Source organism: Methylorubrum suomiense (assembly GCF_022179765.1).
Taxonomy (GTDB): domain Bacteria; phylum Pseudomonadota; class Alphaproteobacteria; order Rhizobiales; family Beijerinckiaceae; genus Methylobacterium; species Methylobacterium suomiense.
In genome coordinates, this window is sequence record NZ_BPRE01000006.1 from 53,887 (window position 1) to 111,061 (window position 57,175).

A 57,175-nucleotide genomic window follows, 5' to 3' on the forward strand; every position below is an offset into this window, starting at 1 on the left:
ACCTTCCTGTGCCGGAGCGACAATATCGGCGTGCTGATCCGCGATCCCGGCACCGGGGCCTGCGCCGCCATCGACGTGCCGGAGGCCGCCCCGGTGTTGGCGACTCTCGAGGCCGAGGGCTGGCGGCTCACCGATATCCTCGTCACCCACCGCCACGCCGATCACATCGAGGGTATTCCCGAAGTGGTGGAGCGCACGGGCGCCCGCGTCACCGCGCCGGAGAAGGCGCGCGCGGCGGTACCGGGGGCTGCCCGCTACATCGGCGAGGGCGACCGCGTCACCGTCGGCGGGCTGGAGGCCACGGTGTGGGAGACGCCGGGGCATTGCGCCGACCATATCACCTACCATTTCGGCGAGGCCCGCATCGTCTTCTCCGGAGACACCCTGTTCACCCTCGGCTGCGGCCGGGTCATGGAGGCCGAGCCGGCCACCCTGTGGCGATCGCTGGTCCGCTTCCTCGACCTGCCGGGCGAAACCGCGGTCTATAGCGGCCACGACTACGTGCTCTCGAACGCCCGCTTCGCCCTCGCCGCCGAACCCGAGAACGCCGCCCTCCAGGCCCGCGCCGCCGAGGCCGAGAGGCTGGCGCAGGAGGGCCGCTTCCTGATCCCCTCGACGATCGGCACGGAGAAGGCGACGAACCCGTTCCTGCGCGCGGGCGAGCCTGCGCTGGCCCGCGCCGTCGACCTGCCCGAGGGTACCGACCCGGCTCAGGTCTTCACCGCCCTTCGGGCCTGGAAGAACCGGTTCTGATGCAGGACCGCCGGGGAGCGGTCGGATTACGCGCGATTGCCCCCGACCTGTGCTCTGGCGGACCTTGCCTTCGCGGCGGGCTCGTGGGAATCGAACGGGGCGGTCCCGCATTGCAACACGGCCGCTCGTCCGCGTAGCCTTGCCGAAAGGCCGGTTCCCTTGCCCACCCTGTTCCGCTTCCTCGCCACGATCGCGATCCTCGCGGGGCTGGTCTTCGCCGGGATGTTCGCGCTGGCGACCTTCGTCCAGCCGACCCAGCGGGAGATGAGTGTGACCATCCCGAACACGAAGCTGCAGCCGGGCAACCGATGAGCGCGACCCCGTCGCCCGAGGCGGCGCGGGAGAACTGGGCGCGGGACTATCTCGATATGCTCGCCGCCGAGCGGGGCGCGGCGGCCAACACGCTCGCGGCCTACCGGCGCGATCTCGACGATTATCTCGGCTACTTGGCGGAGCAGAGCCTTGCGCCGACCGAGATCGAGGCGGAGGACGTGCGGGCCTACATCGCCGATCTGGAGCCGCGGGGCCTGAAGGCCTCCTCGGCGGCGCGGCGGCTGTCCTGCATCCGCGGCTTCCACCGCTTCCTCTACGCGGAAGGGTTCGCCGAGAGCGACCCGACCGCGCCGGTCGCCTCGCCGCGCCGCACCAAGGGCCTGCCCAAGATCCTGTCGGTGGCGGAGGTCGATCGGTTGCTCGCCGTCGCCCGGGAGCGGGCCGAGGCTGCCGGCGGTACGGGGCGCGACACCGGAAGCGGAACGGCGCCCGCCGCCGAGAATCGGGCCGAGGCGCGCGCGGCCCTGCGGATGCTGTGCCTGCTCGAACTCCTCTACGCCACGGGCCTGCGCGTCTCGGAACTGATCGCCCTGCCGCGCAGCGCCGCCGCGAGCCGGGAGCGCTACCTCGTGGTGAAGGGCAAGGGCGGGCGCGAGCGCTTGGTGCCGCTCACCGACCTCGCCCGCGCGGCCATGGCCGCCCACGCGGCGCGGCTGCCCGGCGACGGCCCCTGGCTGTTTCCCGCCGACAGCGAGAGCGGCCACCTCACCCGGCAGGCCTTCGCCCGCGATCTGAAGACCGTTGCCGCCGCCGCCGGCCTGCGGGCCGACCGGGTCAGCCCGCACGTGCTGCGCCACGCCTTCGCCAGCCATCTGCTCCAGAACGGCGCGGATCTGCGGATCGTGCAGGAATTGCTCGGCCACGCCGACATCGCGACGACCCAGATCTACACCCACGTCCTCGACGAGCGCCTGAAGGGCATGGTGCGCGACCTTCACCCGCTCAACGATGCGCCGGAGGACGAATCCCCGTCGCCCGAGTTGTCATCGGGCTCCGCATGTTAAAAACCGCGAGCATTCGCACTGGATGCGAAACGTTTTGAACTGCTAGGCTAATCCGGGGCCGACGCGGCCCGCGCCGCACCGTTCAAGGGCCACGATGCGCCTCGATGTGCCGACCCTGTTTCTGATGACGGTGGCCGTCACGTTCGTGGTCGGCGTGCTGTTTCTTTTGTCTTGGAGCCAGACACGGCGCGAACGCGCTCTCGCGATCTGGGGCATCGCTCATCTGCTCGGAAGCGGGGCGTCCTGCATGCTGGCCCTGCGGGGCGTGATTCCCGATCCCGTCTCGATCGGCCTCGGCAATGCCGTGATGATCGGCGCCTACGGCCTGATCTGGAGCGGTGTGCGCGCCTTCGAGGGGCGCAGCCCGCTGATCGGCTGGGCGGTCGCGGGCGGACTCGCCTGGGGCGTGGCCTGTCTGGTGCCGGCCTTCTACGGCTCCCTGCCGGCCCGCATCACTCTCGCCTCCACGAGCGCGGGTCTCTACTGCGCGCTCGGGGCGTGGACGACCTGGCATGGCCGCGGCGAGCCGCTCGTGTCGCGCTACCCGGCGGCCGTGCTGCTCGCGACCTATGCCGGCCTCTACTTCATCCGCATCCCGCTCAGCCTCGTCTACCCGCCGCCGGCCATCGTGCCGGGTTCCGACTCACCGTGGTTCGCCGCGCTCTGCTTCGTGGGCACGCTCTACGCGGTCGCCGTCGCCTTCGTGCTGATGGCCCTGACCAAGGAGCGGGCCGAGCGCGAACAGAGGATCGCCGCCGAGACCGACGCGCTCACCGGCGTCGCCAGCCGCCGGGCCTTCGTCGGCCGGGCGGAAGCGTGCCTCGCCACCCGCTCCGCCGCCCTGCTTCTGCTCGACCTCGATCACTTCAAGGCGATCAACGATGCGTACGGGCACAGCGTCGGCGACGCCGTGCTCACCGCCTTCTGTCACGCCGCCGAACCGATGCTGCCGCGAGGTGCCGTGTTCGGCCGTCTCGGGGGTGAGGAATTCGCCTGCCTGCTGCCCGAGACCGGCCCGGCCTTGGCTGCCCGGTTCGCCGAGGGGGTTCGCGACTCGGTCGGCCGCATCGCGCATGCCGATTATCCGGACCTCAAGGTCAGTGTCAGCATCGGCATCGCCACCGGGCGAGCGGGGAGCGTCCTCGACGACCTGCTGCGCCGGGCCGACGGGGCGCTCTACCAAGCCAAGGATGGCGGCCGCGATCGCGTGATGGTCGCCCGCGAGCCGGCCTTCGGCCTCGCCGCCTGATTTCGGATCGATCTCAACCACATCCCCATCCGAGTGTCGCCGTCGCATGGCCGAGCTTCGCGCCGCCGCTTATGATCGGCGCGGAAGAAGGGCGCGTCGGCGCCGGGAGGGGACGATGCGGGGGACGGTGGCGCAGTGGGCGGGCCGCGCGGCTTTGGCCTGGCTCTGTCTCGGCGCGGCCCGAGCCGAGACGCCCTCCCTCGATGCCCGCGTCGAAGCCCTGCTCGCCCGGATGACGCTGGAAGAGAAGGCGGGCCAGCTCAACCTGATCTCGAACGAGCCCTTGAGCGATCCCGGCGCGATCCGGCGCGGCGAGGTCGGGGCGGTGATCAATTTCAGCAATGCCGGGCTCGCCGCCGAAGCCGATGTCGCCGCCCGCGCCTCGCGGCTCGGCATCCCGCTGCTCGTCGGTCTCGACATCGTCCACGGTTACCGCACGGTCTTCCCGCTGCCGCTCGGCCTCGCGGCGAGCTTCGACGCGGGCCTCGTGCGCCGGGCCGCCGCCGCCATGGCCCGGGAATCGGCGAGCGTCGGCATCAACTGGACCTTCGCGCCGATGGCGGATGTCGCCCGCGACCTGCGCTGGGGCCGTGTGGTCGAGGGGCTCGGCGAGGATCCGTGGCTGACCGGGCGGCTCGCCGCGGCACAGGTCGAGGGGTTCCGCGACGGTGGCTTGGCCAGCACCCTCAAGCATTTCGCGGGCTACGGCGCCGTGCTCGGCGGGCGCGACTACGACGCGACCTTCGTGGCCGGGACCGAACTTTACGATCTCCACCTGCCGCCGTTCCGCGCCGGGATCCGGGCCGGTGCGGATGCGGTGATGACGGCGCTTACCGCCCTCAACGGCGTCCCCACCACCGCCGATGCCGGGCTGATGACCGGCATCCTCCGGCGGCAGATGGGCTTCTCGGGTCTCGTCGTAGCCGATTGGCAGGCGATCGCGAGCCTCGTGAAGCACGGCGTTGCCCGTGATGGGGCGGAGGCCACCCGCAAGGCCATGCTCGCCGGCGTCGACATGGACATGACGAGCGGTCTCTATCTGCGTCACCTGCCGGAGGAGGTTCGGGCCGGCCGCATACCGGAAAGCGCCGTCGATGCGGCGGTGCGGCGGGTGCTGCGCCTCAAATTCGGCCTCGGCCTGTTCGATCGCCCCGTGATCGACCCGGCGCATGCGGAGGGCCGCCTGCTCCTGCCCGAGACCCGGCGGATCGCCCGCGAGGCGGCCCGCGCGAGCCTCGTCCTGCTGCAGAACCGCGAGGACGTCCTGCCGATCGATCCCAAGCGTGTGCGGCGGATCGCGGTGGTCGGTCCTTTCGGCGACGCGGCTTGGGATCAGGTCGGCCCCCACGAGGGCAACGGCCAGCCGCACGACACGGTCACGATCCTCGCCGGGCTGCGCGAGCGTGCGGCCTCCGCCAGCATCGAGGTCGTGTTCGCGGAGGGCTGCGGGCGGGTCTGCACGGAGCGGACCGGCTTTGCCGCGGCGGTGGAAGCGGCGCGGAGGGCCGACCTCGTCGTGGCGGTGATGGGCGAGCCGCGCGACCGATCGGGGGAGGGCTCCTCGACGGCCTATCTGAACTGGCCCGGCCTGCAGCACGATCTCCTTGCCGCCGTGGCCGAAGCCGGTACGCCGGTGGCGCTCGTGGTGTTCGGCGGACGCCCGACCGAACTCGGGGCCGCGCCGGAACGGGCACAGGCGATGCTGATGGCCTGGATCCCCGGCACGGAGGGCGGCCCGGCCATCGCCGAGACCCTGTTCGGGGACGCCAACCCCTCGGGCAAGCTGCCGGTGTCCTGGCCCCGCACGGTCGGGCAGATGCCGCTCACCTACGACGTGTTGCCGGGTGGCCGGCCCCATCTGCCGGGCAGCCGCTGGACCATGGGCTACGCCGATGAATCGCCGCTGCCGCTGTTCCCGTTCGGCTACGGCCTGTCCTACACCCGGTTCGACTACGGCGAGCCGGAGGTGCTGACGCCGAAGGTGGGCGTCGGCGACCGCTACGACGCGATGCTCGAAGTCCGCGCCCCCGTCACCAATATCGGTCCGCGGTCCGGCCGGGCGGTGGCCCAGCTCTATCTCGGGCAGCCGGTGGCGGCGCGCAGCCGCCCGAAACGCCTGTTGAAGGGTACGGTGATCCTCGATCTCGCCTCCGGCGAGACGGGAACCGCCCATTTCCGCATCCCGGCGCGCGACCTCGGCTATCACGAGGCGGACGGCACCCTGGTCGTCGAGGCCGGCGATTACCGCGTCGCCATCGGCGGGGATTCCGCCACCGCCCGCAGCGTCGGCTTCACGGTCGAGACCGGGTGGCGCGGCCCTCCGGGCGGCGATCAGGCGCAGCGCTGACCATTCTCCGCAAGGGACAAACGCACCCGTCCCTCAGGGCCCGCCGCACGGCGCTTCCTCCGGGATGCAAGCGCTGCATGATCTCGCCGCCTCCCTCGAACGGAGCCGCACGTGTCGCCTCGCTGGACCCAAACCGGATTCCCTCCGGGGCACAGGGAAGGGACATGTGGCTGCGGTGCTCTCGGCGGCGGCGCAGGCGCCTGAGCGAAGTTCCGCCGCGGTCGGACCGGGGCGGTCCGATCAGATCCGAAAACCGCGCCGCTCCCGCGCATCGTCATGGGCTGCCGGGATCCCGGACAGCACGCGGATCGGATGCGTATGGACGATGCAGAGACCTTACGGCGTCGGAGTCCCCCCTGCAGACGGCATGGGTCCACCGTGCCCAGAGATCCGTGTTCTGGCGATCAATCGCTTCCTGGCGCTTTCGCCCGGTGGTCATCATGGCTTTGACCTGTGCGGCCCACTCGTCGCTCGCCGTGGCGCGCTGTTCGGGCATGACGACGGACGGCGCCTCAGCGTCCTGCACCCTGTCGGGGACGGCCGTCACGAGCCATAGCGAAATCTGAACGACGACCCCCATCTCCATCTGGGGGAAGCAAAGTGGATATAGCTACGGATCCGATCGCCCCCAAGTGTCAGCGCGGGTATTCTTCCCCATTGGAATACCAATTGATATCATACAATGGAAAATAAAATATCTGTTGTTACAGCTTTTGATGTGACTACGTAGAAACACATCTACGGATGAACGGAGCTTCATCGATTTGCTTCGGGATTGGCGGAGGACCGTGCGAACCTGGACCGTTGCCAGCCGAGACGGCGAGGGAACAGCCGATCATGGCCCCATTCTCCGGTAGTCCTCCGGCTTCCGGCCCGCACCCATCCTCGACGAGGCGCCGCACGACCCCATTCCCACGCGGCGTCAAGCAACGCTCACCATCCTGCACATCACAAACACGATCCCGCGCTCTCCGTGGCACCGTTAAAGTATAAATTGGTTACTTATTTATTAACTCGATCCGAGATATGCGGTAAAATTCATACTAATACGCTATCGCCGCTCCAAATCGTAAAATTTTCAGCGAAATCGCTTTCTATAATCCGCGCAATACTGAATAGATGCTCCGGCAACGGGCAGGCGCCCACGGATATGGGGAGCATCCAATGGCGACGTTCAACGGCAGCGATAAGGACGATATCTTCAACGGCTCGGACGAAGACGATAACTTCAATGCTGGCGAAGGAAACAATACGATTTTTGCCGGTGCCGGGCGCAATACCATCAATGCCGGATCCGGAAACGATACGATCGTCGCTCTGAACGGTGACGATCAGATTAATGCCGGCGAAGGCAACAACACGATCGATGCGGGGAATGGTGCGAACCAAGTGAACACTGGTTCGGGAAACGACACGATCGTGACCGGTTCGGGTGACGACCAGATCAATGCCGGCAACGGCGACAACCTGATCCGGGCCGGCGACGGTCGGAACACGATCAACAGCGGGTCCGGCGCCGACCGCATCACCGCGGGTTCGGGCGACGACCAGATCAATGCCGGCGAAGGCAACAACGTCATCGACGCCGGCCACGGCCGGAACACGATCAACACCGGGTCCGGCGCCGACCGCATCACCGCGGGTTCGGGCGACGATCAGATCAATGCCGGTGAGGGCAACAACATCGTCGATGCCGGCGGCGGCTCCAATCGGGTCAACGCGGGTGCCGGACACGACATCATCACGGCCGGTGCCGGCAACAACGAGATCTATGCCGGCGAAGGGAATAACACCGTCACGGTCGGCAACGGCACCAACCGCCTTTATACCGGTTCCGGCGCCGATGTGATCACCACCGGATCCGGCAACGACACGATCTACGCGGGCGGCGGCAACGACCGCGTGACCCTCGGCGGCGGCTCCGATCTTGTCTATCTCGGCGAGGGCAACGACCTCGTGCGGATGACGCTGGCCCAGAGCAAGGGCGGCGCTCATATCGATCTCTGGGGCGAGGGCGGATCGGACACCCTGCAGTTGGTCTTCACTGCCGCGGAAGCACAGGATGCGGCGGTTCTCGACGACATTCAGGGTTTCAAGAAGCATCTGGCCGGTGACGGCAACTGGATGTACCAGTTCAAGACCCTCGATCTCGCCGCCCGTCAGTTCGAGAAGCTCGATCTCGTCGCCCCCGTCCTCGCGGCCGCCGACACGGTCACCACCACGGAGGACGCCGCGGTCAAGATTCAGGTGCTGGCCAACGACAAGGATCTGCTAGCTGCCGACAACGCGGCTCTGCACGTCACCGAGGTGCTCGCCGCGGGTCTCAAGGGGACGGTCACGATCGGCCAGGACGGGCTGAGCCTCAGCTACGATCCGGGTCAGGCACTCCAGTCGCTGAGGGCCGGCGAGCAGACCGACATGACCTTCCAGTACAAGGTCGCCGACGATCAAGGCTTCGTCGACACCGCCTCCGTCACCGTGACGGTCACGGGCCTCAACGACGCCGCCGTCATCGGCGGAACCGCTACGGGCGCGGTCAAGGAAGACGGTATCCTCGCGGCGGCGGGCAAACTCAGCATCACCGACGTGGATACCGGCGAAGGCTACTTCGTAGCGCACGACGCCGCCCACGCGCTCAAGGGGGCCTTCGGCGCCCTCACGATCGATGCCAACGGGAACTGGTCCTACAGCTTGGACAATGGGGCGGCGAACGTGCAGGCCCTCACCGCGGGTCAGCACGTGAGCGACACCATCGCCGTCACATCCCTGGACGGCACCAGCCATAACGTCGTCATCGATGTCGCCGGCGCGAACGAAACCCTTCTCGCCTTCGGATTCGAGAGCGGCTTCGGTGACTGGCAGACCCTTGGATCGGCCAGCCTCGTGACGACGCGAGCGACCGAAGGGACGCATTCGGCCATGCTGGGAGGGAACGGTGCCAGCGCCGCGCAACTGGAGAAGTTCCTCGGGCTCGACGCGGGCAAGCTGTCCCAGATCGGCGGAAACACCGTTACGAACGGCTCCGCCATGAAGGAAACGGTTCATCTCGAAGCGGGCCAAACCCTCAGCTTCGACTTCTACTTTGATGGAAACGACTACCTTCCCTACAACGACTTCGCCTTCGTCCAGGACCCGGACGGGCACATCTCTCAGCTGTCCAATATCGCGACCGTCGGCACCAACGGGGACAGCGGCTGGCTGACCCACAGCTTCACCGCCCAGCACACGGGCGATTTCACGATCGCGGTCGGCGCTGTGAATGTTCTGGACACCGCCGGTTCGCCGATCCTGTACATCGATCACGGTCTGATCGTCTGACGGTCCGCCGCAGGCGGTCCCGCGAAGCGAAGCCGTCCCGTGATCGCCCCAGGTGATCACGGGACGGCTTTCGCCATGGGGTCGGTCGGCGAGCGGAGCGCGCAGGTTTGTCGGCAGCCCTTCGAAGTTAATCCGGCTCTCCATGTGCGTCGAGGCACGTCACGCCGGTTCGGTCGCACCTATATTGGTCTTACGCAAGACGAAGAGATATCGGATGGCCCGATATCACCGCGTAAGGAGTTGTTTAAACCTCATGAAAACCCGTATCGCCGCCGCCATCGCTGCCTTTGCTCTTGGCGTTGCTGCTCCGGCCTCGTCCGCTCTGGCTTTCGACTACAGCGCTCCTGCGAGCCGCTACAGCTCGACCCTGCCCCACGACGTGACGACCACGGGCTCGATCACCAGCTCCGATGGCCCGCTCTACGACCGCTGCCCGATGAGCTCGGCGGCCGAGGGCAATGCCAATCAGCAGCACTTCCCGACCAAGCAGTACGGTCAGGTCTCGGGCGGCTACCGCTGCTGATCGACCACCGGGAGATGGGAAGTCACATGCTGAAAGCGTTTTCCTACGCCATGATCGGCGTCTTCGTCTGCGGTGTCGCCATGACGGTGGTCGGCTCCGCCAACGTCCTCATGGGTCTCTGACGACGCTGTCGCAGACCTGAACGGTGGACGGCGGGGCGCAAGCTCCGCCGTTCAATTGCGCGTCCCGGCGACGCGGCGCGTCCGGCGTTCTGCCTTGCGCGTCGCCGTCTCACGCAGATGATGCTCGATGGCGTCGTTGGCGCGCCCGCGCATCTGTCGGATCGACTCGACATCGTCGAAGGTGTCGGGGAAGCGGCGGGCCAGCCAGAGATAAGCGCTGGCGAGCTTGACCGTCCGCTCTTGATAATCGAGTTCGCCCGCCATGCTGGCGCGCAGCGCGGGGACGGTGGTGCCGATGGCGCGGGCCTGACTCCAGCGCTCGAGCATCCCCATGGCGATCTCGTCGCGGCGATTGATCGGACAGACCGAGAAGATGAATTTCTCCTCGATCGGCAGGCGCGCGCGATCGACCGTGCGCGCGACCTCCAAAATCTCTTCCAGGGCCGAGGGCTGGAACGGCGAGCCCGCGTAGAAGGTGGCCCGCGCGAAATGCGTCATCACCTCGTAGAGGCTGCTCGTCCGCATCTCCTCCGCCACGGATCGAATGGCGGTCAGGTCCGGCCGCACGAAGAAGCGCATGTCCGCGGCGGGCGCCGTCGGCGCACCCGACAAGGCGAGGCGGATCGGCTCCAGGGCGGTCGGCTCGGTGGCCGCCACGTAGCCGATTTCTTGGTGGCCGTAGCGCCCCGCCCGGCCGGCGATCTGCCGGATTTCGGAATTCGTGAGGGCGCGCTCCGCGGTGCCGTCCCATTTGCGCACCGCCGAGAAGACGATCCGCTTCAGGGGCCCGAGGTTGAGGCCCATCCCGATCGCGTCGGTGGTGACGAGGACGTTGGCCTCGCCCGACCGGAACCGCGCCGCTTCGGCGCGGCGCACCTCGGGCGACAACGCGCCGTAGATCGTGGCGACCCGGTGCCCGCGGGCCACCAGGATCTCGCGGTTCTCGTGCACGGCGCGACGGGAGAAGGCCACCACGGCATCGCCCGGCTCGACCGTCTCGAGGGGACTCGCCTCTTCCTGGAGCAGGAGGGGCGACTTGCGCTCGAAGGGGATCACTTCCAGCGACTCGTTGGCCGCCTCGGCCGCGCGGCGCACGTAAGACAGGGCGTCATCCGACCCGCAGACGATGACGGTCCTGGCCGGGACACCGAACAGGGCGTTCGTCCACGCCCAGCCGCGATCCGGATCCGAGAGCATCTGGATCTCGTCGATCACGGCGACATCGATCGGCCGGGTCAGATCGGCGGTCTCGATCGTCCGGGCCGTATGGGTCGGGTCGATCTCGCCCAGAACCTCCTCGCCCGTGACCATGCCGGCCCGCAGACCGCGCTCGCGCAGCGCCTCGAAGTTCTCCAGGGCGAGAAGGCGCAGCGGAGCCAAGTAGGCGCCGGTGGGTGCTGCCGTCAGCGCCTGAAGGGCCGCGTAGGTCTTGCCGGAATTGGTCGGCCCCATATGGAAAAGGATGCGCCGGTTCAGGCGCCGCGCCGCACCGAACTTCTCGATATAGGCGCCGAACCCGACCCGATCCCGAAGAAGGCGAAGGCGAGAGCCCTCGCGCGCGACGGCCTTGGCCCGTTGGCGAACCGGGGTCAGGGCATCGGTGAGAGAGCGCGCGAGCTTCGGACCGTAGCGGAATTGGCGGGATCGCAGCGAGCGGTCCATATGCGCGATATAAGCTGCGGCGTCGCCGCCGACGTCGCGCAGATCGGCGAGGATCTGGCTCCTCAGCCGGTCGATCGGCTTGCGCAGGGCCTGAACGATCTCGTGCTCCGTTCCGGCAAGGGCGGCCCGCAGGGCGTCGATGCGATCGGTCGGATCGTTGCGCCGGGCCATCCCGGCTAGGATCTCGGCTGCCTCGCGTTCCGGAGCCGCCTCCACTCGCACATCCATGCGGCCGGCATCGAGCAGCGGAATCGCGATACGGAGGCTCCAGGTGATGCCGTGATCCTTCGCGACCGCCGCTTTGAGGGAGGGCAAAGCCTGCTTGAGCGCGGGAATCCCGGTCTCGGCGAAGGCGCGCGCCGCCGCCATCTCGCGCAAAGCCCGCGCGACCCGCTCATCCTCGACTGCCGCGCCGAACTCGGGCAGTTCGAGGGTGGCCCGCAGCGCTTCGAGGTCGACGCTTTTCGGCGACAGGCCGAGGCGCCCGATCGATTCGATCAGGCTCTCGATCGTCGGGTGCAGGCGCTTGCGGGCCATCGATACGGTCTCGGCTGAAACGGACAATGCGGGACGCTCGGCCTTCCTCACGTCCGCATCGAGATCAGGCGACCAACTCGTTCGACGGACAGGAAGTTCGGCATCGCCGCCTCCGCTCGACGATAGCAGGCCTCGATCGCCACCGCCCGTCGATCCTGATGCCGAAATCCGCCACCGCGGGGGTCATCCGGGGGAACCGGTGTCGCGGCAGGCTCCACCGAACCGCGCTCCGGACGGCTGCTCGGTGGACGTGCGCTTGCACCCAAATCGCGATGTAGACGCGTTCGCTCTTCTGGCGAGCCGTTCATGAAATCTTCGAGCGCATCGCGGTCGCGCGTTGGAGATCCAGGCTGGTTTTCCGTCCATGCCCTCCTACAACTCAGCAAGGCGCACTGCGCTCGGGGACCGTTCATGCCGATGCGCTCTGTGATGTTTGGCTTGTCCGTATTGGCGCTTGTCGCGAGTTCGGCCCATGCGCAGCAGCCGACGGGCCAAATGGAGGTGGACTGCTCACGATTCACGCACAATCCGGACGGATCGTGGAGTGTGAAGCAGCCCCTCGAACTCTTCAGCGAGACCGGTCGCGTCCGCATCTCCCCCGGACCGCCGTTCAAGCCCGGCATGTCGTTCGGGGGGCTCGACATCGCCAGAATGCTCGACGAGCAGTGCCGATAGGCGAATCCTCGTCCGGCACCCGTAAGACCGGCCGCAGATCGGCCTCACCATCCCCGTTGGGATCGGGCCGGGCTTTCCCTCATCGGGGACGCTCGATCGACGACGCTGCGGCATCCTTCCTGGCTCTGGTCCTGGCTTTCTTGACGCTCGCCAACAGGATCGCTGTCTGCACCGCCGCCCGCATCAGGACCGGATTGGTTTGTGGCCGGGTCATCAATCTGCTCGCCCAGCCATGTTGTGCGACGGCGGCGGCCAGATCCACCGTGTAGCCCGCAGCAATCGGATGCGCCGACGTATCGGGCGTCGCGAGATACGTCTCGACAGCCGTTCTCACCTGCTCTTCGGTGACGGTCTTGGCCTTGAAGAGATCGCCGACGGTCAGAGAAACGGCCATTCCTCGCGCCTCCGTGCCGGTCGTGGTTGTCGCGACGGGACCGGGCGTACCGAAGGCGATCGGCCACCCCCGTTCCGCGGGGCAGGGCGCAGGGCCCGGCGGGCGAGTGCTCCAGCCCGCGTCACCGGCCGTGACGGCCCGCGACCTCTGACGCACGAAGCATCAGCGTCGGCCCGGTGATGCGAAGGAACCGGTGCGTGAGCATAGGTCGTACGGAAGGGTCGCATCACCGGCGAAGCCCGTGGGAATGTTCCGCGAACGACGACACGTCGCTGCGTTTCAGGCTATCTGGTTGTCTACGACATCTGGAGCGCTATCAATATGAACTCTTCTGCCGGTATCGGGTCCCTTGCCATTGACCTCAAGCTCGGTGGAACGATGCGGATCGGTTCGACGGCCTTTCCGGTGAGCGACCTGATCGTGATGCTCGACGCCATCCAGCAGACGGGATCCATCAAGGGCTTCGCCGAGACCCTCGGGATGTCCTACCGCGCGGCCTGGAACCGGTTGCAGACATACGAGGCGGCGATCGGCCAGCCGCTCGTTCGAAAGACCCAGGGTCAAGGCTCAGAACTCACGGAGTTCGGGACCACGTTGGCGGACGCCTTCGAATCGGCGGTGGCGGGCTTGGACGCGAGCCTGGAGCGCGAGACCCGCGCCATCGCGTACCGGCTGCGCCGCCTGCTCACCGGTCGCGTCGGCGCTCTCGCCCTCGCCGCGAGCCACGATCCGCTGCTCATCGCGTTGCTGCACGATCTTCCATCCGAACACGGGGAGATCGAAATGTCGGTGATGGGAAGCAGTGCGGCGGTGCGGCTTCTCCTGGCCGGGGGCGCCGATGTCGCCGGCTTCCACTGCGGTGCGCTCTCACCCGACCAGGCCGAGGCGCCTTTCTCCGGCGTCAACGAGAAGGCCGGGCTCGTGGCGCATCTCGTGTTCGAACGGGAGCAGGGCCTTCTGCTTGCGCCCGGCAACCCGCTCGGCATCCGCACGCTCGGCGACCTGACGAAGAAGGGCGTCCGCTACGTCAACCGTCAGCCCGGATCGGGCACGCGCCTCTGGTTCGATCGCATGCTGGCGGAGGCAGGTCTCTCCCCGGCCCGAATTCATGGCTACGAGGTCGAGGAATTCACCCATCAGGCCGTCGCGGCCATGATCGCGTGCGGGGCGGGCGATGTCGGACTCGGGGCGCGGGCTGCGGCCGAGCGGCTCGGTCTCGATTTTCTGTCGGTCGGCTGGGAGGCTTACTATCTCGCGTCGAGCCGCTCTCTGGCCGCCCCGGTGTTCGACGCGTTCATGGCCCTGGCGAGGGCGCGCGCCGCAGGAATGTCCGGTTACCGACTCCCGGGCTCGGACGGGGTGCAGATCTGAGATATCCAGACGGTTGCGGCGTTGCACCCGCGAGCGGCAGCCGTCACGGGCGCTGCGCCCTGCAGAGAAGCCGGCCAGAGTTTGATTGCGACCGTGAGCGGGCCTCACCATCCCGCGCCATCGGCTGCCGCCGTCGGACCCGCCGGAATCATAGGCTCCGCTCCCTCGACCGCACCTCCGCGAACGGACGCATGAGAGCCCGCCGGCCCCGCGCATCGTGCACGTCGACCAGCCAATCCGACCAATCGGTGTCGGGCGCTGCGGCCATCAGCGCCGCGGCGACGCGGTCGGCCTGGGGACTGAGCGCTTGCAGCCGCGGGACCCATCGACCGGCAAGGTCGAAGACGGCGTCGCCCCCGCCGCCGACGCAGTGGAAGTGGTAACGCTGGACCGTCACTGCGTTTTTCGCTCCGCGTCCACAATGCTCCCCACGCCATTTCGGCTTGGCCGCGATCCTCGTTGAACCAAGCGCCGCGATCGGCTTTGTTCCTGATCTGTTCTATACGGTCCGGAGGCTCGATGCACGCGTTCAGCGGGCGCAGGTTGACGCTGCGCAACGATCTGGCACCCGATCCGGATACGCGGCGTGCCGAGGCGGAGGCTATCGCGCTGGCCTACCGCTCCGCATATCGCGACGACGAGCGCGCGGCTCTGGTGGCGGCGATCACCGATGCCCTGACCGATCTCGACGCTGCCGAGCAACGGGAGAGGGCGGCGCGCTGCGCCGTCTCCTACGGCTTCGTGCGCGGCAGGCTCGGTGCGGCATGAGTGTTGCCGGCGTCTTCCGCATCGAGGAACTTCCCGGTGACGGGACTGCGACCGTGCGCGTCCCCGTCATGGGTCAGGCACTCTGCGCCGGCTTTCCATCACCCGCCGACGATTTTCAGGAGCAGGCGATCGAGCTGCCGCGCTGGCTGGTCCCAAACCCGCCCGCGACCTTCCTTTGGCGCATCGCCGGCTTCAGCATGCGTGACGCCGGCATCCATGACGGCGATCTCGCCTGCGTCGATCGCAGCCTCACGCCCGGCCACGGCAGCATCGTCGTCGCCGCCGTCGATGGCGAGATGTCGATCAAGCGCCTGGTGGTCGAGGGCAACACGGCGCGCCTCGCTTTCGACAACGCTGACTTGCCCATCTACGCCCTCCAGGAACTCGCCGAGGCCGCAGTGTGGGGCGTGGTGCGCTTCACGATCCGCTGGCACGTGGCCAAGACCGGCCTGTTCCGGTGAGCGGCACGGCGGCACGGCGGCGCGACCGGATCGGCAGCGGGCGCGCCATCGCCCTGATCGACGGCAACAGCTTCTACTGCTCGTGCGAGCGCGTGTTCGACCCCAAGCTCGCCCGCGTGCCGGTGATCGTGCTGTCGAACAACGATGGCTGCGCCATCGCCCGCACCGCCGAGGCCAAGGCGCTCGGGATCAAGATGGGCGCGCCCTACTTCCAGATCCGCGAGATGTGCCAGCGCCAGGGCGTGCGCGTGTTCTCGTCGAACTACACGCTCTACGGCGACATGTCGGCGCGCATCAACGCGATCTACCGCGACGCCACGCCGGACGTGGAGGTCTACTCGATCGACGAGAGCTTCCTCGACCTCACCGCCGTGACCCGCCGCGACCGCGTCGCGCTCGCCCGCGACATCCGGGCGACGGTGCGGGCCTGGACCGGCATCCCGACCTGCGTCGGCCTCGGACCGACCAAGACCCTCGCCAAGCTCGCCAACCACATCGCCAAGAGCGTGCCCGAACTCGGCGGGGTGTGCGATCTGACCGATCCACAAGCTTACGACCACTGGCTCTGTCGCATCTCTGTCGGCGAGCTCTGGGGCGTCGGCCGGGCCTCGCTGGCGAAGCTCGAAGCGCTCGGCATCGACACCGTGGCCGATCTTCGCGACATCGATCCGCGGCCGGTGCGCAAGGCGCTCACCGTGGTCGGCGAGCGGATGATCCACGAGCTGCGCGGCGTGTCCTGCCTCGGCCTCGATCTCGTGCCGGCGCGCCGCAAGGGCTGCGCGGTGACGCGCTCGTTCTCCGGCCGGGTGACGGAGCGGGTCGAACTCGAGCAGGCGGTGGCCGCCCACGCGACGCGACTCGGCGAGAAGCTGCGGCGGGAAGGGCTGGCGACCTCTCAGGTTACGGTCTTCTACCACACGAGCGAGCACGACCGCGGCGAGCCGATGCGCTCGGTCTCGACGGTGGTGACGCTGCCGGAGGCGACCAACGACACGTTGGCGCTGATCCCGGCGGCGCTCCACGGGGTGGCCCGGACATGGCGCGAGCCGGGCGACCCGCCCTGGCGCTATTCCAAGGCCGGCATCGTTACGACCGATCTCGTGCCGCTGGCGGGCTCGCAGCGGGCACTGATCGGCCGGCTCGACCGCGAGCGCTCAGCGAGCCTGATGGGCGCGCTCGACGCCTGCAACGCCCGCTGGGGCCGCGGTACGGTGGTGCCGGCCCGGGCCGGACTGGAGCGGCAGCGGCGCGGCTGGGCGACGAAGTTCGAGATGCGGACGCCGCGCTACACGACGCGAGTGGACGAGCTTCCGACCGTCCATGCGTGAAACCGGTCAGCGTATGCCCCGCTCCAATGGAGACTCCCGCATCAGTACGCCGAGCACTGCTGTCGCCGTATGGCCGCTGGGTGTTCACGCCGATCATCACGATTCTACCGGGCCTCCAGCGTACCGCACCCGTTGTACCGAAGGAGCGTCCATGCTGCCGCCCAACTGTTGAGGCGGTCAACGAAGTGAAACGGATGCCAGAATCTCCCGGATATGCATTGAAAATTCTTATAACAACCACGAGATGCATTGTATCTGTTCTGGTAAATTTATCCTGCTCCAGCCTCTATCGGTAAAATCGTCGCTTTAATCACAAAGATGCGAGCGTCATCGCAGCCGATGGCGCGCGGCGGGCGCAACACAAGTCCCCGGCACGCCGAGGCGTAAGCAGTCGTGTCATGAGCGGATGTGTCTCAGATCGACGGCAGCGCCGGGTGAGCAATGTTTCCCTCCGCCCGCATCGACCTGGGAGGAGAAAGTGCCGGTGATGAAAGCCACGATCTGCATCGTCGCGGCCTGCTTGGCCGCTTCTCTCGCTGCGGCCCAGGATACAGGACAAAATTTGGCGAGCGAGGGCGACTGGGTCCTCAAGAAAACCGACCGGCCATCCGGCGGCGGCACGGCCTGCATCCTGGCGCCGAAGAGCCTGTCGCGCATCCAGATCGTCGGCGACCGCCTCGAGGTGACGGGGCTGCCCAGAAATTCCCTCTTCAATTATCAGTATCGCATCGACGACGAGCCCGTGTCGAACATCATGTTCCCTACGGCGCAGATGCAGGAGGCTGGGGCGATCTCACTGCACGGCGATGTCCTCGAGCGCATCCTGAACGGTCGACGCTTCAGCATCCGCCTGCTCGACAAATGGCATGAAGCCGTCACCGAAGACATCAGCTTGGCCGGTCTGCGCAGCCTGCGCGGCAAGAGTGCGACGATCTGCGAATGATCGGGGGCGGAAGAAGCGGATGTTCGCTCCCGGTCCAACGCCCGCCCCTGGAACACGGCCGATCGTCTGTCGTTGCTCAGGAAGCGACACGCGCGCAGTCATGAATGGACGGGCTATGGGCAGTACTCAGCGTACCATTCTCCTCGGCGCCGCGCTCTCGATCTGTCTCGCAGGGAGTGCGGGAGCGACCGAGACCAAGGGAAGTCCGGCGAAGCCGCCGGCAGAGGGCCAGACCGGTGCCGGCAAGGCGAATGAGAGCCTCGGCGCCGGCGGCCTGACCGGTTCGGCAGCGACCAAAGACGGCGCGCGCACTGGTACGCCCGACGCATCGCGCCCCGCAGGCTCCTCCGCGCCTGCTGCCGGGACCGCCCGTTAGACGGGCGATCCGTCGACGGCGAGGCCCTACTGCGAGCGTCGGCCGAACGACACCGCGTAGGCCTGGGCCCGGGCGTCGATGAGGGGGTCGTCCGACACCTCGATGCCGTCGGTGAGGGCGTTCGGCATGAACAGCAGCGCCTTCTCGGCCTCAGCGCTGTTCGGCACAGCCTTGGTCACCGTCAGCGTGCCGAGTTCGACCGTCTTCCGGCTGTCGGGCCACGGCTTCGTCGCATCGTTGGTCGGGTCGCCCGCCTCGGCGAGTTGCGCCAGAACCCGGAATCTCGCCGGTTCCTTGGCAAGGCGAGGGCCGATCTCGTCCATCAGGAAGTTCGGATCCCGCTTGGCCGCCTCATCGGCGGGGAGGATTTCCTCCCCCTCCACGGGCACGAACTTGAACCGGAACGGCTGGCGCTGACCGTCCTTGTCCACGAGGATGAAGGCGTTCACGCCGTTATAGGTCTGCCGAGCGAGGCTCGACGGGGTCTTGGCCGTCTTGCCGGCCGTCGCGGCCGCCGGGTGGGTGGCGACGAAGCGCTCCAAGGCCGTGGGCTTCTGCGCGTTGGGGCCGCTCTCCGACACGGCCTTCAGCAGGTCGCGGAATTCCTCGCCGGTGGCGACGGGGAAATAGGCGAGCGCGTTCACGACGACATCCATCTCCGCGCCGTCGCTGAGCTTGAACTTGAGTGCCATGCCGTGAGGATTGGCGTTGGCCGCACCGTCGGAGATCGTCGGGACGCCGGTGGCATCCGAGAAGCGGATGGTCACCGGAACAGCCGGCCCCTGAAACAGGGAGGCCTTGCTGATCTTGGCCGCTTCGGGAGACGGGGTGAAGCTGCCCTCTGCCACCACCCCCTTCGCGTGGTTGGCGCGTTTGCCGGCATGCTTGCCGAACAGCGTGTTCATGACGTCGATGGTCTGCTCGGCCGTGGAAGCATCCTGGGCCATGGTCGGAAGGCCCGTCGCCAGAGCCAGCGTAAAACCTGCGACCACAGCCTGCGCGTAGCGTGAAACCGTCATCCGTACCTCTCCGGGGGCGATGCACACATGCTATCGGCTACCTCAGCAAAATGGAACTTTTACAATATAATGCAGGTGTAGACGCTGCCTCATCGCTGGCCGCCCCCGCGCGGAACGGGGCCGACTGCAACCGCGATGTCCGCGTCATTGCCTGGCCCAGCAGCGTTGTTCGCAACGGGGACGCGGTGCCGAAGAGGAGATCGGCCGTCTCGGAACCCCCCACCGCATCTCGGCCCTTCAGAGGGTCCGGATGGCTGCCGAAATCCGACAGTCGTGATCCGAACCACTTCGGCTCGATCCGCTGAAATACGTCGCGGCAATGGTCTTCCAGCGTTCTACGGAGAACGACGTAGGTATCCAACGGATAGTCTGACCATGAGCCACATGCTCTGCTCTGACCTGACAATCGATTTCAGGTCAGGAGAGCGCGATGAGAGCCGTCGTCTACAATGGTCCACGTGATGTGGCGGTACAGGACGTCTCCGACGCGCGCATCGAGCGGCCGACCGACGTGCTGGTACGGATTACGAGCACCAATATCTGCGGCTCCGATCTGCACATGTACGAGGGCCGGACCGATTTCCCGCGCGGTGGCGTGTTCGGCCACGAGAATCTCGGCCAAGTGGCCGAAGTGGGAAGTGCCATCGACCGGGTGAAGGTGGGGGACTGGGTCGCCGTTCCCTTCAACATCGGTTGCGGGTTCTGCAAGAACTGCGAGCGCGGCTTGAGCGCGTTCTGCCTGACGACGGCCGATCGGAGCGTCGTACCGAACATGGCCGGCGCCGCCTACGGTTTCGCCGACATGGGTCCGTATCGGGGCGGCCAAGCCGATCTGCTGCGCGTCCCCTATGGGGATTACAATTGCCTGAAGCTGCCGCCGGATGCGGAGGAACGGCAGAACGATTACGTGATGCTGGCCGACATCTTCCCGACCGGCTGGCACGCCACCGAGTTGGCCGGACTGCGTCCCGGCGAGTCGATCGTCATCTACGGGGCCGGCCCGGTCGGGCTCATGGCCGCCCATTCGGCGATGATCAAGGGCGCCAGCATGGTCATGGTCGTCGATCGCCATCCCGACCGCCTGCGCCTTGCGAGTTCGATCGGGGCCCTGCCCATCGACGATTCCAAAGGCTCCCCGGTCGACCAAGTGCTTGAACTGACGAACGGCATCGGGGCCGACCGTGGCTGCGAGTGTGTCGGCTACCAAGCCCACGATCCGGAGGGACACGAGCACCCCAACATGACCATGAACGACCTCGTGAAGTCGGTGAAATTCACCGGCGGCATCGGCGTCGTCGGCGTCTTCGTTCCATCCGATCCGGCGCCGCAGGACCCGCTCTACAAGCAGGGCGAGATCGTGTTCGACTACGGGCTCTGCTGGTTCAAGGGCCAGCACATCGGCACGGGTCAGTGCAACGTGAAGGCGTATAACCGCCAGCTGCGCGACCTCATCTCGGCCGGGCGGGCGCAGCCGTCGTTCATCGTCTCGCACGAGCTGCCGCTGGACGAGGCACCGGACGCCTACAAGCATTTCGATGCCCGCGACGACGGCTGGACCAAAGTCGTTCTCAAGACCGCCGCGTAACCGGAAAGGCTGGAGCGGCGATTCCGTCGGCCGCTCCAGCAACGCTTTCGCAACCGTCGCGCGCCTGAGGGTCCCCATGCCGAACTACGATTACACGTGCTCGGCCTGCGGGCCGTTCACGGCGATGCGACCGATGGCGGAGTTCCGGGAGCCCAGTGCCTGCCCGGTCTGCGGCAGCGGGGCATCGCGGACCTTCCTCACCGCGCCCGCCATTGCCAGCATGGACCCGACCCGGCGCAGCGTTCTCGCCTCGAACGAGCGGGATGCGCGCCGCCCAGGCCCTGCGAGAGGGGGCCATCCCGCCGGCTGCGGCTGCTGCATGCGGCGGGCGCCGATCCCGAGCGCCCTGTCTTCGACCGGCCGCGTCTTCTCGTCGAGCGGCCCGCTACCTCGGACTGGGCGATGAGCGCCGTCCGATGCGCCGCACCGGCCCCGATCCTGGTCGCCGCTCTCGGTGCGACGCGCGGCTCGGGCCGGGACCGGAAAGCCTCAATATCGGGGAGGACCCGCCATGGTGACCAAAGCGCTGTTCGTGCAATTGCAGGCAAAGGCCGGACGAGAGGCCGATGTGGAGCGGTTTCTGCGCGACGGTCTTTCGATCGTCGAGCAGGAGGCGGGGACGACAGCTTGGTTCGCGGTTCGGATGGGACCGTCGACCTTCGGCATTTTCGACGCCTTCCCGGACGAGGCGGGCCGGCAAGCTCATCTCGCCGGCGGCGTCGCGCAGGCCTTGAAAGCGCAGGCGCCCGACCTGTTCGCCGAGCCGCCTTCGATCGGGAAGATCGACGTGCTGGCCGCGAAGCTTCCCCAGTAACGGCGACCGACGCCCCCATCCATCCCATCGAGGAGAGCAACGCTATGGCCGATATCAGCGGATTGAGGGTCGCCATCCTGGTCACGGACGGCTTCGAGCAGGTCGAGCTGACCGAACCGCGCAAGGCTCTCGACGAGGCCGGCGCCGACACGTCGATCGTATCGCCCAAAGGCGGTCAGGTTCGCGGCTGGAAGTTCACGGAATGGGGGGACAGCCTGCCCGTCGACCTGCCCCTGGACCAAGCGAAGCCGGACCAATTCGATGCCCTTCTCCTGCCGGGCGGCGTCATCAATCCCGATGCCCTCCGAATGGACGAGAAGGCCGTCGCGTTCGCCAGGGCCTTCTTCGAGGCCGGCAAGCCCGTGGCATCGATCTGCCACGGACCCTGGACCCTGATCGAGGCGGGCGCCGCACGGGGGCGACGCCTGACCTCGTGGCCGTCGCTCCGGACAGATCTTCAAAATGCAGGGGCGGATTGGGTGGATGAAGCGGTGGTCGTGGACGGGAATCTGGTCACCAGCCGCAAGCCCGACGACATACCGGCGTTCAATCGGGAGGTGATCACGCTGTTCGCGGGTGCAGGCGGAGGCAATCGGCCCGCCTGAATCCTTCCTCGCATCGAACGAGAGTGTCGCCGACCGGCACGCGCGCCGGCCACTTGTCTCCGGCACAGGTCACTCGGGGTTGAGCGAAGCGAAAGCGCGATCAAGTCCCGGGGGCCGACGCCGAAGACGCTCTCACGCTTGCCGAAGGAGCCGGGATGGGAGCCGTCAGCCGCTCGCTCCAGCCTCTTGAGGTTCGACGGGACCGGGCGGGCAGCGCCCTATCCGGTCGCAAATCGTGTTTAACGGACGCCGTCGCGGCAGGCCCGAAAGGGACCCGCAAAGGGCTGCGGAAGCCCCTCGCGGGGTGATCGGGCAGGGGCCCGGTTATCGACCGGCGAGGTACTGCCTGAGACGCTCAGCCGTCGGTCCGGACGAGGCCGGGTTTTGCCCGGTGATCAGCAAGCCATCCCCGACGACGTACGGCGCCCAGTCGCCGGCCTTGGAGAACACGCCGCCGTTCCGCTTGAGCTCGTCCTCGACGAGGAACGGAACCACCTCGGTGAGGCCGACCGCCTCTTCCTCCGTGTTCGTGAAGCCGGTGACCGCCTTGCCCTCGACGAGGGGCTTGCCGTCGGGCGCCTTGGCATGACGCAACACGCCGGGGGCGTGGCAGACCAGGGCGACGGGCTTGCCCGCCTGGAGCGTCGTCTCGATCAACCGGATCGAGGCGGGGTCCTCGGCCAGATCCCACAGGGGGCCATGCCCACCGGGGTAGAACACCGCGTTGAAGCCCTCGTGGCCGACGCTGTCGAGCCGGCCTGTGTTCGACAGGAGAGCGTTGGCCTCGCTGTCCGCCTCGAAGCGCCGGGTCAGGTCTGTCTGAGAATCCGGCTCGCCGCTCTTGGGATCGAGCGGCGGACGCCCCCCCTTCGGCGAGGCGAGGACGACCTCCGCACCGGCATCCTTGAACACGTAATAGGGCGCGGCGAGTTCCTCGAGCCAGAACCCGGTCTTGCGGCCGGTGTCGCCGAGCCGGTCGTGCGAGGTCAGCACCATCAGGATCTTCATCGTCATTCTCCGGGACCGGTCTGGGGCCGTCATGCGTCCATGTGCGAGCGGGTCAGGTGCGGAAGGACGTGATCCCGCCCTTGGAGGCTCGGTGGTCGTCTCGCGGCATTGGCTGTCCTTGTCCTTGCTTGGGACCAGCGCGCGGCTGCCCGAGAACAGGAAAGGTCAGGCGCTCGCCTGCCGGACAATCACCCGGCCCGCGACGACATTCGATGGGTGGAACGCTGAGTTCCAGCGTTCCGAGGGCGTGATCGTCTCGACGCGTGATCACATGGTGTCGGCGTCCGGCTCGCACACGCGACGAGAGCATCCTTAGGGACACCCCCTATCAAACCAACGCGCTCGAGCCGGGGTTTTTCAATCACGATGAGGGGAAGGCGCGGAGTCGATGGCTCCCATCCAGACCCGACACCTCACCGGCACGCGCGTTTGCGCCGTGTCGCTATCAACCGAAGGGGGCGATCCATGGCTGATCGACACGACCACGCCAGGACGCGCGACCGCACGGAGCATGGTCGCGCTTCGGCCGGCTCGCGAGAGGCCGCCGGGCCCAGCTTCGGTGAGGTCGGATGGGCCCTGGCCGGGGCAGCCGGCGTGGCGGCTCTGGCCGTCCTCGGCGCCCAGAGACTCGTTCAGCCGGGTCGAGAGAGCGCGCGAGGGACCGGCGCTGCCCATGGCCGGGATGCGGAGCCCGAAGTCGAATATTCCCTCACGATCGAGCGCTCCGCCGACGAACTCTATCGGGTCTGGCGAGACCCGGCGACCCTCCCGCGGGTTCTGGCATTCCTGGCGGATATTCGCCCGTCCGGCGATGGACGGAGCGAATGGCGGGCCGACGGCCCGCTGGGTCAAAGTCACGCCTGGGTCATGCAGATCAGCGAGGAGCGGCCCGGCGCGTTGATCCGCGCAAGCGCGGACGGCGCCGCGTTGGTGACGGAGATCGAGATTCGCTTCCGCGCGGCGCAAGCCGGTCGCGGCACGGTCGCCACGTTGCGCGTCCGGTTCGATCCGCCCGGGGGCATGCTCGGCGACGTGGCTGTCCGCTTCTTCGACGGTGTCGTGCCGAAGGAACTTGCGTCGAAGGCCCTTCGCGCCTTCAAGAGCCTCGTCCTGACCGGCGAGATTCCCACCACCGATCGTCAGCCGGCGGCCCGGCGCGATCCCCGCTGAGGAAGTTGGGTCATGCGCGCGCTCTACTGGAATGGCGTCAACGACTTGCGCGTCGGAAGCGTCAAGGATCCGGAAATCGTCAACCCACGCGACGCCATCTTGAAGGTCCGGTTGTCGACGACATGCGGTTCGGACCTGCATTTCATCGACGGCTACATCCCGACCATGAAGGCCGGCGACGTGATCGGCCACGAGTTCATGGGCGAGGTCGTCGAGGTCGGATCGGCGGTAAAGCGGGTCAAGAAGGGGGACCGAGTCGTCGTCCCCTCGTTCATTTCCTGCGGCGAATGCTGGTACTGCCAGGAGAAGCTGTTCTCGCTCTGCGACTGCACGCACCCGAAGCCGGAATTGCAGGAGCCGCTGCTCGGTTATCCGACCGCCGGCATCTACGGCTACACGCACGCCTTCGGGGGTTATGCCGGGTCCCACGCCGAGTATATCCGCGTGCCGCATGCCGACGTGGACTGCTTCAAGGTCCCCGACGGCGTCGAGGACGAGACGGCGCTGTTCCTCTCGGACGCCGCGCCCACGGGCTATATGGGCGCTGATTTCTGCGGCATCCGGCCGGGCGACACGGTCGCGGTGTGGGGCTGCGGCGGCGTCGGCCTGATGGCGCAGCAGAGCGCCCGGCTGATGGGCGCCGAGCGGGTGATCGCGATCGACCGCTTCCCCGAGCGGCTACGGATGGCGCGCGAGCATGCCGGTTCCGAGACCCTCGATTACACGCAGGTGCACAGTGTGCTGGAAGCGTTGAAGGAGATGACGGGCGGGCGCGGGCCGGATTCCTGCATCGATGCCGTCGGGATGGAGGCGCACGGCACCGGGCCCCAATATGCCTATGACCGCGTGAAGCAGGCCCTGCGCCTGGAGACGGACCGCGCTCAGGCGCTCCGCGAGGCGATCATGGCCTGCCGCAAGGGCGGTACCTTGTCGGTGCTCGGCGTCTACGGAGTGATCGACAAGTTCCCGATGGGCGTCATCATGAACAAGGGCATGACGGTGCGCAGCGCCCAGCAGCACGGGCAGGGCTACATGGACCGGCTGCTGGCCCATGCGCAGAAGGGCGAACTCAACCCGGCCTATCTCGCCACGCACCGCTTCTCCCTGGAGGAGGGCCCACGCGGCTACGACATGTTCAAGCACAAGACGGACGGCTGCGTGCGCGCGGTGTTCGCGCCGTAAGCGCCTCTGCCGGCGTAGCCCGCCTCTCGGCGAACTCCGGGCAGAAGGTCACGGGACCTGCCGCGAGGCTTGTCCTGACCATCCGGTTCTGGACAAGCCGTACGCGGCTCGTGCCGCATCGGCCTTCTGCCGGAAGCCGGCCCCCACCTTTCGGATCGATGCTCGCGATCAAGCCATCGAAACCAGCCGGCGCTGCGGAGCAGGCGCCTTCTTCATAAGGAGCGAAGGGCATGGAGAGCCGTTCATTCGGTCCGGTGCCGCGCGAGGTTGCGGTGATCGGGCAGGGAACGTGGTACATCGACGACGCGCACCGGCCCACCGCGGTCGCGGCCCTGCGCCGGGGTCTCGATCTTGGCATGACGCATGTCGACACCGCCGAGATGTACGGCGACGCCGAGATCGTGGTCGGCGAGGCGATCACCGGACGTCGCGATGAGGTTTTCCTCGTCTCCAAGGTCCTCCCTCACAACGCGTCGCGTGACGGGACCGTCGCGGCGTGCGAGCGCTCGCTCGCGCGCCTGCGCACCGACAGGCTGGATTGCTATCTGCTGCACTGGCCCGGTCCGCATCCGCTGGAGGACACCTTCGCCGCCTTCGAGCGACTTCGCGAGCAGGGGAAGATCCGGTCCTGGGGTGTGAGCAACTTCGACGTGCCCGACCTCGAGGCCGCGTGGAAAGCGGGCGGCGAGGGCCTGATCGCCTGTAACCAAGTCCTCTACCACTTGGAGGAACGGGCGATCGAGCACGCCGTGCAGCCCTGGTGCGAGGCGCACGGCGTCGCCGTGGTCGCCTATAGCCCCTTCGGTCACGGCAGCTTTCCCGACCCGCGCATGCCGGGCGGTCGTGTACTGGCGGACATCGCCGGGAGCCACGGCGCGACCGCGCGCCAGGTCGCGCTGCAATTCCTCGTGCGGCGCCCCTCCGTCTTCACGATCCCCAAAGCGTCCAGCCCGGAGCACGCCGCCGACAATGCCGGCGCGGGCACGCTCTCGCTGACGGAAGCCGATATCGCCCGGCTCGACGCGGCGTTTCCGCTCGGCCCACGACCGCGTCGCCTTCCCATGCTCTAGAGCATGATGCGGAAAAGTGGGATCCGGTTTTCCGAAATCATCTTGCGACATAGGTAGTTAGAGCGTGCTGCTTCTCTGAAAAAGCAGCACGCTCTCGAGCACGATGCCCGCTTGGCCAGCAGAGGCGGTCGCGCGGCTCTCGCTCCGGTCGTCGGGACGGACGGCTCGGCGCGACGGGTTGGGGTCCGTCCGGCGCACTCGCTGTTCGGGCATCCGGTGGCCGACCTACGGAACGATCCGGATCGTCCCGCGACCCACGCAGCGTCACCCTTGATCTCCCCAGGGCGGCCGACCCGGCCGCGGATCCGGAGCGACGGCCATGACCGACGGCCTATCGGAAGCGGAGCGACATGCCTTCGCACGCGAAGCCGTCACAGCCATCGAGGCGGTGCTCGACCGGAAATGCCCCGAAATGAAGCGCGCCTTCTGGACCGCAGTCGACCGGTTCTACCAGTTGGATCCCCCGCCCCAGCAACCGCCCGGCACGAGGCCCAACCTGAACCCTTCCCAGACTGCGCCGTCCCGATAGGACTTGTCCTAGGGACTCGACCGCAGGAACGGGGACGATCGCGATCGGTTCGCGATGATGGGGCGGCACGGGCCGCGCAGGAGGCCTCCCGGCCGCAGGTCGATCATGATGTCCGTCCTCGAACGCGCCCTGGGGGCCCTCGTGATGGGGATCGTCCTGCTCGACGTGTTCCTCACCGTCCTCTACGCCCGCATCGGCACGGGGCTGATGGCCGAGCGTGCCGCACAGGTCGTCTGGAGCGCCTTTCGCCGCGCCGCGGAGGCGGCCGGCGCGCGACGCGGGACCGTCCTCTCCTTCTGCGGGCCGGTCATCCTCCTTCTCTACGTCCTTCTCTGGGCGATCGGCCTGACGCTCGGTGCCGGGCTCATCATCCATCCCGGGCTCGGCACGGGCGTGCAGGCGGGCAACGGCCCGACACCGACGAACTTTCTCGCCGCGCTCTATGCCGGGGGCAGCAGCATGGCGATCGTCGGCGCCAGCGACTTCCGGCCGACGAGCGACGGTTACCGCGTCGTGTATCTGGTGAATTCCTTGGTCGGGATGACGGCGACCTCTCTGGTCCTGACCTACATCATGCAGGTCTACGGCGCTCTGCGGCAGCGCAATGCCCTCGGCCTGCGGCTCCACGTTCTCTCGGGTGAGACCTCCGATGCGGGCGAGTTGCTGGCGCGGGTCGGGGCCCGGGGACAGTTCAGCGCCGGATACAGCCATCTGATCAGCCTCGGCGACGCCATGACCGCGATGAAGGAAACGCACCATTTCTACCCGGTGCTGTTCTATTTCCGCTTCGAACAGCCCTACTACTCGGTCTCGACCCAGGCCCATCTCACCCTCGATACGGCGTCGCTCATCCGCAGCTCGCTCGCGGGCAAGGATGCCGCGTGGTTGAAGGAGGCTGCAGCGGTCGAGACGCTCTGGCGCGTGTCGCAGATGCTGGTGCTCACGCTCGAAACGGCTTTCCTGCCCGGCGATCCGCCCACCGCCGACACCGTCGATCCCGCCGAGCGAGAACGGTGGCGCGCGCATTGGGAGACCGCCATATCCCGCCTCGATGAGGCAGGCATTCCGGTTGCCCGAGAGGAGTCGGCCGCGCAGGCCTATCTCGATCTGCGCGCGCAATGGTGGCCGCACATCGCCCGTCTCGCCCCCGCCATGGCCTATCGAAGCGAAGACATCGAAGCGCGGGGATCGCAGACGCCTTGAGGCACGAGCCGGATCCACGATTCCGAGGGGTGGCCGGCTTTCGGGATGGCGCGAGATCGGCGGCCGGGAGGTGGGCGGCGATCCGTTCGCCAGACCTGGCATCTCCGCCGCCGGTGTCTCGATCCGCCCCCTCGAAACCGACACCCAGCCGAGCGCTTCCTTCAGGCATTCAGCAGGAATGGGAGGAGGACAGCGGTGAATGCCTTCGGATGCGAATAGTTGATTCCGTGGGCCGCGCCGGGGATGACGACCAGACGACCGCGCGGCAACGCATCGGCGAGGCTCACGACGAAGCGGTAGGGGACGATGTAGTCGCGCTTGCCCCAGACCACGAGCGCCGGCTGAGTGACCTGAAGCGCCTTCCCGCCGATGCGATTGTCGACCATGCTGTGCAGGGTTTGGATGTAGCGCCCGATGCCGCCGCGGGCATAGTCGACGAGCGCCACCCAGGCGAGCGACCAGCGCTCGAAGGGCGCGATGAGGAAGAACCCCGCAATCTGCCGAACGAGGCTCCGCGCGTCCGGGTCCGGTGTCGGTCCCTGCAAGACGAGGCGATCGACAAGGTGCGGGTGCCGGATGGCCAGTTCCACCAGCACCTCGCAGCCGAGCGAGTTGCCGATGAAGGCCGCGCGCTTCACTCCGATCACCTGCATCCACGCCGCCAATGCGTCGGCAAGTTGGCGGACCGTGAGCGTCCGCCGAGGCTTGTCGCTCAGGCCGAAGCCGGGCAGGTCCGGCGCAAAGACCCGCACATGCGGGGCAAGATGCTCCGCGAGCGGGATCATGTAGCGGCTCGACATTCCGAGCCCGTGGACCAAAATCACGGGGAGGCGGCCCTCCGGTACGGTGTCGACCGACACACGCGCGTGCAGGGTGATGCCGGCAACGCGATCGTATCGCGCCTCCAACCGTCCGAGGCGCGTGGGCTGCCCCGGGCGGGCACGCTGCCCAGCCAAGATCCGGCCGCCGAGTAGAACGACCAGAACGCCACCGGCCGTCGCAGCGATCCAACGGAGGGACACACGCATCGTCTCGCCTTGCCGCTCACCCTGCCTCACGAGGCGCACCGTCTTAACCGCCTGCTTACCCTGACCCGCCAGGTTGCCGATCCGGATCAGCGCAAGGAGTGAGCATGTCCGACACGACCGACACCGTGGGCATCGCAGGCGACCGGATCCGCTCCATCATCGAGCGCATCGAGCGTCTCGACGAGGAGATCAAGGATCTCATGGAGACCAAGAAGGAGATCTTCGGCGAGGCCAAAGGCGAGGGGCTGGACGTCAAGGTGCTGAAGGAAATCCTCAAGCTCCGCAAGCAGGACAAGGACGAGCGCGACGAGCAGGAGACGCTGCTGGACCTGTATCTGCGCGCGATGGATGCGCCTGCCCCCGCGCCGATCGCGCAGGCGGCCTGATCGGCGCCCTCACCACCGGGCCCCTCCGTGAGGCCCGGTGTTCTTCCGGTCACCTGCACCGCCGCGCATGGCAGGTCGGGGTGCATGGCGATGCAGCGTCGGGGGTCGAGATCACGCGGTCGGGAACCAGCCCCTACGCGGCTTGCTCGATCGGGTCTCGCGCGGGGACCGGTGCGCCGACGCCGTGCTGCTTGAGCGGCCGGTGACCCGGCAGACGGCGCAGCAGCACGTAGAAGACCGGCGTCAGGAACAGGCCGAAGGCGGTCACGCCGATCATGCCGGAGAACACCGCAACACCCGTTGCGCTCTGCATCTCCAATCCGGCCCCCGTCGCGGTCACCAGCGGCAGAACGCCCATGATGAAGGCCCTCGACGTCATCCCGGGGACCTCTTGCCCAGGCTTCCCGCAGCCGCAGGCGCGTAGCCGCATCGCCGCCTGCGATGCCCCGGCGCAGGAGCAGGCGGTCAACCACGGGCCTCATCATTGCCTCGTGGTCGGCCTCTTTGGCATCTTCGGTGGCCACATCGCGTCGACGAGACTCGTCTCAAGTCCAGCCCGCTCCTGACGATGCCCACCGCCCAGCGCGGGCCCCGCGCATCCAAGCCGTAAATGCCAGCCGCGGGGACAGGGAGCGCAACGGACTCGATAACGGGGTAGGGGCGGGACGCTTCTCGGGCATTGGTTATGCCGATCGACGGGTCTGGCGTCGCCGCGCGGCGAGCGCGAGCGTCGGCCGCCGAGCTCACCCGTTATCCCCGGGTGACCGACGCCGAAACACTCTCCGTACTGAGGTTGCGTCCGAAGAATACAAGGAGCCGTGCATGTACTGGTTTTCGACCGGCGTCGCGTTGCTGGCCGCCCTCGGAATCATCGCGATCGGCCTGATGTATCTGACGGATCCACGGGCGGCGACGCGAAGCTTCGGCTTGCCGTTGCCGGAGGCGGGCGCGAACGTCGCGTGGTGGCTTCGCCTCAAGGGCGTGCGCGACGTCGTCTCCGGGCTGGTCGTCCTGGCCGTAATGGTGTGGGGCGGGTCGCGCGTGCTCGGGATCGTCCTGCTGGTGGAAGCCCTTATCCCGGCGGGTGACCTGTCGCTCATCCTGGCCGCGCGTGGCTCGACCGCGCGGGCGCTCGGCATTCATGGCGCGACGGCCGTGCTGATGATCGCGGGCGCCATCCCCCTGATCATAGGGGCCGCCTGAGATTCCGTTCGAGCCGCCCGACCTGCTGCGCGGCCGGGCCCCATCGTCGGGCGACCGCACCGTTCTTCAGATCCTGGCCTCGGCTTCGTCGGAGAAGACGCGGCGGCAATAGGCGGCCAAGCGATCGGGATCCTCCGCCGTGTCGCGGAAGGCGATGTGTCCGTCGGGGCGGACCAGGACGAGGGCAGGCTGGCCGTCCAGGCCGTAGGCGCCGTGCGCCTTGCCGTCGAGGTCCGAGAGGACGGGGGTGCCGGCGGCTTCGACGACGGGGCCGGCGAGGACGAGCCGCGGTCGCACCGAGTCCCAAGGCGCGACGGCCGCGATGGCGGCGCGCAGCGAGGCGCCGGCTTCCGGGGACCGCCCGTCGAAGCAGAGCAGAGCCCACCCCGTCGTGCGCTCGTCCGGATTGTAGAGGAACGGGAACAGCGAGGTCGTGCGACCGTCATGGGTCACTTCAGCCTCGGGGGCCCGCTCGCCGGGTCCCGGCCCGCGCCGCAGGACACGGGAAACCCCGGAAAGATGGTCCTCGTTGAGAGGACTCTTGGGGTAGCTCACCGAGAGTTGCTGCAGGTCGTCCGTGCCCTGAAGCAGGGCACCGATGCCCGGCATCACCTTGGTAGCCAAGCCCAGAGCCGCATCGGTGACCGGCCCACGGTAGACCGTGCGGCGAAAACCCTTCGCCTGTTGGGCGCTCAGCCTCGCATGCTCGCCGCCGCGCTCGGCGTCGTAGGATTCCAGCAGGACCGGCGCCGCCTCGCCCCGTAAGGTCGCGGCGAGGCGCCACGCGATCTCGACAGCGTCGTGCAAGCCCGCATTCATGCCCTGGCCGCCGATGGGTAGGGACAGGTGCCCGGCATCGCCCGCCAGGAACACCCGGCCCTGGCTGTAGGCCGGTGAGACGCCGTACTGGAAGCGGCTGTGGGTGAGCCATTGCGGATCGGTCAGCGTCAGGGTCGCGTCGCCCGTGACCTCGCGGGCCACCGCCTGGATCTCGTCGAGCGTCGGGTCACGATCCGGCACGTCCGCGTCGTCGGCCAGGAAGAAGAGGCGGTGATAGCCGCCCCAGACCGGCATCACGCCGCAGAATCCGCGCTCGTAGTAGAAGAACCAGAGCTGGTCGGGCTCCAGCGAACGCCGCCAGGACAGCTTGGCATCGACCTGACGGTTCATCCGGCCCTCGAATCGCTCGGGCTCGAAATCGAGTCCGAGTTGGGGCCGCACCGTGCCCTTGGCTCCGTCGGCGGCCACGAGGTAACGGCAGCGCAGGCGTTGCTCGGGCCCGTCGTTGCCACGCCGCACCGTGACGCTCACGCCACCCGCATCTTGGGCGAGGACGACGACCTTGCCGCCGCGCTCCAGGCGGCCACCGCGCTCGGCGTAGGTCTCGATCAAGGTCGTCTCGATGACGTCCTGCCCGCTATAGAGGACCTGAGGATAGGGACTGTCGACATCGTCGATCCGGATCGGAATCGTCGGCGTCCCGTTCATGGAAAAGTTCACCAGCCGGATCGGGTAGGCCCGCTCCGCCAGGGCGTCACGCAGGCCAATGCTGGCCAGGAGCTCCTGCGGTCGCGCCCAGAGGTTGTTCGCCCGCGAATAGGCACGGACCTCGGTTCTTTTCTCCAGGATCAGGCAATCGACGCCGTGATGGCGTAGGGCGCAGCCGGTGGTCAGGCCGACGGGGCCGGCGCCGACGACGATGACATCGGCATCGTAGGACTCGGAAGCCGCTTTTCGTGACATGGAAGACACCTCGGCTGGAGAGCGGACGGGTTCAGGCGTCGCAGATGCCGGGTACGGCCATCTTCCGGAACAGGTGAGGGCTCGCCGTCGCGCTCGCGGGATAGTCCGACAGGCGGGCCCGGAACTCGGGGTTGGCGAAGGCGGCCCGGAAGTCGGCGACGCTGTCCCAGACGGCGTAGTTCAGGAAGACGCCGCTCCCGGCGATGCCGCGATGCAGCTGCGTCGATACAAATCCCGGCTGCCGCGTCATGATCTCAGCGTCGGCGGTCCAGGCGGCGAGCAGGCTGTCCGCGTCCGCCGGCGGGACGACGAAGGTGTTGATCAGGACGACGGGGCCGCCCTCGTCCTTCAATTGGTCCGCCAGGGTGACGGTCTGATCCATTTCGATGAACTTGGGCATGTCAGGCTCCTGTCGACTGAGACTGGCCGAGCGCGGCGAGGGCTGGCTCCGATCGGTCGATCCGCCGTTGCATCTCGCGCAGCAGGGTGCTGGCGGCTTCGAACGCCTCCGGTGAGAGGCCGGACGTGAGAGCGTCGGCCCAGCGCTCCTGACGCTCGATGGCCGAGCGATAAGCGGCGTCCCCCTGCTCCGTCGCCACGACCAGCATGGCCCTTCGGTGATGGGGGTTCGGGGCGAAGCGGACGAAGCCGTCGTCCCGCATGTCGTCGACCAGGCGCTGAACGGCCTGGCGTGTCAGGCCCATGTTGCGGGCGATGTGAGCGACCGGCAGGGGAACGGGCGAAAGCGCGATGGCGCCGAGTACCTGCCAGCGGGCGCTCGTGAGCCCGAGGTCGCCGACCAGCGCATCGCCTGCGACGAGCAGATCGCCGTTCAGACGGAAAATCTCGATGACGAGACCGGTCCACGCCCGACGAAGGCGGGTCGGGTCCGGCGGGACGTCGTGCTGATAGCTGCTCATGACAGCGACATAGCACTTTGAAATTATCTGTCAATAAGACAGCATGTTGTCATGTTTGATCATCGGGTCTGTTTTCAGGCTGGCGAAAACCTGCCTTTCGCCGCCGCCTCATGGTCCACATCCTGAGCCGCTGCCCCCAGTCGAAGTGGTCCGCTCTGCGGATCGAGAGCAGAGGATGACCAGTCAGGGCGTCACGCGGCGGACAGAGAGAATCGGTGCCGCCAGTGAAATAGCCGAGATGAAGCGCTTACTCGATTGAGTCGATCCGGCTGTCTTGAGACACGGGTATTTCGACAATAGCGGCAACCACACTGGACCGGACCACTGCTCCAACTCCTTGTCCTGCCGCACAGTCTTTCTACAAAACGGCATATAATTTGCAGATCGATGAGGAAGGCAGCCCGGTCGTGCACACAGCGATGCGTCACTGGGGTTTAATACTCTGCGCAGGCGAGTGAGACTGCGTCTACAGAAGGCAAGAACTTTGGCCGCAGCTGGCTCGGTCAGCCGGAAAGAGACTGTTGTCGGACGCTTCAAGTCGATTTCCCATGGTCGATCTGGAGCGATTCAGACTTGAAGTCACGCGCGATAAAAAAATTTTGCCATTTGCCTCACAATCTTGTTATCAATAACCTGAATTCTTTGAAACGGCGTACAGTTTCTGAGTTGGGAGAGGCCGAAATGAGCAGCTGGTCCGAGGGATCGCTTGGTAAGCCGTCCTACGAGGGACTCACCAATCATTCGCTGAACAGTGTTAAATCTGCCTATGTGTGCTCGGCGCAGATCTTTATCGTTGGAAGTCGCAGCGTCGAAAATCTGGGCTTGCATTGTATTCTCACGGGACATGGTTTTCGCCATGTCCACCAGATCCCGTCGCTGCTGGACCCAGGGGTGATCGTTGAAGGCAAGCCCCAGCTCTTCCTCATCACCGAGCTATCGCCCGATAAAAGTTTGGACGAAGCCGTGCTGGCCATCCGCGCGGCCAATGCGGAAGCACGGATCGTCGTGCTGGTCGATATGCGCGAATGCGCGGTTGGCGACGCGGCGATCCGGCTATCGGCTCATGCCTTACTTGATCACACGATCTCGCCTGAAGTGCTGATCAGGACCATCGACGTCGTGTTGGGCAATGTCGGAGTTTTGTCGGACAGCTTTCTGCCTCACATCGGCACCCGACCGACCATGAGCGTCGCGCACACTGCGGTTGATGGGAACGACGAGGGGGAATTGCCTGCCTCACTACCGTGCTCGCAGCTGACCAATCGGGAGACCGACATCCTCAAATACCTCGTCGATGGCGTTTCGAACAAGATGATTGCACGCCAACTCGACATCGCCGAGGCGACAGTGAAGATCCACGTCAAAGGGATCTTGCGGAAGATCAATGTTCGCAACCGGACACAGGCCGCGATCTGGGCTCTCGCCCATCCGGTTCCGACCGAAACGCCTTTAGAAGCGGCGCATCCCTTGGCCAGATAGGGTTCGCTAAGGACTTCGGAGACCCATTCATGCCGCGGCGCCGGAAGACCGGTCGTCGCGGTGCGAGACAGGGTCACGGATGCATGGCAGAGAGATGTCGCCTGCCGCCGTCCTCGCCTGCAGGGGGCGGAGACGAGATATTGGCTTGCGCGATCCGGTCCGCGACCTCCCGCCGGATATCGACGATGTCGCCCGGCGCCAGGGACGTGCCGTCGGCAGCCTCGAAGATCTCCGTGTTACCGTTTCGAACGCGGGTGATGAAAACCTTTCGCCGAACTCCGTTGCCGAACGCAGTCAGCGCACCGCCGCTCTGCAGGCGGGCCTCGCGGATCTCGCGCGCGGCGGGAAGCTGAGTTTCGATCTCGATCAGCCGGGTCGTCACATCCTGAATGTCAGCCATGACCTTGCGGAGATAGGTGCTCCTGGCTTCCTGAATGCGCAGTTCGAGATCGCCGAGGGCGAGGTCGAGGCGAGCGAGGTCCGAGTTCATGCGGGCGATCGCGCCCTTGTTGCGTGCTTCCTCACGCTGGAACTCGATGCCCTGGTAGCGGCGGGCAAGCCCGTTGCTCATCAGAGTCTTATAATCCTCGATATGATCCTGGATGAGCTGAAGTTGGGTTTCCTCCGCGGTGCGTTGCGCGCGCACACCAGCGATTTCGGCCTCGATCCGCGGCTTCTGCGCACGCAATTGTTCCACCGCCTGCGCCAGGGCGTCCCGCTGGATGGCTAGGATCGAACGCTCCTCCTTGATGAGGCGAACGAGTTCGGGTCCGTTCTGTAGGTCGATAGGCGGCTCGAAGGTCGCGCGGTCGCCCTGCTGCGCCTCAAGCCGTGCCCGCCGGATCAGAAACAGCCGTCGGCTGGCCTCCAACACCCGCACCCGCTCTTCGGCCGCGAGAAACTCCGTCCGCAGGGAAGTTTGAGCCTGCTCCGGAACGCCATAGCCTCCGGCCAGGGCGATGCCACTGAGGACTGAGGCTCCGTAACGGAAGGGATAGCTTCCAGGGTTACGCACATCACCGAGCACGTAGATCGGCCGCATCTCGGTGATGCGGAGACTGACGAGGGGCTTTTGCAGAAACCCGTCCGCTAGGCGTTGGGTGATCGCCCTCTGCGCCTCCGAGAGGGTCAATGCTGAAATCGGCACCTCTCCCACGAGGGGAAGCAGAAGGCTGCCACCGCCGCCGATCCCGAATTCGCCCGACAATTCGGCCTGTCCATAGACGGACAGGGCCACACGGTCGCCCGGCGCCAGCCGATACTCCGCGTCCTGCGCCGCGACGCTGCCCGTAAGGCCCGCGATGGCAACAAGCACGCCAGTGAGACGCCTAAGGCTTCGCGGACGTGATCGAGAAGCCAGTCCGGTCGTACCGCACATCGACTCACCGGGATATCGGTTGTTAAGTGATGAGCGACTGTAGCCGAGGCTTGCTCACGGGGAGTAATCTGCTTATGGATTATGCGAATTCGCTCCGGTACTAATCCTTCTCAGCGCCGTACTCGGGACGAACTTGGCCTACGCATCGGTCGTGAGACAGCGACGACTGCGGCGATGACGCAAATATGGCCTCAGCCCGTTGGGGGATAGTCTGAGCAACGGATAACTCTGCTTTCATTAGGTGGATTTATATCGAAAGCAGCATCTTTCTTTTTACGTTATAGGCAGAACAGCAAATCCAGAAGCTGGCGATAGAAAATTCACCGTATCCTGACGCATCAATACCATTCGAAATCCAACTTTAGGTTGAATAGTTAGCTCTGATTCGGTATCGACGTTAATACTTTATATACAATTCGATCGATCGGATGAGAAAGACGCATCTGATTCGAAGCGGTTAGGATGACGGATGAACAAGCATTGAGGGGGCTCCGATGAGGACCCAAAGCATCAAAGCGAGAACTCCCGCATCGAAGGGCCGGCCCAGCCATCGCCACAGGTCAAGACCCAAGATTCCGACCGCGTTGATCGAACCGAATGTCCTGTTTCGCGAAGGCCTGAAGTACATCCTGTCTCAGACGCGGTTTAGCGTCATGAATGAGGCCGATACCGTCGAGGAAATCAAAAGTCGCTCGCTGGAACACAAGCGGCTTAATATGGTCGTGCTTTGCACAACCAGCGGCGACAAATCGGTACAACTGGATATCAAGAGCTTGAAAGAGAGATGCGCTGACTGTCGGGTCATTTGTAGCGGGCCGAGCTACAGCTCCGAGGAGGTCATCGAATTGCTCCGGGCAGGGGCTGACGGTATTCTGCTCCGAAATATCAGCGCAGACACCTTCATCAAATCGCTCGAGCTGGTAATGCTCGGAGAACGTGTAATCCCGGCCGCAACGATGAACCTCGGTCATCACGCAGAGCCGATCTCGCCCGTGCGCCGGAACCCACCCTCGTCGGAGCCCAAGCCGCAGCCCCGATCGCCACCGTGCAACGGCAACGGTGGCAGCCACCTTTCTGAGCGCGAACTCGCGATCCTGCGATGCCTGCTCAATGGCGAGGCCAACAAGATCATCGCACTAAACCTCGACATTGCCGAAGCAACGGTCAAGGTTCATGTCAAAGCGATCCTGCGTAAGATCCGAGTGCAAAATCGGACGCAAGCGGCGATCTGGGCGCTCAACCACTTGGCCGAAGTTGGGCTGGACGAGGTGGTCGAGCCGTCCCACGCATGGTCCGAAAATGACGTCGCGCCCACGCATCTGTGGCTTTCGAAGCAGGCGGGCACCGCGCTCCAACTTTCCTAACCGGACCTGGGTATCAGTTCTCGCGCCACGCCTTGGCGACCTGATCGGCCAGCGGTTTCGTCAGATAAGACAGGACCGTGCGTTCGCCGGTCTGAATGAACGCTTCGACCGGCATTCCAGGTAGCAGGCTCACCTCGCCGAGCCTCCGACGCTGGGAGTCCGACAGTGCGATGCGTGCGGTGTAGAACGACGATCCGGTTTTGCCGTCCTGCACGACATCGGGCGAGACGCGGTCGACGACCCCGTTGGCCTCCGGCGTCGTGCGCTGGTTGAAGGCCGAAAAGCGCAGCCGCGCCTGTTGCCCAGGATGAACATGGTCGATGTCCTGGGGTTGGATCCGGACTTCAACCGCGAGGGTGTCGGCCTGCGGCACGATCAACATGGCCGGCTCGCTCGGCGTCACCAAGCCGCCGACCGTGTGCACGTTCATCTGATGGATCACGCCGTCCTGCGGCGCGCGCATGTCGATATGCCGGAGCTGATCCTCGGCAACGACGCGCTTCTCGACGAGCTCCGACGTTTTGGCGCGGATCTCGGCAAGATCCTTGGTCACCTCGGCGCGCATGTCCTGCTCGATCTGAAGGATCTGCAGTTCCGTCTCGCTGATCTTGGCCCTCGCCAGGGCGGTCGAGGCCAGGAGCTGACCGCACTCGCCCTGCAGCCGGGCGGCCTCTCGCTCCAGCGCCGTGAGGCGGGAGAGAGGGACAAGATTCTTCTGGCGCAGTTCGCGCAGGCCCACGAGTTCGTCCTGGATCAGCGCCCTTTCCTGTTCCTTGGCGGCACTCTGTGTCTCCAGCCCAGAGACCTCCAGGTGATGCTGTGCGATCCGCTCGCGGAGCTGGGCTTTCTGCCCCTCGCGCGTGGAGAGCCGGATCCTGAAATACGTCGTCTCCCCCTCAACGAGATGGGCGACGGTCGCGTCGGTCTTCACACGGGCCAGGAAGTCGGGTGGAAAGGCGAGATGATCACCCCCCTGCTGCTCCGCCTCGCCCCGCGCGCGCCGGGCCGTCAGCTCGTCGAGGGATTTCAGAACGATCTCGAGATTGGCGCGGATCTGGGTGTCGTCGAGGCGCACCAGCACCTGCTGGGCCTTCACCCTGTCCCCCTCATGCACGAATAGGGCGCCCACGACCCCACCGACCGGGTGCTGTACCTTCTTGACCTCGGACTGGACGACGATGCGCCCCGGCGCGATCACGGCGCCTGCAATCGAGGTCAGGCAAGCCCAGCCGCCGATCCCAAACACTAGGATGCCGGCCAGGATGGCGGCGCCGCGGATTTGGCGGTCCAGGGAGGCATACAAGGCACTCGCGTCGGCGCGAGGGACCGTGGGCGGGGCACCGCGAGGGGAGGGTGCCGGCACCCGGGCGGTCCAGATCCGCTCGATCCCCAGGCCAACGGGCCACCGCCACCGCGTCTCGGGCCCGGTAAGGCGGCGAAAAGCGGTCATACGCGCACCTGTCTGATCTTCGCCGTGCCGGCAGCGTCCGCCGCCGGCGGCACGGAGGCCGTGCGCAGCAGGCGCCGCAGAACCTCGTCCTTTGGGCCGAAATCGGCGGTGTGCCCATCCGCCAGCGCGAGGATCAGATCGACGCTCGACAGCACGTTGGGTCGATGAGTCGCCACCACGACGATCCCGCCGCGCCGGCGCACGCCGAGCATTGCCGCTGCCAGGGCGGCTTCGCCCGCGCTGTCGAGGTTGGCGTTGGGCTCGTCGAGTACGACAAGGAACGGATCATCGTAGAGCGCCCGGGCCAGCCCGACGCGCTGGCGCTGACCTGCGGACAGCCGGGCGCCGCGGTCGCCGATGAGGGCATTGTAGCCATCCGGCAGGCCGAGGATCGCTTCGTGGAAGCCGGCTGCCTGCGCCGCCGCGATGATCGCTTCCGGTGCGGCGTCCGGCTGAAATCTCGCGATGTTCTCGGCGATCGTCCCGTCGAACAGCTCGACGTCCTGCGGCAGATATCCGATGTGCCGACCGAGAGCCGTGCTCGACCATTGGTCGAGCGTCGCGCCGTCGAGCCGGACAGAGCCCCGCATCGGCGCCCAGACGCCGACAACGGCACGCATCAGCGACGACTTACCCGAGGCGCTCGGCCCGATGATGCCGAGAGAATCACCCGCTTCGAGCGCGAAACCGATGTCGTGCAGCACGACGCGCTGAATCGAAGGAGGGGCGAGGCTGAGGGATTGCACGCGCAGCGTTTGGCACGGTGGCGGCAATTCCTGGAGGTCCGGCTGCGGCGGCAGCGCGGCGAAGAGGCTTTCGAGGCGGGTCCAGCTTTGCCGGGCGCCGACGAAGCTGCGCCAATTGGCGATTGCCAGCTCGATCGGCGCGAGCGCGCGCGAGACGAGGATCGAACCGGCAATGATGACGCCCGACGAGGCCTCGCCCTCGATGACGAGATAGGCCCCGAGGGCCAGGACCCCGGATTGCAGCGCGAGGCGGAAGACTTTCGACGCGGCCCCGAACCCACCGCCCACATCGGCCAGGACTTGTTGCAACGCGCGGTAATCGCGGCCGGCCGCTGACCAGCGATTCATGAAGACCGTTCGCATGCCGAGCGCCGCTAAGCTCTCGGCGTTGCGTCGTCCGGCCTCGATCAGGCCGTTGCGGCGCGCCATGAGACCGCTCGCCTCGCGGGTCGGTGCGCGGGTCAGGCGGTCGGTGAGAAGCGTCAGCGCCACGAGCGCCGCGCCGCCGAGGAGGGCGGCGATGCCGATCAGCGGATGGAAGACGCAGCAGATGCCGACGTAGAATGGGATCCACGGCAGATCGAACAGGGCGCCCGGCGCCGGTCCGCTCAGGAAGCTGCGCAGGGCATCGAGATCCCGCACCGGTAGGAGGCCGTCGCCGGGCATCGTTCCGACGAGGGGGGCGCGGACCGCAGCGTCGAAGACGCGGGGGCCGAGCGCTTCGTCGACGATCCCGCCGACCCGGACGAGGGTCCGAGCCCGCAGGATCTCGAGCCCGCCCTGGAAGGCGTAGAGCGCCAGGGCGAGGACCGACAATCCGATCAGGGTCGGGACGCTGCGGCTCGGGATGACCCGGTCATAGACCTGAAGCATGAAGAACGAGCCGGTGAGGTAGAGAAGATTGACGAGGCCGCTCATGAGAGCGAGCCCGACGATCGCTCGACGGCAGCTGCCGAGGATCGGCGCCAATCCTGAAGCGCGATGGGGGGCCAGCACGGGCGTTCGGATCCTGGGAAAACGGGGAGGTCGCGCGCACCGTCGCGCCACGGGGGTACGCCTACGCCGCGCGTGCGATGGTCCCGCAGGGGAGGGGGGCCGGCCGGCGATGAGGCGGTCGTCGCCGGCCGTCAGAGGAGAGAGTCAAGGCCACGCCGCCCCGGTCCGAAAGGAGGGAGGCGCGGCGCTGCTCAGAGCGCCAAGCCGGTATGCTCGCCGGTTTTCGCGTGATGGAACTGATCGAGCCAGTCGCCGATCACCCCGGCGTCGAGGGTGATCTGTCCAGCACAATGCTGCTCGGCCAGATCCACGTAGTGCTGGAGGGCGTTCTCGATCGATGGCGAGCTGAGATCGGGATGAGAACCCGTAGAACGAGGCTCCGTGAGCGCATCCAGGATCCACGCCCCGGAATGCCCGCCGAGGAGATCGCTCCAGGGGTTTGCGCCTTCGATGGCGGGTGCGTGGCCTTCCGCCCTCGCGGATCCGGCGGTTGAGGGCTCCGGTTCCGATGCCACGGGGCTGGGCGCGCTCGCGACCGGGGCGATCGGGGCATGCGGCGAAGGGACGTCGGGCGCCGCGGAAGTCACGGGCTTGGATACGCCGGGCTCGGCCACGGTGGGCACATCCGACCCGGCGGCCTCCGGCGCGGTTGCGACCGGCCTCGCCACGACGGCGGGTTCCGACGGAACCGCCGGCTCCCTCGGCGCAGCGGTTTCGTGCGGCGTGGCCTCGTCGGTGTGCGTCACGACCGGCCTCGCCTCCGACTGCTCCGCGCCGACATGCGTTGCCACCGCAGCCAGGGCGGCCGAGACCGGAATCGCCGGGGCGTCCGGAATATCCGTCGAGATCGTGCTGTGGGCATCCTGACCGGAGGCGTGTCGGTACGCGTCCCAACTGTAGAAGCCGTCCGTCCAGGCCCATCGCTCGTCGGACGGATGGGAATTGTGATAGTGGTTGTGGTCGAAGCTGTTGCCGCCCGCGGCCAGTCCGGCCTGATTGTAGTCGGCGATGGCGCCCGAGGCCCCCTCGCCAGGCGTCCGGTCGACAATAACATTGTCATGCACGCTGTTGCCGGTGGTCGTCCACGCTCCGTGGCTCCCGGTCCCGCGATCCTGCTGGATCATCGTGATCGCATTGCCACCCTCGGACGCATCGACGTAGTTGCGGTAGACATCGACATTCTTCGAGTTCTGGATCTGGATGCCGCCGTTCCAGAGCCAACCGACGCCCTCGCCGCCGTTGCCGGTGAGGACGTTGTCGCGGATCGTGGCGGCGTAGCTGATTTCGTGATTGATCCCGCCGGATAGATTGTTGGCGACGGTGTTACCCTCATAGAGCGTGTTGATGTTATTGATATCCGTCCACAATCCGTAGCCATTGTTGTCGTGGGAGTAATTGTCGCGGACGATCAGGTTTTCGGTCTCGGCGAACTTGGTGCCGCCGCCCTCCCAACCCCGGTCGATGCCGGAGAAGTAGCCGTTGTGAGCGATCTCGTTGCCCTCGACGCGCACGTTGTCGCCGCTGGCTCCGAGGCCCATCTGCCCGTTGTCGTGAACATAGTTGCCTGTCACATGGCTGTTCGAGCCGGCATAGACGCCGACCCCGTAGTTCAGGCGCACTTCGTTGTTCTGGATCGTCCAACCCTCGGCCGAGGAATTGTAGCCGATCGCGCCGGCCTGAGTAGGGACGTTATACTTCTCGACGACGAGGTTCTCGACATGGACATCCTTCGCCTGCCCGGCAATGGCGAATGGACTGACACCGGCCTCGACCCGGTGACCCGCAGGATCGTCACGGAAGTAGATCTTGTCGTGTCCATAGTCGAAATAGAACTTGCCCGGGGCGACCTTGTCGAGTGAGTCGACCGGCGTCAGCGGCTTGTTGTCGATGAAGAAGGTCTCCGGATAGCCGGGGCGTTCGGCGCCCCGCGCGCCGAATTCCGTCCCGCTCCGGAAGCCTTCCTGGTTCTGTCCGGTCGCGACCCAGTTGTGGCCCTCACGGTCGAATTCGGTGATCAGCCGCGCGCCGTTGAGCACCGCACCGTGCTCGCCGATGAAATGGTCGCCGTCCTTCGGCGTCACTGACTGCATGCGGTGCACGCCGGCCTCGATCCAGAACGTTGATCCCGCAGGCGCAGCGTCGACCAGCGACTGAAGATCCGCGCCGACGGCGACCGGAATCGCGTCCGCAGGCTTACTGATCGGCTTAGTACCAAATGACTGAGTTGCCACCATTGTACTCCGAGTAAGATTGCTGCTTAATTTGTCGGCAGGATCAAATCCGTATCGGGATTTTATGCTGCCTAAAGCGCTCTATTGGACTGAGGTTTGATAGGGATAAGCCTGAATGCGGCCGGCTGATTTGATACGCGTACTTCGCGTGCGCTGTCTTGCTCCGGCCCGCCAGATGCTGGCGCCAGCGCGCCGCCCCGATCCGGCTCAGCCTCGCCCCCTTGCGGCCCCCCGCCAGCGCTCAGGTTCCTGGCGCCGAGACGGCGGCAGCCCGCGGTCAGAGAGGGGGCGGCGATGACGCTGCCCACCCCGATTCTCCCGCCGCGCCTCTCGGGACAGAGCACCGTCGTCCGACTCACGGTCGAGCGTCTGGCGCAGGCGGGGCTCAATCCCGAGCCGCTGCTGCGAGAGGCCGGATTGGCGGATGTCGCGACCGCCGACCTCGATCTGCCGGGCGCCGAAGACCAAGCCGCGTTCCTGAACCTCGCGGCCGAGATGCTGCAGGATCCATCCTTCGGCCTACACCTGGGTCAGGATTACGACCTGCGCAAACTCGGCCTGCTGTTCTACCTGATGGGCTCGTCCGAGACCGTCGGCGAGGCATTGAGCTGCTTCGAGCGCTTCAGCTCCCTCGACGATCCGAGCATCTACGGCTCGTACCGGATTTCCGATATCGCCGTGACGGTCGCGGTCGGGTCTGCGGAGGCCGGGCGGTGCCTCGACCGCCATCTGGCCGAGTTCTGGCTCGTGTCGATCGCGCGCCTCGTTACCGAACTCGCCGGAGGGGACGCGGTGCCGATCGGCGTGAGCGTCAGCCAGCCGCAGCGGGATACGGCCGAGGTGACGCAGGGCGCCTTCGCCGCGCCCGTCGCGTTCGCAGCCTCGGAGGACCGGATCGATTTCGAGGTCCGCCTGGCCGACATCCGGCTTCCCACCGCCGAACCCTACCTTCACGCCTCGCTGCTCCCGCATTTCGAACGCGCGGTCGAGGCCATGCGCTGGGAGCCGGCAGTCGTGTGGGCACGGGTGAAGAAAGCGATGGCGCCGCGCCTGCCGCACCGGACGGTGACGTTGGCCAACATCGCCAGGGATCTCGGGATGAGTACGCGCACCCTGTCGCGCCGGCTGCGGGACGAGCGGAAGACCTTCAGCGGGATCCTGGACGAGCTGCGGGCGGAACTCGCTATCCACTACATCAGGATCAGGGGGCTCCCGATTTCGGAGATCGCCTGGCACCTGGGCTACCGGGAGGCGAGCGCCATCGTCGCGGCCTTTCGCCGATGGACCGGCATGCCGCCGAGCCAAGTCAGGCGCAGCCAGGCCGGCGGATCGGCTCCGTCGGATCCGCCGTCCTATCGCGAGCCGATGGATGCCCGCCCAGGCGCGAAGCAACGTTAAGGATCGAGGCCGGCGCTTGCGGGAGACCGGCACCGGGGGCCGGCCTGGCCCCGCCCGACCTCCGGCCTGCGCGTCGAGGCTCCGTACGGCGTCGTGATTAGCTCGGAAGAGGAATTGCAACGTCTGACGCTTGCCGGGAGACTGAGTGTGTTGCGAGCGGCCGGTCGCGATGTCGGTGCCCGCCTTCGTCGCGACGGATGCCCCCTGGCGACGGCCCCCTGACCGAGCGATCGGTCAGGGGGATCTTCGGGGAAGCGGCGTGTGGGCGCGCCGCTCAGGGAGCGGCGGCCCTGTGATCCTCTTCGTCCATGCGTGTCGCGTCGGCCTCGGCGAGCAGCACAGCCAGAACCTCGTCCTGCTCGTGCTCGCGCAGATCGGGGAACAGCGGCAGCGACAGGGTTCCCTCGCCCCATGCGCGCGAGACGGGGACCAGCGGCGTCTCGACGGCCTTGCGGTAGTAGGTGAGCGAGGGGACGCAGCGGTAGTTCACGGTCGCGCCGATGCCGGCTTGGCCCAGCGCGGCCAGCACCGCGTCGCGGCGGTTGTCCGGTACATGAATCGGGAAAAGGTGGCGCGCCGAGACGGCCCCCCGAACGATCGTCGGCCACGTGAAGGGCGTGCTGGCGAGCGCCCGCTCGTACCGCAGACTGAGGGCCTCCCTTTGGGCGAGCCGCTCTTCCACGGTATCGATCTGTGGTTCGAGCAGCACCGCCAGGAGATCCGGAAGGTTGGCCTTGGTCCCCAGGCGGTCGATGTCCCAGTGCCGGTAGGTGCCGCCCTGGAAGCGCTGGGCGGCGCCCGCGGACATGCCGTGGAGAACCGTCTGCGTCAGCAGCGCCGCGAGATCGGAGTCGTTTGTGACCACGGCACCGCCCTCGCCGCAGGTCACGTTCTTCGTCGCGTAGAACGAGAAGATCGCGGCATCACCGTCCTGCCCCGGGCGACGCCCGAACAGGCTCCCTTCGAAGCAATGCGCAGCGTCCTCGATGATGCGCACCGCGGGCGGGAGCACCTGCCGCAGGGCGGGGATGTCGACCATCTGGCCGTAGAGATGGACCGGAATGACGGCGCGCGTCCGCGGGGTGAGCGCTGCGGCGACGAGGGGCTGGCTGATGAGCAAGGTCGCCGGATCGACATCGACGAAGACGGGCGTCGCCCCGACGAGGCGCACCACATTGGCCGTCGCGGCGAAAGTCATGGCAGGCACGATGACCTCGTCGCCCGGACCGATGCCGTAGGCGAGGAGTGTCGCGATCGCCCCTTGCGTCCAACTCGACGTCAGCTTGGCGTGGGCGACGCCGAAGAAGGCGCGCAGCCGCTCCTCGACCCGGGCCCCCTGCGGGCCGCTCGTCAAGAACGGGCTTGCCAGCACCTCGGCGATGCGCGCGCCGGCCTCAGGGGTGAGGCCGTGGCGATAGAACGGGACGGCCATTCATCACCTCCTGATTGTCCGATCTGAGAGCGGATGCCGCGCCCGGCGACCGGGGCGCCGGGGTCTTGGTCGGCCCGCCTGCAACCGGCGAACCCTGCGGTCGCGTCGCCCGGATGCGCCCTATCGAAGGCCGGCATTCGCAACGACTGCGCCGAGGGGGGCGCGCGCCGTCACCTCCTTCATCGGGGTCAGGGCCTGCACCTCCTCGACCGGCGCCCGCAGCAGGTGGGGAGCCTCCTGCATCAACCGCGCGTACCACTTGACGGTGTAGCAGGTCGGCGTCTCGACCACCCGACCGCTGCCGAGCGCCGCCGCGACCTCGGCGATCCCGTGCTCGATGGTCTTCTCGGGGCCGCCGTGCAGGACGTTCCTGATCTTCGAAAAGTCGACGTGATAGTCCCGCTTGTCGTTCCTGGTATCGAGGAACTCGACTGCGCATTCCCCCGCGAAGCGGTCCTTGATCGCCAGGGCGACATCGAGGATCTGGCGGTTGTCCCAGCCGACGTTGAAGACCTCGCCGGCGACGTCCGGACGCGGTGCGCGCAGCAGGCCGAGGACGACCTTGGCGACATCGCGCACATGCACGAAGGGACGCCACTGCGATCCGTCGCCGCCGATGCTGATGCGACGGTGATTCGTCGCGTCGAGCGTCATCTGGTTGACGACGAGATCGAAGCGCATCCGCGGCGACAGGCCGAACACCGTGGCGTTGCGCAGCGCGGTGGTGGCGAAGTGACGATCATTGAGGGCGAGCACCGCCTCCTCTGCCCGCGCGCAGGTCTGCGCGTAGACCGTCAGCGGACGCAGCGGCGCGTTTTCGGCAAGGAACATGTCCTGGCCGGCACCGTAGACAGCACAGGAACTCGCAAACAAGTATTTCCGGACGCCGGCCCGCTTGGCCGCCGTCACGACCCGGATCCGGCCCGTCTCGTTGATCGATTTCGTCAAGGCGGGGTCGAGATCGCCCGAGGGATCGTTGGACAGGGCGGCGACGTCGATGACGGCGTCGCACGATTCAAGGTCCGGGGGGGTGAGCGACCGGATGTCCCGCTTCAGGATCTCTAGTCGGGGATGCCGAGCGCATCGCGCCAGCGGCTCGTCGCCAAAGAAGAACGTATCGATCGCCCTGACGCGATAGCCGCTCTTCAGCAGGTCCCTGATCAAGACTGAGCCAATATAGCCGCCCGATCCAGTCACAGCGATCTTCTCGCGCATAAATCTCGCCCACGGTTCGAAGATACATGCCGATTTGCAAGGTGATCCCAGGCAAATCACGACGCGACAACTCGAGACGATTCATTAAGCGCGTTGTAAGACCAATAACAAACAATCGATGGCATTACTCAGAAATGATGATTTCGAATATTATACAACACAGATCGCTTGGCCGCATACGAAAGTCGTAGTCCAGAAGATCGTAGTGCGGGTTGTGTGCGAATTTGCCATGCATGAAAGCCGGCCAGTGTGAGCTGCGTCAGACACTGGCCTTGGGTCGGCACGGGGCGCGGGTGACGGGTGAGCCCGCGTTCCGGCGGGTCGCGCGTCCACGGCCCGGTGCGGGCGGCACTACCGGCTCGAACGCCGTTTCATCACGGGCGGGAGGGCGCGGGGGGACGGCGCGCAACGGTGGCGGCGTTCACGCGCCGGGCGGGTCCGAGGCGGGTGGCCCGAACGGCCGGAGATGGGCGCAGATCAAACGAGGCTTTCGGGATGATACGGAAAGTACTCCTCGTCCATAACGCGTATCGCAAGTACGGAGGCGAGGACACGGTTGTCGCCCAGGAGGAGGCGGCACTGCGGCGGGCCGGATGCGAGGTGCAGCTGTTTACGCTCAGCAACACCACGATCACGTCTTTCTCGGACAAGATGCGCGCAGCGCTCACGGCGTCGAACGCGCCGGGAAACATCGGCCTCGTCCTCGACGCGGTCCGGGCATTCGAGCCGGACCTCGTCCACATCCACAATTTCTTCCCGATGATCTCGCCGATGGTGCACGCGGCCCTGCAGCGGATCGGCGTCCCGACCGTGCAGACCCTGCACAATTACCGCGTGATCTGCGCCGGGGCGACGCTGAACCGCAACGGCTCGCCTTGCGAGATCTGCATCACCCGCTCGCCCTATCATGCGGTGGTGCACCGGTGCTATCGCGGCTCGCTCCTCGGATCGCTGGCCGTCGCGCACTCGGTCCGGCAGCACCGACGCCTCGGCACGTGGTCCAAACATGTCGACCGGTTCATCGTGCTGACCGAGTTCGAGCGCTCGCGCTTCGTCGCGGCGGGCCTCCCGGCGGAGCGCATCAAGCTGAAGCCCAACGGATTGTCCGACAACGGCCCCGGTCCCGCCCGGCGCCGAGGTCTGCTGTTCGTCGGTCGGCTGACCCGTGAAAAGGGTGTCCATATCCTGGCGCAGGCCGCGGAAAGGGCGGGCCATACGGTCGAAGTGCTCGGCGAAGGGCCGCTGCAGCCGCTCGTCGAGGCTTCCGCCGGACTCGTCTCCCTCGGCCATCAGACACCGCGCACCGTCCGCGCGGCCATCGCCCAGGCCGTCGCGATCGTCGTCCCTTCGGTCTGGTACGAAGGATTACCGATGGTGATCGTCGAGGCCTTTTCCGCCGGAACGCCCGTGATCGTCTCGCGCACCGGCTCCCTCGCCGAGGTCATCGAGGACGGCGTGACCGGCCTTCATGCCGAACCGGGCGACGCGGCCGACCTGGCGCGGGTCATGGATCGCATGCTCGGCGATCCGGCCGCGGCGCGCCGGATGGGCGAGGCGGCGAGGCGGAAATACGAGCGGGATTGGAGCGAGGCTACGACCACGCGCCAACTCCTGGCGATCTACGACGAGGCCGTCGCCTCGCACGCGACGACGCGGGCTGCCGCAGCCGGCGCGTGCGCCCCGGATTTGACCCTCGCCTGAAGGCTCTTCGCGAGGCACCCGCCGTTCCGCCTGGCCCCGGAAGGGGAAGCCGATCCGGATGGGGCGCCGCGCAGGGCGGCTTCCGGGGCAGACATGCGCAGGAGGACCAGGCCGTGACACGATCCGCCGTCGGAATCCGGCCGCTAGCTCCTCCCGCGCCGCGGGTGTTCGGCGACGTCTATGTGGGGGCGGTCTGCCTGTCGCTCGCGGGATACGCCATCCTGGGCAAGACCTTCGCGTCGATCGGTGTCCCACCCCTGTATATCGGCGAGATCCTCCTCGCCGCCGGCCTCGTCGCCCTTGGCCGATCGGGCTGCGGGCTGGCCGCCATGGCGACGCCCCCCTCTCGCCTGCTCCTCGTACTGATCGCCTGGGTCGTCGCGCGCACGCTGCCGTATCTCGGGCTCTGGGGCGCCGACGCGCTGCGCGACAGCGTCATCGTCACTTATGGGGCTTTCTGCTTCATCGTCGTCGCGCTGGTGCTCGAGGAGCCCGCCCGCCTCGAGCGCGTGCTCGCCTCCTATCACGCCTTCGCCCGCGTCTACGGGTTCATTGGCGGCGGCTGCGCGGCCTTGGCCCTTTCCAAGGTCATGATACCGGGGACGTCGCTTCAGGTGGTCGACCTCAGCCCCGGGGCGATCGCGACGCATCTGGCGGGCGCAGCGGCGTTCGCCGTCCTCGGGCTCGGCCGGTTCTCACGGCTCTGGATGGCGGCGCTCCTCGTCGGCATGGTCGCCGTCACCTCGAGCCGAGGGGCGATGCTGGCCTGCGTCTTCGCCATCCTGGCCGCCACCGTTCTGGGCGGCCGCGTCCGGCAGGTCGCGCCCGTCATCGCTCTCGGCGTCGTCGCGCTGCTGGTCGTGTCGCTCATTGGCGTGAAGGTTCAGTTCACGCCCGACAGCCGTGTCATCGGGCCAGATCAGATCATCGAGGGCTTCAAGAGCATCCTCGGCGTGAGCGACGCGTCGAACTTCGAGGCAACGAAGGAATTCCGGACCCGCTGGTGGGCGACGATCCAGGATTACACCTTCGCAGGCCCCTATTTCTGGTCAGGCAAGGGATTCGGCGTCAATATCGCCATGGAGGACGGCTACCAGCTCTGGGCCATCTCCGAGGGATTGCGCAGCCCCCACAATGCCAGCATGACGGTACTGGCCCGCGCCGGCGTGCCCGGCCTCGTCCTCTGGGTCACGCTGTTCGCCGCATGGTTCGCAATGCTCGTCCACAGCATGCTGCTGGCGCGGCGGCGCAAAGAGGCGCGCTGGGCGAAGATCCTCGTCTGGATCGCCTGCTACGGCGCCGCGATCCTGATCGAGGCATCCTTCAACGTGACGCTGGAGGGGCCGATGGTGGGCATCTGGTTCTGGTGCCTCTTCGGCCTGGGGATCGCGGCCAGTATGATGTTTCGCTCAGGGTTGTTTCCCGCAACCGTCCTCGACGGATCCTTCGGCCTTCCCGAACGGTCGTAGGAATCGAATGTCGTGAGGGCCACAGCCCGGCGAATCACGTCACGGCTTCGACGCCCGGCTCGGCTGCCCCACGCTCGACCGCGTCCACCTCGTCGCCGACAAGACGGTGCAGGAGAAGCAGCGAGACGGCGACCCGCGCGGCGTTCGCGATGCAGAGGCCGGCGCAGGCCCCGTTCAGCCCGAAGCCGACGATGAGCGGTGCGGCGGTGACGACGGAGGCGGCCATCCCGGTGAGGTTGGCAATCATGGCCTGCCGAACCGCCGAGACGCCGTGGAAGTACGAGCAGGTCATGTCGGCGACGTAGGAGATCACCGCGCCGACGGTGAGCAACCGCACCGGCGTCGCGAGATCGGCATAGACCGAGTCCGACCCGTAGATGACGCCCAGCACCCGCTCCGGGACGGCGGCGATGACCGCCAGGAAGGCGACCGCCGTCAGGAGCCCCGCCAGGGCGAAGGGGCGGGCCGCGCGCAGGGCCGCGATCTTGCCCCGCAGATGTGCGCGCGCGGTCACCTGCGGGATGACGTTACTGAGCCCGATGATGAGCGGGTTGAGGATGTTGACGATGTTGATCGCGGCCAGGAGCAGGCCGGGGAACGACTCGCCCGACAGGATCGCGAGGAACCAGAACACCGCCTGCTGGCGCAGGGCCGCCGCGAGGTTTCCGGCGAGCGACCATCGCCCGAGGGCGAAGAAGCTTCCTACCGTCCCCTGGAGATCGAGCGCGCCGGGCCGGACGACGCCGGATTGGACGGCTTGGAGGATCGCGGCCAGCCCGGAGGTCGCCGCCATGGCATAGAGCGCGCTGGAGAGGGTGATGCCGTCATGCCGGTACAGCCAGAACAGGACGAGAATCTGGCCCAGATAGCTGATGATTTCGCCTGGCACCGCCGCGGCGAAGCGCAGCTCCGCGAACAGGCAGCGCCGGAAGGTCTCCTGGATCTGCCAGACGACGAAGTAAGTCGCCACGGGAAGGATCGCGTCGGTACGCCCCATCAGGAGCCCGATCAGGCCGAGGCAGAGCACGGCCGGGACGCAGAGCACGACCAGCATGACGAGACTGGCCCGCATGAGCTGTGCACCGCGCTCCGGGCCGGAGACGTTCGATAGAACGACCATCGGATAGAACAGCAGCGACGCGATCGCCGTGTAGAGGAGCATCTGGATGCCGGCGAAGAGAGCGAACACGCCGTATTCGCTGGGTGCCAGCGTCCTCGCGAGCGCGATCGTGAGAAGGAAGCCGCCGAGGCTGGCGATCCCTTGATCGATGACCGGCCACAGGATGCGCCCCGCCTCCACCGTCATCCGCCGGGCCGGATTGTCATTCGCAGCGGTGGCGCGCGCCGTCCTTCCCATCGAACCATCCCAGTTTCAGGAGTGATCTGTCTCGCGCACGAGCGGATCGACCGCAGGCTCTCGTCCGGCCACGCCTCTCCGGTCGGGACGCTTGCGGTCAGGAGGCCTTCGCGTCGAGCCGCGGGCACGTCTCCCGCTGCAGCGGCGAGACCGCGGCACGGGTCTCGAACAGCTGGCGGTACCGGCCGTACAGGGTGCACTGATCGATGATCCGGTCGCGGCGGTGGTCCTTCAGGTCGACCTCGGTCAGGACGATCCCGCGCACCCGGACCGTCTGGTCCTGCAGGCGTTGGAGCGCGGTGAGGACGACCTCGCGCGGGGTCCGTTTCCAGCGCGCGGCCAGAAGCGTCGCGTCGGCATGGTGGGCGAGGGTGACCGCCTCTTGGAACAGCAGCACCGGCGGCGCTTCGATCAGCACCAGATCGAACGCCTCCCGGGCGAGATCGATGAAGCGCGCGAAGGCCGGTGTCGCATAGAGGTCGTACCGGCTGCCGCCGACTCGGCCGCGCAGCACCGTCTGTCCCGCAGCGGGGCACGCGCTCAGGAACATCGAGACATCGCCCGAGACAACGCTGCCGAGGTCGGCCCGATCGTCCGGCGGATCCGCGTCGGCATTGCCATCGATGACGAGGACGCGCAGCCCGCGCTCCGTCAGGGCGTTCGCCAACGCGCCGCATAGCAGCGACTTGCCTTCGCCCGGAACCGCGGAAGCCACCAGCAGGATCTGCGGGGTAGGGGAGGTGCGCGACCACCCGAGTGACGCGCCAACCAGCCCGATCGCCTCGTCGAACATCCGACGCTCGCCCGCGGTCGAGCGTCGGTGGATCTTCGGCAGCATGCCGAGACAGCGCGTACCCGTATCCTCGACGAGATCCCCGGGCGAGCGGAACCCCGTGCTGTGTCGCTCCAGCATGATCGCCGCGCAGAGTCCGGCGCCGCTCGCGGCCAGGACTGACAGGCCGACGATGAAGGCGCGGTTGGGACCACTCGGTACGGTATCGGGCTGAGCGGGCATGATGGCCTGCGTCGTCGAGGATCTCATCCCAGCGAGCGCGACCGCTTGGGCGAAGCTGTCGTTCAACAGCTTCAGGCGTTCGCGGATGGCCGCGGCACTAGCTTGCAGACCCTGCAACTGGGTCTCGTGCCCCATCGCTTCGATCACGCTCTTCTTCAGCGTCTCCACCTGGGCTGCGAGAAGGGCTTCCTCCTGGAGCGCCGTGCGGCGGTCGCCCTCCAGGTTGCCGATCGCCTGCTCGATCTCTCGGCGAAGGCGCTCCTGCACGCCTTCGAGGCTCGCCTTGGCCGTGAGGTAGCCGGGGTGACGCGGCCCCGTCGCAGACACGGTCTGGAGGTCGCGATTGGCCGTCTCGACCGCTTCGAGCAGCCGCTGGATCACCGGCGCCCCGGCGAGATCCTGGGCGGACGGGACGCTGCCCGCGGCAAAGGCGTCGCGGGCCCGTGCCAGCCGGGCCTCCGCGGCGAGGCGGTTCTGGACGGCCGTCCCAAGACGGGTCGTGGCGTCCCGCAACTCCTGCTGGGCGAGGTTCGGAGCCCCCGCACTCCCCTCGACGGTACCCGTCCGCTGGCGGAAACGCTCTATCGCGGCCTCGGCCTCGTCGAGGGACGCGCGGGTCGCCGTCACCTGCTCCTGAAGCCAGGCGCTGGTCCGCTCGGCGGATGCGACGCCGATCTCAAGGCGGTTGCGCATGTAGGCATCGACGAAGGCGTTCGCGATCCGCGCCGAACGGTCGGGGTCACCCGATGTGTACGCGACGGAGATCAGGTAGGCGCGCGCGTCGTTGGTGACCTTGAGGTTGCGCGAAAGCTCCCGGGCGATCCTCTCGGCGCTTGTTCCCGTCTCGGTGACCTCCCGCCGGGATACCCAGTACGACCACAGGCGCGACAGCATCGACGGACGGGGCGCGAAGGCCGCATCCCGTTCGAGGCCGAGATCCTGGGCAACCCTTTGGGCGATGAAAGCGGAGCGGAGCACCCGCGCCTCACTCTCGACGATCACCGAGCCTTCGAGCGTCGCCGTGCCTGCCTGGGCCGATGGTTGCGGACCGGGCCTGCCGAGTTCGACCTGGACCAGCGCCTCGGCGGTATATTTGTCGGAAAGCAGAAGGCTCACCCCGGCCGATACGGCGGCCGCCGCCGCGATGATAGCTCCGATCAGGAGCCAGCGCCGTCTGAGCGCGGTGAGGAGCCCGAGCGTATGGTGTTCGTATGTCTGGCGGAGCAGGAGGCTGACGCCACGGCTCGGTTGCTCCACGGTCCGGTTCATCCGCGTATCGTCCTGATCAGGCGCCGGGCGAGCCCTTCAACGTCAGCGCCTGAACTGGCCGCGACGAAATCGGTCAAGTAAACCGCCGGTCATACGATCGAGCCTGCATTCGAACTGAGTTTGCATCCGATGGGAACGGGCGATTCGGGACTAGCCCGACAGCGGCGCCCTTCCGAACGGAGTGGTCGATTTGTATCCTCCAATGTTCGGGCGGATCATCGCGTGTGGCTCATCGACCTTTCGCAGGTTGCTCCGCCCAACGGTGTCACCAAGGGCGGAGTACGGCACGAAGGTCGTTCGAAGGGGTGCCGGCCGATCCTGCGGTCACGCGGGAAAAAGGTGTTAGCACCATGTTAAGGCTTGGGCGGCCCCATGCTCTGGCGCAGTTTGACCGGGTCCGGAGCTTTCTGCGGAGCGCCCGCGCGAGCGGCCCGATCGAACATGACGTTTCAGATAGAGACGGTTCTGGGCGCGCTGTCCTGCCTCGTCGCCATCCTCGTCGCCGCCCGTCCTCCTTGCGCCAACGCCGACACTGTCGACGACGCTCTCTGCCCCGCCACGGCGATCCGCGTATCGCCGGGGGAGTCGATCCAGCGCGCAGCGTTCCGTGCGGGCCCCGGCGGGACGATCTGCATCGAAGCGGGCCTGCACCGGCTGCAGCAGATCGCACCGTTGGCAGGACAGACTTTCCTCGGTGAGCCCGGCAGCGTCCTCAACGGCGCGCAGATCGTTGGCCCGTTCGAGCGCCGGGGGACGGTCTGGTCGGCTTCGGTCACCCTGCCGCGTTGGACGGCGACCGGGACGTGCCGCGCGGGCGCGCTGTGCTCGCCCCTGCCGTGGCTGTTCCTCGACGGTGAGCCGCTGCGCCGGGTGGGGTCGCGGGACGGTCTCGGCCCCGGGCGCTTCTGGTTCGAGCTGATGTCCTCGCGCCTCGTCATCGCGGACGATCCGACAGGCCGCACGGTGGAGGCGAGCACCCTGGCCACGGCGTTCCAGAGTCGGTCACCCGACGTGCGAATCCGCGGCCTCGTCATCGAGAAATACTCCTCGCCCCCCCAAATCGGGGCGATCCGGGGCGATCAGGCGGTCGGCTGGCGCGTCGAGCGAACGGAAATCCGCTTCAACATGGGGCTTGGCGTCTCGGTCGGTACCGACGGTGTCGTGCGCGAGAGCGTGATCCATCACAACGGCCAGCTTGGCGGGGCCGCGCACGGCCTGAGGGTCCGGTTCGAAAACAACCGCATCTTCGAGAACAACACCGCCGCCTTCGATCCTGGCTGGGAGGCCGGCGGCCTGAAGATCACCGAGAGTCGCGGCGTCACGGTGCGGGGCAACCATGTCTATCGCAATGATGGTCCCGGGATCTGGTGCGACATCGATTGTCGCGACGCCGTGATTGAAGACAACACGGTCGAATTCAATCGCGGCGCCGGCATCTTCTACGAGATCTCATTCGACGCGCTCGTCCGTCGCAACACGCTCCGCTTCAACGGCGTCAACAACGCGCCGTGGTACTGGGACGCCGACATCCAGGTCGCGGCATCGCAAGGTGTCGAGGTCGCCGACAACGACATCGCGGTGCGGCCGGGCGGGCGGGCGATCATGTTGATTGATCAAGGTCGGCGGAAGGAGGACGGCAGCCTCTATCGCACGACGGGCAACCGCGTTCACGGCAACCGGATCGTCTTCACGGGGTCGGGCGACGCGGGCGGCGTCACGGATACGGATCGCCTCTCACCCAACGGATCGATCATCGAGGCCGGCGCCAACAGCTTCGAGGCGAACACCTACACTGCACCGCTCGACGCGCCGCCGGGCTTCGTCTGGGGCCGCGACGCGCTCACCTTCGCGGCGTTTCAGAGCCTTGGGCAGGAGAGGAAGGGGCGCCTGACCTTCGGGGTGGTTCCACCGTGAAGCGGAGCGAGAGCTGCCAGCCTCGCCGCCACGCTCCGCTCGAAGCGTGAGGGGCGTCTCCGTCACCCGTGCGCGGAGGTCGGCCGCGGCGGACGGGACGCCAGCCTCGCCGCGATCTCGTCGTAAGCCTTCGTCACGAGATTCGACCAGGATAGCTCGTCGGCGCGCTCCAGCGCGGCCCGGCTCAGGCGCAGGCGCAGGCTCTCGGAGCGTGCAAGTTCGAGAAGGGCATACCGGAGCCGCTCGACGACCGCGGCCTGCGGACCATCCGCACGGACCGCCCGACCGCAGGCGTCCGTGACGACGACTGCCGGTCCTCCCAGCGCGAGGCAGATCACCGGAAGCCCCCGGGACAGCCCCTCCAGAACGGCCATGCCGCCCGAATCATGCAAGCTCGGGATCAACACAGCGTGTTGCCGCTCGTAGATCGCCAGCAAGTCGCCGCGGGAAACCTCGCCGCGCCACTCGACCGCCGAGCCCAGGCCCAACCGGTCGGCCTGCTCCTGGAGCCGCTGCCGCTGAGGCCCGTCGCCGACGACCGTCAGTCGGATATCGACCCCGTCCCGGCGCGCTCCGGAAAGGGCTTCGAGGCCGAGATGCAGCCCCTTCCAGGCAAGGAGCCGGCCCGCGAAGACAACGCGAAACGGCTCGCCGTCGCGGCGGGCGACGGGCTCGGCTCCGCGCCGCGACTCGACGCCGATCCCCAGATTGCACACGACCCGGGACCATAGGTGGGCCGGTAGCACGGCCCTCGTCTCGTCGGTGCGGACCAAAATCAGGGAGGCGCAGGCGAACGCGCCGCGCGAGATCGGGTCGAAGCGCGTCGTCCATGTGTGGGTCGCGCGTATCCGCTCCGCCCAGCGATCGAGGAGGGAAAGGCCGCGCCGCAGGTTGGGAGGCCCGGATTCGCCGCCTCCGAGCGGCCCCAAGATCAGGGGCAACCCCAGCCCACCGAGGCGCGTCGGATGCCGGATCGTCCCGAAGGTCACGTGATGCACGAGGTTGAAGTCGAGGGTCGGATAGGTTTTCCGGATGTGGGACGGCAGGGCGCATTGCCATAGGAGATTGGTGAAGAACCACGCCATCGGCTTGAAGCGGCTCCGCAGGCCGAGGTCGCGCAATCGCGTGAGCC

Annotated in this window: 49 protein-coding genes and 1 pseudogene (2 of these 50 running past the window's edge); 30 read left to right on the plus strand and 20 right to left on the minus strand. The window is 67.1% G+C overall.

Features of this window, described 5'->3' with window-relative positions; all coding sequences use genetic code 11:
• From gloB to MFF26_RS10895, 7 genes are all read left to right on the plus strand, one after another.
• Positions 1–753: the 3' portion of a hydroxyacylglutathione hydrolase gene (gloB, locus tag MFF26_RS10860; RefSeq protein ID WP_137827652.1), read on the plus strand. Its footprint begins 27 nt before the window's first position; 753 of the gene's 780 nt are visible here — the last part of the coding sequence; its start codon lies off the left edge, out of view; the stop codon is at positions 751–753.
• Positions 754–912: 159 nt separating this feature from the next.
• The gene (locus MFF26_RS10865; RefSeq protein ID WP_091950340.1) at positions 913–1,065 is read left to right on the plus strand and encodes a histidine kinase; all 153 of its coding nucleotides are present in this window, start codon (positions 913–915) and stop codon (positions 1,063–1,065) included.
• Positions 1,062–2,090, plus strand: a complete 1,029-nt coding sequence (locus MFF26_RS10870; RefSeq protein WP_137827651.1) for a tyrosine recombinase — start codon at positions 1,062–1,064, stop codon at positions 2,088–2,090. The genes MFF26_RS10865 and MFF26_RS10870 overlap by 4 nt, the downstream gene beginning before the upstream one ends.
• Positions 2,091–2,184: 94 nt before the next feature.
• Complete coding sequence (locus MFF26_RS10875) at positions 2,185–3,339, plus strand: GGDEF domain-containing protein (RefSeq protein ID WP_137827650.1); 1,155 nt, start codon at positions 2,185–2,187, stop codon at positions 3,337–3,339.
• A 115-nt stretch (positions 3,340–3,454) separates the two neighbouring features.
• Positions 3,455–5,686, plus strand: a complete 2,232-nt coding sequence (locus tag MFF26_RS10880; RefSeq protein ID WP_137827649.1) for a glycoside hydrolase family 3 N-terminal domain-containing protein — start codon at positions 3,455–3,457, stop codon at positions 5,684–5,686.
• Positions 5,687–6,850: 1,164 nt separating this feature from the next.
• Positions 6,851–9,004 carry a VCBS domain-containing protein gene (locus MFF26_RS10890; RefSeq protein WP_171015385.1) on the plus strand — a complete coding sequence of 718 codons (2,154 nt, stop codon included), beginning with the start codon at positions 6,851–6,853 and terminating at the stop codon, positions 9,002–9,004.
• A 253-nt stretch (positions 9,005–9,257) separates the two neighbouring features.
• Positions 9,258–9,527, plus strand: coding sequence for a hypothetical protein (locus MFF26_RS10895; RefSeq protein ID WP_137827647.1), 270 nt, complete (start codon positions 9,258–9,260; stop codon positions 9,525–9,527).
• A gap of 173 nt (positions 9,528–9,700) precedes the next feature.
• Here the strand turns inward: MFF26_RS10895 and MFF26_RS10900 are convergent, their stop codons facing one another.
• Both MFF26_RS10900 and MFF26_RS10905 read right to left on the minus strand, forming a co-directional pair.
• On the minus strand, positions 9,701–11,848 hold the full coding sequence (locus MFF26_RS10900) for a helicase-related protein (protein ID WP_137827646.1): 2,148 nt from the start codon (positions 11,846–11,848) through the stop codon (positions 9,701–9,703).
• A 47-nt stretch (positions 11,849–11,895) separates the two neighbouring features.
• Positions 11,896–12,369, minus strand: a complete 474-nt coding sequence (locus tag MFF26_RS10905; protein WP_137827645.1) for a hypothetical protein — start codon at positions 12,367–12,369, stop codon at positions 11,896–11,898.
• 25 nt (positions 12,370–12,394) lie between these two features.
• Between MFF26_RS10905 and MFF26_RS26475 the strand changes: the two genes are divergently transcribed.
• Positions 12,395–12,523: a hypothetical protein gene (locus MFF26_RS26475; RefSeq protein WP_281405155.1), complete on the plus strand. Its 129-nt coding sequence runs from the start codon at positions 12,395–12,397 to the stop codon at positions 12,521–12,523.
• Positions 12,524–12,602: 79 nt separating this feature from the next.
• Here the strand turns inward: MFF26_RS26475 and MFF26_RS10910 are convergent, their stop codons facing one another.
• The gene (locus tag MFF26_RS10910; RefSeq protein WP_137827644.1) at positions 12,603–12,917 is read right to left on the minus strand and encodes a hypothetical protein; all 315 of its coding nucleotides are present in this window, start codon (positions 12,915–12,917) and stop codon (positions 12,603–12,605) included.
• A 321-nt stretch (positions 12,918–13,238) separates the two neighbouring features.
• On the opposite strand from MFF26_RS10910, the gene MFF26_RS10915 reads away from it, so the two are divergent.
• Positions 13,239–14,288: a substrate-binding domain-containing protein gene (locus tag MFF26_RS10915; protein ID WP_137827643.1), complete on the plus strand. Its 1,050-nt coding sequence runs from the start codon at positions 13,239–13,241 to the stop codon at positions 14,286–14,288.
• A gap of 148 nt (positions 14,289–14,436) precedes the next feature.
• Here MFF26_RS10915 and MFF26_RS10920 read toward each other — a convergent pair whose 3' ends face one another.
• Positions 14,437–14,685 carry a DUF6894 family protein gene (locus MFF26_RS10920; RefSeq protein ID WP_137827642.1) on the minus strand — a complete coding sequence of 83 codons (249 nt, stop codon included), beginning with the start codon at positions 14,683–14,685 and terminating at the stop codon, positions 14,437–14,439.
• A gap of 122 nt (positions 14,686–14,807) precedes the next feature.
• Here MFF26_RS10920 and MFF26_RS10925 point away from each other — a divergent pair, with 122 nt between their 5' ends.
• From MFF26_RS10925 to MFF26_RS10940, 4 genes are all read left to right on the plus strand, one after another.
• Complete coding sequence (locus MFF26_RS10925) at positions 14,808–15,056, plus strand: hypothetical protein (RefSeq protein ID WP_238307975.1); 249 nt, start codon at positions 14,808–14,810, stop codon at positions 15,054–15,056.
• Positions 15,053–15,517: a LexA family protein gene (locus tag MFF26_RS10930; protein ID WP_137827641.1), complete on the plus strand. Its 465-nt coding sequence runs from the start codon at positions 15,053–15,055 to the stop codon at positions 15,515–15,517. The genes MFF26_RS10925 and MFF26_RS10930 overlap by 4 nt, the downstream gene beginning before the upstream one ends.
• On the plus strand, positions 15,514–16,845 hold the full coding sequence (locus MFF26_RS10935) for a Y-family DNA polymerase (protein WP_137827640.1): 1,332 nt from the start codon (positions 15,514–15,516) through the stop codon (positions 16,843–16,845). The genes MFF26_RS10930 and MFF26_RS10935 overlap by 4 nt, the downstream gene beginning before the upstream one ends.
• A gap of 562 nt (positions 16,846–17,407) precedes the next feature.
• Positions 17,408–17,788, plus strand: coding sequence for a hypothetical protein (locus MFF26_RS10940; protein WP_137827639.1), 381 nt, complete (start codon positions 17,408–17,410; stop codon positions 17,786–17,788).
• A gap of 402 nt (positions 17,789–18,190) precedes the next feature.
• On the opposite strand, the gene MFF26_RS10945 is transcribed toward MFF26_RS10940, so the two are convergent.
• Entirely contained in the window at positions 18,191–19,183 is a 993-nt protein-coding gene (locus MFF26_RS10945; protein WP_238307976.1) for a catalase family peroxidase, read from the minus strand.
• A 430-nt stretch (positions 19,184–19,613) separates the two neighbouring features.
• Between MFF26_RS10945 and MFF26_RS10950 the strand changes: the two genes are divergently transcribed.
• From MFF26_RS10950 to MFF26_RS10965, 4 genes are all read left to right on the plus strand, one after another.
• Positions 19,614–20,768, plus strand: coding sequence for a glutathione-independent formaldehyde dehydrogenase (locus MFF26_RS10950; protein ID WP_137827636.1), 1,155 nt, complete (start codon positions 19,614–19,616; stop codon positions 20,766–20,768).
• Positions 20,769–20,844: 76 nt separating this feature from the next.
• Complete coding sequence (locus MFF26_RS10955) at positions 20,845–21,174, plus strand: FmdB family zinc ribbon protein (protein ID WP_137827635.1); 330 nt, start codon at positions 20,845–20,847, stop codon at positions 21,172–21,174.
• Between the two features lie 105 nt (positions 21,175–21,279).
• Positions 21,280–21,582, plus strand: coding sequence for a putative quinol monooxygenase (locus MFF26_RS10960; protein ID WP_137827634.1), 303 nt, complete (start codon positions 21,280–21,282; stop codon positions 21,580–21,582).
• A 44-nt stretch (positions 21,583–21,626) separates the two neighbouring features.
• A complete protein-coding gene (locus tag MFF26_RS10965) occupies positions 21,627–22,187 on the plus strand; it encodes a type 1 glutamine amidotransferase domain-containing protein (protein ID WP_137827633.1) in 561 nt (186 codons plus the stop codon).
• Positions 22,188–22,511: 324 nt separating this feature from the next.
• Here MFF26_RS10965 and MFF26_RS10970 read toward each other — a convergent pair whose 3' ends face one another.
• On the minus strand, positions 22,512–23,195 hold the full coding sequence (locus MFF26_RS10970) for a type 1 glutamine amidotransferase domain-containing protein (RefSeq protein WP_137827632.1): 684 nt from the start codon (positions 23,193–23,195) through the stop codon (positions 22,512–22,514).
• A 465-nt stretch (positions 23,196–23,660) separates the two neighbouring features.
• Here MFF26_RS10970 and MFF26_RS10975 point away from each other — a divergent pair, with 465 nt between their 5' ends.
• From MFF26_RS10975 to MFF26_RS10995, 5 genes are all read left to right on the plus strand, one after another.
• A complete protein-coding gene (locus MFF26_RS10975) occupies positions 23,661–24,365 on the plus strand; it encodes an SRPBCC family protein (protein WP_137827631.1) in 705 nt (234 codons plus the stop codon).
• Positions 24,366–24,377: 12 nt separating this feature from the next.
• Positions 24,378–25,547, plus strand: a complete 1,170-nt coding sequence (locus MFF26_RS10980) for a zinc-dependent alcohol dehydrogenase (RefSeq protein ID WP_137827630.1) — start codon at positions 24,378–24,380, stop codon at positions 25,545–25,547.
• A 230-nt stretch (positions 25,548–25,777) separates the two neighbouring features.
• Positions 25,778–26,617 (plus strand): aldo/keto reductase, encoded by an 840-nt coding sequence (locus tag MFF26_RS10985; protein ID WP_238307977.1) that lies wholly within the window; start codon positions 25,778–25,780, stop codon positions 26,615–26,617.
• Positions 26,618–26,936: 319 nt separating this feature from the next.
• Positions 26,937–27,146, plus strand: coding sequence for a hypothetical protein (locus MFF26_RS10990; RefSeq protein ID WP_137827628.1), 210 nt, complete (start codon positions 26,937–26,939; stop codon positions 27,144–27,146).
• Positions 27,147–27,251: 105 nt separating this feature from the next.
• Positions 27,252–28,349, plus strand: coding sequence for a two pore domain potassium channel family protein (locus tag MFF26_RS10995; RefSeq protein WP_137827627.1), 1,098 nt, complete (start codon positions 27,252–27,254; stop codon positions 28,347–28,349).
• Between the two features lie 161 nt (positions 28,350–28,510).
• Here the strand turns inward: MFF26_RS10995 and MFF26_RS11000 are convergent, their stop codons facing one another.
• Positions 28,511–29,377, minus strand: coding sequence for an alpha/beta fold hydrolase (locus tag MFF26_RS11000; protein WP_238307979.1), 867 nt, complete (start codon positions 29,375–29,377; stop codon positions 28,511–28,513).
• 104 nt (positions 29,378–29,481) lie between these two features.
• On the opposite strand from MFF26_RS11000, the gene MFF26_RS11005 reads away from it, so the two are divergent.
• On the plus strand, positions 29,482–29,763 hold the full coding sequence (locus tag MFF26_RS11005) for a DUF2312 domain-containing protein (RefSeq protein WP_137827626.1): 282 nt from the start codon (positions 29,482–29,484) through the stop codon (positions 29,761–29,763).
• 133 nt (positions 29,764–29,896) lie between these two features.
• On the opposite strand, the pseudogene MFF26_RS11010 reads toward MFF26_RS11005, so the two are convergent.
• Positions 29,897–30,142 (minus strand): annotated as a pseudogene (locus MFF26_RS11010) (efflux RND transporter permease subunit); the annotation flags it as partial.
• 443 nt (positions 30,143–30,585) lie between these two features.
• On the opposite strand from MFF26_RS11010, the gene MFF26_RS11015 reads away from it, so the two are divergent.
• Entirely contained in the window at positions 30,586–30,966 is a 381-nt protein-coding gene (locus MFF26_RS11015; RefSeq protein ID WP_137827624.1) for a DUF4267 domain-containing protein, read from the plus strand.
• 66 nt (positions 30,967–31,032) lie between these two features.
• On the opposite strand, the gene MFF26_RS11020 is transcribed toward MFF26_RS11015, so the two are convergent.
• The 3 genes from MFF26_RS11020 to MFF26_RS11030 are packed head-to-tail and all read right to left on the minus strand — an operon-like array spanning position 31,033 to position 33,629.
• Entirely contained in the window at positions 31,033–32,709 is a 1,677-nt protein-coding gene (locus MFF26_RS11020) for an FAD-dependent monooxygenase (RefSeq protein ID WP_137827623.1), read from the minus strand.
• Positions 32,710–32,740: 31 nt separating this feature from the next.
• Entirely contained in the window at positions 32,741–33,109 is a 369-nt protein-coding gene (locus MFF26_RS11025) for an antibiotic biosynthesis monooxygenase family protein (RefSeq protein WP_137827622.1), read from the minus strand.
• Between the two features lies 1 nt (position 33,110).
• Positions 33,111–33,629, minus strand: a complete 519-nt coding sequence (locus MFF26_RS11030) for a MarR family winged helix-turn-helix transcriptional regulator (protein WP_137827621.1) — start codon at positions 33,627–33,629, stop codon at positions 33,111–33,113.
• A gap of 573 nt (positions 33,630–34,202) precedes the next feature.
• Between MFF26_RS11030 and MFF26_RS11035 the strand changes: the two genes are divergently transcribed.
• Positions 34,203–35,108, plus strand: coding sequence for a LuxR C-terminal-related transcriptional regulator (locus MFF26_RS11035; protein ID WP_238307980.1), 906 nt, complete (start codon positions 34,203–34,205; stop codon positions 35,106–35,108).
• A 73-nt stretch (positions 35,109–35,181) separates the two neighbouring features.
• On the opposite strand, the gene MFF26_RS11040 is transcribed toward MFF26_RS11035, so the two are convergent.
• Entirely contained in the window at positions 35,182–36,486 is a 1,305-nt protein-coding gene (locus MFF26_RS11040; RefSeq protein WP_238307981.1) for a polysaccharide biosynthesis/export family protein, read from the minus strand.
• Positions 36,487–37,070: 584 nt separating this feature from the next.
• On the opposite strand from MFF26_RS11040, the gene MFF26_RS11045 reads away from it, so the two are divergent.
• A complete protein-coding gene (locus tag MFF26_RS11045) occupies positions 37,071–37,850 on the plus strand; it encodes a LuxR C-terminal-related transcriptional regulator (protein WP_171015384.1) in 780 nt (259 codons plus the stop codon).
• A 13-nt stretch (positions 37,851–37,863) separates the two neighbouring features.
• Here MFF26_RS11045 and MFF26_RS11050 read toward each other — a convergent pair whose 3' ends face one another.
• From MFF26_RS11050 to MFF26_RS11060, 3 genes are all read right to left on the minus strand, one after another.
• Positions 37,864–39,153 (minus strand): HlyD family type I secretion periplasmic adaptor subunit, encoded by a 1,290-nt coding sequence (locus tag MFF26_RS11050; protein ID WP_238307982.1) that lies wholly within the window; start codon positions 39,151–39,153, stop codon positions 37,864–37,866.
• Positions 39,154–39,296: 143 nt separating this feature from the next.
• Positions 39,297–41,042 carry a type I secretion system permease/ATPase gene (locus tag MFF26_RS11055; protein ID WP_281405154.1) on the minus strand — a complete coding sequence of 582 codons (1,746 nt, stop codon included), beginning with the start codon at positions 41,040–41,042 and terminating at the stop codon, positions 39,297–39,299.
• Positions 41,043–41,233: 191 nt separating this feature from the next.
• Positions 41,234–43,132, minus strand: coding sequence for a right-handed parallel beta-helix repeat-containing protein (locus MFF26_RS11060; RefSeq protein WP_171015383.1), 1,899 nt, complete (start codon positions 43,130–43,132; stop codon positions 41,234–41,236).
• Positions 43,133–43,567: 435 nt separating this feature from the next.
• Here MFF26_RS11060 and MFF26_RS11065 point away from each other — a divergent pair, with 435 nt between their 5' ends.
• A complete protein-coding gene (locus tag MFF26_RS11065) occupies positions 43,568–44,671 on the plus strand; it encodes an AraC family transcriptional regulator (protein WP_238307983.1) in 1,104 nt (367 codons plus the stop codon).
• A gap of 274 nt (positions 44,672–44,945) precedes the next feature.
• Here MFF26_RS11065 and MFF26_RS11070 read toward each other — a convergent pair whose 3' ends face one another.
• Both MFF26_RS11070 and MFF26_RS11075 read right to left on the minus strand, forming a co-directional pair.
• Positions 44,946–46,103 (minus strand): DegT/DnrJ/EryC1/StrS family aminotransferase, encoded by a 1,158-nt coding sequence (locus tag MFF26_RS11070; protein ID WP_238307984.1) that lies wholly within the window; start codon positions 46,101–46,103, stop codon positions 44,946–44,948.
• Between the two features lie 120 nt (positions 46,104–46,223).
• Entirely contained in the window at positions 46,224–47,318 is a 1,095-nt protein-coding gene (locus MFF26_RS11075; protein ID WP_137827614.1) for an NAD-dependent epimerase/dehydratase family protein, read from the minus strand.
• Between the two features lie 495 nt (positions 47,319–47,813).
• Here MFF26_RS11075 and MFF26_RS11080 point away from each other — a divergent pair, with 495 nt between their 5' ends.
• The gene (locus tag MFF26_RS11080; protein WP_137831041.1) at positions 47,814–49,019 is read left to right on the plus strand and encodes a glycosyltransferase family 4 protein; all 1,206 of its coding nucleotides are present in this window, start codon (positions 47,814–47,816) and stop codon (positions 49,017–49,019) included.
• Positions 49,020–49,132: 113 nt separating this feature from the next.
• A complete protein-coding gene (locus tag MFF26_RS11085; protein ID WP_137831042.1) occupies positions 49,133–50,488 on the plus strand; it encodes an O-antigen ligase family protein in 1,356 nt (451 codons plus the stop codon).
• Positions 50,489–50,522: 34 nt separating this feature from the next.
• On the opposite strand, the gene MFF26_RS11090 is transcribed toward MFF26_RS11085, so the two are convergent.
• Together MFF26_RS11090 and MFF26_RS11095 are read right to left on the minus strand one after the other, a co-directional pair.
• Entirely contained in the window at positions 50,523–51,845 is a 1,323-nt protein-coding gene (locus tag MFF26_RS11090; RefSeq protein WP_137831043.1) for a lipopolysaccharide biosynthesis protein, read from the minus strand.
• Positions 51,846–51,942: 97 nt separating this feature from the next.
• Positions 51,943–54,129, minus strand: a complete 2,187-nt coding sequence (locus MFF26_RS11095) for a GumC family protein (RefSeq protein ID WP_137831044.1) — start codon at positions 54,127–54,129, stop codon at positions 51,943–51,945.
• A gap of 441 nt (positions 54,130–54,570) precedes the next feature.
• Here MFF26_RS11095 and MFF26_RS11100 point away from each other — a divergent pair, with 441 nt between their 5' ends.
• On the plus strand, positions 54,571–56,043 hold the full coding sequence (locus MFF26_RS11100; RefSeq protein ID WP_171015549.1) for a right-handed parallel beta-helix repeat-containing protein: 1,473 nt from the start codon (positions 54,571–54,573) through the stop codon (positions 56,041–56,043).
• Positions 56,044–56,105: 62 nt separating this feature from the next.
• On the opposite strand, the gene MFF26_RS11105 is transcribed toward MFF26_RS11100, so the two are convergent.
• Positions 56,106–57,175 carry the 3' portion of a glycosyltransferase gene (locus MFF26_RS11105; protein ID WP_171015550.1) on the minus strand. It continues 193 nt past the right edge of the window, so 1,070 of the gene's 1,263 nt are visible here — the last part of the coding sequence; its start codon lies off the right edge, out of view; its stop codon occupies positions 56,106–56,108.

What these genes read in the sequence shown, in the direction of transcription:
- MFF26_RS11030 (WP_137827621.1), bottom strand. Translation starts at nt 33,629, where the DNA reads ATGAGCAGCTATCAGCACGACGTCCCGCCGGACCCGACCCGCCTTCGT.
- MFF26_RS10970 (WP_137827632.1), bottom strand. Translation starts at nt 23,195, where the DNA reads ATGAAGATCCTGATGGTGCTGACCTCGCACGACCGGCTCGGCGACACC.
- MFF26_RS10870 (WP_137827651.1), top strand. Translation starts at nt 1,062, where the DNA reads ATGAGCGCGACCCCGTCGCCCGAGGCGGCGCGGGAGAACTGGGCGCGG.
- MFF26_RS10900 (WP_137827646.1), bottom strand. Translation starts at nt 11,848, where the DNA reads ATGGCCCGCAAGCGCCTGCACCCGACGATCGAGAGCCTGATCGAATCG.
- MFF26_RS10960 (WP_137827634.1), top strand. Translation starts at nt 21,280, where the DNA reads ATGGTGACCAAAGCGCTGTTCGTGCAATTGCAGGCAAAGGCCGGACGA.
- MFF26_RS10890 (WP_171015385.1), top strand. Translation starts at nt 6,851, where the DNA reads ATGGCGACGTTCAACGGCAGCGATAAGGACGATATCTTCAACGGCTCG.
- MFF26_RS11040 (WP_238307981.1), bottom strand. Translation starts at nt 36,486, where the DNA reads ATGTGCGGTACGACCGGACTGGCTTCTCGATCACGTCCGCGAAGCCTT.
- MFF26_RS11060 (WP_171015383.1), bottom strand. Translation starts at nt 43,132, where the DNA reads ATGCAGTCAGTGACGCCGAAGGACGGCGACCATTTCATCGGCGAGCAC.
- MFF26_RS11070 (WP_238307984.1), bottom strand. Translation starts at nt 46,103, where the DNA reads ATGGCCGTCCCGTTCTATCGCCACGGCCTCACCCCTGAGGCCGGCGCG.
- MFF26_RS10995 (WP_137827627.1), top strand. Translation starts at nt 27,252, where the DNA reads ATGATGTCCGTCCTCGAACGCGCCCTGGGGGCCCTCGTGATGGGGATC.
- MFF26_RS10925 (WP_238307975.1), top strand. Translation starts at nt 14,808, where the DNA reads ATGCACGCGTTCAGCGGGCGCAGGTTGACGCTGCGCAACGATCTGGCA.
- MFF26_RS10990 (WP_137827628.1), top strand. Translation starts at nt 26,937, where the DNA reads ATGACCGACGGCCTATCGGAAGCGGAGCGACATGCCTTCGCACGCGAA.
- MFF26_RS11080 (WP_137831041.1), top strand. Translation starts at nt 47,814, where the DNA reads ATGATACGGAAAGTACTCCTCGTCCATAACGCGTATCGCAAGTACGGA.
- MFF26_RS11090 (WP_137831043.1), bottom strand. Translation starts at nt 51,845, where the DNA reads ATGGGAAGGACGGCGCGCGCCACCGCTGCGAATGACAATCCGGCCCGG.
- MFF26_RS10950 (WP_137827636.1), top strand. Translation starts at nt 19,614, where the DNA reads ATGAGAGCCGTCGTCTACAATGGTCCACGTGATGTGGCGGTACAGGAC.
- MFF26_RS10955 (WP_137827635.1), top strand. Translation starts at nt 20,845, where the DNA reads ATGCCGAACTACGATTACACGTGCTCGGCCTGCGGGCCGTTCACGGCG.
- MFF26_RS10965 (WP_137827633.1), top strand. Translation starts at nt 21,627, where the DNA reads ATGGCCGATATCAGCGGATTGAGGGTCGCCATCCTGGTCACGGACGGC.
- MFF26_RS11020 (WP_137827623.1), bottom strand. Translation starts at nt 32,709, where the DNA reads ATGTCACGAAAAGCGGCTTCCGAGTCCTACGATGCCGATGTCATCGTC.
- MFF26_RS10985 (WP_238307977.1), top strand. Translation starts at nt 25,778, where the DNA reads ATGGAGAGCCGTTCATTCGGTCCGGTGCCGCGCGAGGTTGCGGTGATC.
- MFF26_RS10945 (WP_238307976.1), bottom strand. Translation starts at nt 19,183, where the DNA reads ATGACGGTTTCACGCTACGCGCAGGCTGTGGTCGCAGGTTTTACGCTG.
- MFF26_RS11095 (WP_137831044.1), bottom strand. Translation starts at nt 54,129, where the DNA reads ATGAACCGGACCGTGGAGCAACCGAGCCGTGGCGTCAGCCTCCTGCTC.
- MFF26_RS11065 (WP_238307983.1), top strand. Translation starts at nt 43,568, where the DNA reads ATGACGCTGCCCACCCCGATTCTCCCGCCGCGCCTCTCGGGACAGAGC.
- MFF26_RS10980 (WP_137827630.1), top strand. Translation starts at nt 24,378, where the DNA reads ATGCGCGCGCTCTACTGGAATGGCGTCAACGACTTGCGCGTCGGAAGC.
- MFF26_RS10880 (WP_137827649.1), top strand. Translation starts at nt 3,455, where the DNA reads ATGCGGGGGACGGTGGCGCAGTGGGCGGGCCGCGCGGCTTTGGCCTGG.
- MFF26_RS11100 (WP_171015549.1), top strand. Translation starts at nt 54,571, where the DNA reads ATGACGTTTCAGATAGAGACGGTTCTGGGCGCGCTGTCCTGCCTCGTC.
- MFF26_RS10915 (WP_137827643.1), top strand. Translation starts at nt 13,239, where the DNA reads ATGAACTCTTCTGCCGGTATCGGGTCCCTTGCCATTGACCTCAAGCTC.
- MFF26_RS10930 (WP_137827641.1), top strand. Translation starts at nt 15,053, where the DNA reads ATGAGTGTTGCCGGCGTCTTCCGCATCGAGGAACTTCCCGGTGACGGG.
- MFF26_RS11075 (WP_137827614.1), bottom strand. Translation starts at nt 47,318, where the DNA reads ATGCGCGAGAAGATCGCTGTGACTGGATCGGGCGGCTATATTGGCTCA.
- MFF26_RS11015 (WP_137827624.1), top strand. Translation starts at nt 30,586, where the DNA reads ATGTACTGGTTTTCGACCGGCGTCGCGTTGCTGGCCGCCCTCGGAATC.
- MFF26_RS11000 (WP_238307979.1), bottom strand. Translation starts at nt 29,377, where the DNA reads ATGCGTGTGTCCCTCCGTTGGATCGCTGCGACGGCCGGTGGCGTTCTG.
- MFF26_RS11025 (WP_137827622.1), bottom strand. Translation starts at nt 33,109, where the DNA reads ATGCCCAAGTTCATCGAAATGGATCAGACCGTCACCCTGGCGGACCAA.
- MFF26_RS10975 (WP_137827631.1), top strand. Translation starts at nt 23,661, where the DNA reads ATGGCTGATCGACACGACCACGCCAGGACGCGCGACCGCACGGAGCAT.
- MFF26_RS10875 (WP_137827650.1), top strand. Translation starts at nt 2,185, where the DNA reads ATGCGCCTCGATGTGCCGACCCTGTTTCTGATGACGGTGGCCGTCACG.
- MFF26_RS11005 (WP_137827626.1), top strand. Translation starts at nt 29,482, where the DNA reads ATGTCCGACACGACCGACACCGTGGGCATCGCAGGCGACCGGATCCGC.
- MFF26_RS10895 (WP_137827647.1), top strand. Translation starts at nt 9,258, where the DNA reads ATGAAAACCCGTATCGCCGCCGCCATCGCTGCCTTTGCTCTTGGCGTT.
- MFF26_RS10910 (WP_137827644.1), bottom strand. Translation starts at nt 12,917, where the DNA reads ATGGCCGTTTCTCTGACCGTCGGCGATCTCTTCAAGGCCAAGACCGTC.